The sequence below is a fragment of the Paenibacillus naphthalenovorans genome (genome assembly GCF_001465255.1).
Taxonomy (GTDB): domain Bacteria; phylum Bacillota; class Bacilli; order Paenibacillales; family NBRC-103111; genus Paenibacillus_G; species Paenibacillus_G naphthalenovorans.
Map to the genome: position 1 here is coordinate 3,102,635 of NZ_CP013652.1, position 57,671 is coordinate 3,160,305.

At 54.3% G+C, this 57,671-nt stretch carries 54 protein-coding genes, 1 pseudogene and 2 riboswitches (2 of these 57 running past the window's edge); of the genes and pseudogenes, 9 read left to right on the forward strand and 46 right to left on the reverse strand.

The annotated features are described in order from the left end of the window. Both IJ22_RS15190 and IJ22_RS15195 read right to left on the reverse strand, forming a co-directional pair. Window positions 1-870, reverse strand: the 5' portion of a protein-coding gene (locus IJ22_RS15190; protein ID WP_062409422.1) for a site-2 protease family protein. Its footprint begins 207 nt before the window's first position; the window shows 870 of its 1,077 coding nt (coding positions 1-870); the start codon lies at window positions 868-870; the stop codon falls past the left edge of the window. 18 nt (window positions 871-888) lie between these two features. Beyond that, window positions 889-1,269 carry an arsenate reductase family protein gene (locus IJ22_RS15195; RefSeq protein WP_062409423.1) on the reverse strand — a complete coding sequence of 127 codons (381 nt, stop codon included), beginning with the start codon at window positions 1,267-1,269 and terminating at the stop codon, window positions 889-891. A gap of 215 nt (window positions 1,270-1,484) precedes the next feature. On the opposite strand from IJ22_RS15195, the gene IJ22_RS15200 reads away from it, so the two are divergent. After that, complete coding sequence (locus IJ22_RS15200) at window positions 1,485-2,231, forward strand: YdcF family protein (protein ID WP_217437503.1); 747 nt, start codon at window positions 1,485-1,487, stop codon at window positions 2,229-2,231. Window positions 2,232-2,287: 56 nt separating this feature from the next. On the opposite strand, the gene IJ22_RS15205 is transcribed toward IJ22_RS15200, so the two are convergent. The 22 genes from IJ22_RS15205 to IJ22_RS15305 form a co-directional block, all read right to left on the reverse strand. Beyond that, window positions 2,288-3,220 (reverse strand): RluA family pseudouridine synthase, encoded by a 933-nt coding sequence (locus IJ22_RS15205; RefSeq protein WP_062409424.1) that lies wholly within the window; start codon window positions 3,218-3,220, stop codon window positions 2,288-2,290. After that, window positions 3,217-3,783, reverse strand: a complete 567-nt coding sequence (locus tag IJ22_RS15210) for a cob(I)yrinic acid a,c-diamide adenosyltransferase (RefSeq protein ID WP_054818682.1) — start codon at window positions 3,781-3,783, stop codon at window positions 3,217-3,219. The genes IJ22_RS15205 and IJ22_RS15210 overlap by 4 nt, the downstream gene beginning before the upstream one ends. 3 nt (window positions 3,784-3,786) lie before the next feature. Then, the gene (locus IJ22_RS27070) at window positions 3,787-6,456 is read right to left on the reverse strand and encodes a cobyric acid synthase (RefSeq protein WP_062409425.1); all 2,670 of its coding nucleotides are present in this window, start codon (window positions 6,454-6,456) and stop codon (window positions 3,787-3,789) included. A 4-nt stretch (window positions 6,457-6,460) separates the two neighbouring features. Continuing rightward, window positions 6,461-7,291 (reverse strand): adenosylcobinamide-GDP ribazoletransferase, encoded by an 831-nt coding sequence (cobS, locus tag IJ22_RS15220; protein WP_062409426.1) that lies wholly within the window; start codon window positions 7,289-7,291, stop codon window positions 6,461-6,463. Next, window positions 7,264-8,271, reverse strand: coding sequence for an adenosylcobinamide-phosphate synthase CbiB (gene cbiB / locus IJ22_RS15225; RefSeq protein WP_062409427.1), 1,008 nt, complete (start codon window positions 8,269-8,271; stop codon window positions 7,264-7,266). Before cbiB ends, cobS begins: the two co-directional genes overlap by 28 nt. Window positions 8,272-8,291: 20 nt before the next feature. Next, window positions 8,292-8,858 (reverse strand): bifunctional adenosylcobinamide kinase/adenosylcobinamide-phosphate guanylyltransferase, encoded by a 567-nt coding sequence (gene cobU, locus IJ22_RS15230; RefSeq protein ID WP_062409428.1) that lies wholly within the window; start codon window positions 8,856-8,858, stop codon window positions 8,292-8,294. After that, window positions 8,855-9,934, reverse strand: coding sequence for a nicotinate-nucleotide--dimethylbenzimidazole phosphoribosyltransferase (cobT, locus tag IJ22_RS15235; RefSeq protein WP_062411010.1), 1,080 nt, complete (start codon window positions 9,932-9,934; stop codon window positions 8,855-8,857). Before cobT ends, cobU begins: the two co-directional genes overlap by 4 nt. Further along, a complete protein-coding gene (locus tag IJ22_RS15240) occupies window positions 9,934-10,719 on the reverse strand; it encodes an ABC transporter ATP-binding protein (protein WP_062409429.1) in 786 nt (261 codons plus the stop codon). Before IJ22_RS15240 ends, cobT begins: the two co-directional genes overlap by 1 nt. 15 nt (window positions 10,720-10,734) lie before the next feature. Then, entirely contained in the window at window positions 10,735-11,772 is a 1,038-nt protein-coding gene (locus IJ22_RS15245) for a FecCD family ABC transporter permease (protein WP_062409430.1), read from the reverse strand. Further along, on the reverse strand, window positions 11,773-12,795 hold the full coding sequence (locus IJ22_RS15250) for an ABC transporter substrate-binding protein (protein ID WP_062409431.1): 1,023 nt from the start codon (window positions 12,793-12,795) through the stop codon (window positions 11,773-11,775). Between the two features lie 160 nt (window positions 12,796-12,955). Next, window positions 12,956-13,163: riboswitch (cobalamin riboswitch) on the reverse strand. 25 nt (window positions 13,164-13,188) lie between these two features. Next, complete coding sequence (locus IJ22_RS15255) at window positions 13,189-13,716, reverse strand: hypothetical protein (RefSeq protein ID WP_062409432.1); 528 nt, start codon at window positions 13,714-13,716, stop codon at window positions 13,189-13,191. Window positions 13,717-13,936: 220 nt separating this feature from the next. Then, window positions 13,937-14,206, reverse strand: a complete 270-nt coding sequence (locus IJ22_RS15260; protein WP_054818679.1) for an aspartyl-phosphate phosphatase Spo0E family protein — start codon at window positions 14,204-14,206, stop codon at window positions 13,937-13,939. Between the two features lie 124 nt (window positions 14,207-14,330). Then, on the reverse strand, window positions 14,331-15,536 hold the full coding sequence (locus tag IJ22_RS15265) for an aminotransferase class I/II-fold pyridoxal phosphate-dependent enzyme (protein WP_062409433.1): 1,206 nt from the start codon (window positions 15,534-15,536) through the stop codon (window positions 14,331-14,333). 14 nt (window positions 15,537-15,550) lie between these two features. Continuing rightward, on the reverse strand, window positions 15,551-16,042 hold the full coding sequence (locus IJ22_RS15270; protein WP_062409434.1) for an Lrp/AsnC family transcriptional regulator: 492 nt from the start codon (window positions 16,040-16,042) through the stop codon (window positions 15,551-15,553). Between the two features lie 262 nt (window positions 16,043-16,304). Continuing rightward, window positions 16,305-16,592 carry a GNAT family N-acetyltransferase gene (locus tag IJ22_RS15275; RefSeq protein ID WP_054818678.1) on the reverse strand — a complete coding sequence of 96 codons (288 nt, stop codon included), beginning with the start codon at window positions 16,590-16,592 and terminating at the stop codon, window positions 16,305-16,307. A 185-nt stretch (window positions 16,593-16,777) separates the two neighbouring features. Beyond that, window positions 16,778-17,704, reverse strand: coding sequence for a cysteine synthase A (gene cysK / locus IJ22_RS15280; protein ID WP_062409435.1), 927 nt, complete (start codon window positions 17,702-17,704; stop codon window positions 16,778-16,780). A 116-nt stretch (window positions 17,705-17,820) separates the two neighbouring features. After that, entirely contained in the window at window positions 17,821-19,143 is a 1,323-nt protein-coding gene (locus IJ22_RS15285; protein WP_062409436.1) for an MFS transporter, read from the reverse strand. 141 nt (window positions 19,144-19,284) lie between these two features. After that, window positions 19,285-19,782, reverse strand: coding sequence for a hypothetical protein (locus IJ22_RS15290; protein ID WP_062409437.1), 498 nt, complete (start codon window positions 19,780-19,782; stop codon window positions 19,285-19,287). A gap of 24 nt (window positions 19,783-19,806) precedes the next feature. Next, window positions 19,807-19,932: a hypothetical protein gene (locus IJ22_RS27020; RefSeq protein WP_256380563.1), complete on the reverse strand. Its 126-nt coding sequence runs from the start codon at window positions 19,930-19,932 to the stop codon at window positions 19,807-19,809. After that, window positions 19,932-20,351, reverse strand: a complete 420-nt coding sequence (locus IJ22_RS15295) for a DUF350 domain-containing protein (protein ID WP_062411011.1) — start codon at window positions 20,349-20,351, stop codon at window positions 19,932-19,934. The genes IJ22_RS27020 and IJ22_RS15295 overlap by 1 nt, the downstream gene beginning before the upstream one ends. A 99-nt stretch (window positions 20,352-20,450) precedes the next feature. Further along, a complete protein-coding gene (locus IJ22_RS15300; protein WP_054818675.1) occupies window positions 20,451-21,131 on the reverse strand; it encodes a PspA/IM30 family protein in 681 nt (226 codons plus the stop codon). A gap of 166 nt (window positions 21,132-21,297) precedes the next feature. Beyond that, a complete protein-coding gene (locus tag IJ22_RS15305) occupies window positions 21,298-23,676 on the reverse strand; it encodes an endonuclease MutS2 (protein WP_062409438.1) in 2,379 nt (792 codons plus the stop codon). A 196-nt stretch (window positions 23,677-23,872) separates the two neighbouring features. Here IJ22_RS15305 and IJ22_RS15310 point away from each other — a divergent pair, with 196 nt between their 5' ends. After that, a complete protein-coding gene (locus IJ22_RS15310) occupies window positions 23,873-24,238 on the forward strand; it encodes a phage holin family protein (RefSeq protein ID WP_062409439.1) in 366 nt (121 codons plus the stop codon). Between the two features lie 210 nt (window positions 24,239-24,448). After that, window positions 24,449-24,850, forward strand: coding sequence for a cupredoxin domain-containing protein (locus IJ22_RS15315; RefSeq protein WP_062409440.1), 402 nt, complete (start codon window positions 24,449-24,451; stop codon window positions 24,848-24,850). Window positions 24,851-24,972: 122 nt separating this feature from the next. Here IJ22_RS15315 and IJ22_RS15320 read toward each other — a convergent pair whose 3' ends face one another. The 16 genes from IJ22_RS15320 to cobJ form a co-directional block, all read right to left on the reverse strand. Then, window positions 24,973-25,545 carry a CvpA family protein gene (locus IJ22_RS15320; RefSeq protein WP_062409441.1) on the reverse strand — a complete coding sequence of 191 codons (573 nt, stop codon included), beginning with the start codon at window positions 25,543-25,545 and terminating at the stop codon, window positions 24,973-24,975. Between the two features lie 4 nt (window positions 25,546-25,549). Then, window positions 25,550-27,688, reverse strand: a complete 2,139-nt coding sequence (gene zapA, locus IJ22_RS15325) for a cell division protein ZapA (protein WP_137671154.1) — start codon at window positions 27,686-27,688, stop codon at window positions 25,550-25,552. Window positions 27,689-27,807: 119 nt separating this feature from the next. Continuing rightward, window positions 27,808-30,258, reverse strand: coding sequence for a phenylalanine--tRNA ligase subunit beta (gene pheT, locus IJ22_RS15330; RefSeq protein WP_062409443.1), 2,451 nt, complete (start codon window positions 30,256-30,258; stop codon window positions 27,808-27,810). A 22-nt stretch (window positions 30,259-30,280) separates the two neighbouring features. Beyond that, window positions 30,281-31,315: a phenylalanine--tRNA ligase subunit alpha gene (gene pheS / locus IJ22_RS15335; RefSeq protein ID WP_054818670.1), complete on the reverse strand. Its 1,035-nt coding sequence runs from the start codon at window positions 31,313-31,315 to the stop codon at window positions 30,281-30,283. Between the two features lie 451 nt (window positions 31,316-31,766). Further along, on the reverse strand, window positions 31,767-32,270 hold the full coding sequence (locus IJ22_RS15345; RefSeq protein ID WP_062409445.1) for a ferritin: 504 nt from the start codon (window positions 32,268-32,270) through the stop codon (window positions 31,767-31,769). Window positions 32,271-32,385: 115 nt separating this feature from the next. Continuing rightward, window positions 32,386-32,613 (reverse strand): DUF1450 domain-containing protein, encoded by a 228-nt coding sequence (locus tag IJ22_RS15350; protein ID WP_054818668.1) that lies wholly within the window; start codon window positions 32,611-32,613, stop codon window positions 32,386-32,388. 281 nt (window positions 32,614-32,894) lie between these two features. Further along, window positions 32,895-34,313 carry a cobyrinic acid a,c-diamide synthase CobB gene (locus tag IJ22_RS15360; RefSeq protein WP_062409447.1) on the reverse strand — a complete coding sequence of 473 codons (1,419 nt, stop codon included), beginning with the start codon at window positions 34,311-34,313 and terminating at the stop codon, window positions 32,895-32,897. Further along, complete coding sequence (locus tag IJ22_RS15365; RefSeq protein WP_062409448.1) at window positions 34,310-35,467, reverse strand: cobalt-precorrin 5A hydrolase; 1,158 nt, start codon at window positions 35,465-35,467, stop codon at window positions 34,310-34,312. The genes IJ22_RS15360 and IJ22_RS15365 overlap by 4 nt, the downstream gene beginning before the upstream one ends. Continuing rightward, window positions 35,467-36,243, reverse strand: a complete 777-nt coding sequence (gene cobM, locus IJ22_RS15370) for a precorrin-4 C(11)-methyltransferase (RefSeq protein ID WP_062409449.1) — start codon at window positions 36,241-36,243, stop codon at window positions 35,467-35,469. The genes IJ22_RS15365 and cobM overlap by 1 nt, the downstream gene beginning before the upstream one ends. Beyond that, a complete protein-coding gene (cobI, locus tag IJ22_RS15375) occupies window positions 36,240-36,950 on the reverse strand; it encodes a precorrin-2 C(20)-methyltransferase (RefSeq protein ID WP_062409450.1) in 711 nt (236 codons plus the stop codon). The genes cobM and cobI overlap by 4 nt, the downstream gene beginning before the upstream one ends. Beyond that, complete coding sequence (locus tag IJ22_RS15380; protein WP_062409451.1) at window positions 36,943-38,202, reverse strand: bifunctional cobalt-precorrin-7 (C(5))-methyltransferase/cobalt-precorrin-6B (C(15))-methyltransferase; 1,260 nt, start codon at window positions 38,200-38,202, stop codon at window positions 36,943-36,945. Before IJ22_RS15380 ends, cobI begins: the two co-directional genes overlap by 8 nt. Next, on the reverse strand, window positions 38,203-39,348 hold the full coding sequence (locus IJ22_RS15385) for a cobalt-precorrin-5B (C(1))-methyltransferase (protein ID WP_062409452.1): 1,146 nt from the start codon (window positions 39,346-39,348) through the stop codon (window positions 38,203-38,205). A gap of 5 nt (window positions 39,349-39,353) precedes the next feature. Beyond that, complete coding sequence (locus tag IJ22_RS15390) at window positions 39,354-40,004, reverse strand: precorrin-8X methylmutase (RefSeq protein ID WP_062409453.1); 651 nt, start codon at window positions 40,002-40,004, stop codon at window positions 39,354-39,356. A gap of 3 nt (window positions 40,005-40,007) precedes the next feature. Further along, window positions 40,008-40,784, reverse strand: a complete 777-nt coding sequence (gene cobK, locus IJ22_RS15395; protein WP_054818665.1) for a precorrin-6A reductase — start codon at window positions 40,782-40,784, stop codon at window positions 40,008-40,010. Further along, window positions 40,781-41,707 carry a sirohydrochlorin chelatase gene (locus IJ22_RS15400; protein ID WP_062409454.1) on the reverse strand — a complete coding sequence of 309 codons (927 nt, stop codon included), beginning with the start codon at window positions 41,705-41,707 and terminating at the stop codon, window positions 40,781-40,783. The genes cobK and IJ22_RS15400 overlap by 4 nt, the downstream gene beginning before the upstream one ends. Window positions 41,708-41,748: 41 nt before the next feature. Continuing rightward, window positions 41,749-43,395 carry a precorrin-3B C(17)-methyltransferase gene (gene cobJ, locus IJ22_RS15405; protein ID WP_062409455.1) on the reverse strand — a complete coding sequence of 549 codons (1,647 nt, stop codon included), beginning with the start codon at window positions 43,393-43,395 and terminating at the stop codon, window positions 41,749-41,751. A gap of 616 nt (window positions 43,396-44,011) precedes the next feature. Further along, window positions 44,012-44,213, reverse strand: a riboswitch (cobalamin riboswitch). Between the two features lie 258 nt (window positions 44,214-44,471). Between cobJ and IJ22_RS15415 the strand changes: the two genes are divergently transcribed. Both IJ22_RS15415 and IJ22_RS15420 read left to right on the forward strand, forming a co-directional pair. Continuing rightward, window positions 44,472-44,831 (forward strand): MmcQ/YjbR family DNA-binding protein, encoded by a 360-nt coding sequence (locus tag IJ22_RS15415; protein WP_062411012.1) that lies wholly within the window; start codon window positions 44,472-44,474, stop codon window positions 44,829-44,831. A 227-nt stretch (window positions 44,832-45,058) separates the two neighbouring features. Further along, complete coding sequence (locus IJ22_RS15420) at window positions 45,059-45,997, forward strand: aldo/keto reductase (RefSeq protein WP_062409457.1); 939 nt, start codon at window positions 45,059-45,061, stop codon at window positions 45,995-45,997. Between the two features lie 330 nt (window positions 45,998-46,327). Here IJ22_RS15420 and IJ22_RS15425 read toward each other — a convergent pair whose 3' ends face one another. Together IJ22_RS15425 and IJ22_RS15430 are read right to left on the reverse strand one after the other, a co-directional pair. Next, the gene (locus IJ22_RS15425; protein WP_062409458.1) at window positions 46,328-48,079 is read right to left on the reverse strand and encodes a putative bifunctional diguanylate cyclase/phosphodiesterase; all 1,752 of its coding nucleotides are present in this window, start codon (window positions 48,077-48,079) and stop codon (window positions 46,328-46,330) included. Window positions 48,080-48,191: 112 nt separating this feature from the next. Next, the gene (locus tag IJ22_RS15430) at window positions 48,192-49,856 is read right to left on the reverse strand and encodes a copper resistance CopC/CopD family protein (RefSeq protein WP_062409459.1); all 1,665 of its coding nucleotides are present in this window, start codon (window positions 49,854-49,856) and stop codon (window positions 48,192-48,194) included. Window positions 49,857-50,328: 472 nt separating this feature from the next. Here IJ22_RS15430 and IJ22_RS15440 point away from each other — a divergent pair, with 472 nt between their 5' ends. Then, window positions 50,329-52,554, forward strand: coding sequence for a ribonucleoside-diphosphate reductase subunit alpha (locus IJ22_RS15440; protein WP_062409460.1), 2,226 nt, complete (start codon window positions 50,329-50,331; stop codon window positions 52,552-52,554). A gap of 95 nt (window positions 52,555-52,649) precedes the next feature. Further along, on the forward strand, window positions 52,650-53,687 hold the full coding sequence (locus tag IJ22_RS15445; RefSeq protein ID WP_062409461.1) for a ribonucleotide-diphosphate reductase subunit beta: 1,038 nt from the start codon (window positions 52,650-52,652) through the stop codon (window positions 53,685-53,687). A 73-nt stretch (window positions 53,688-53,760) separates the two neighbouring features. Here the strand turns inward: IJ22_RS15445 and IJ22_RS15450 are convergent, their stop codons facing one another. Beyond that, a complete protein-coding gene (locus IJ22_RS15450) occupies window positions 53,761-55,143 on the reverse strand; it encodes a GGDEF domain-containing response regulator (protein WP_062409462.1) in 1,383 nt (460 codons plus the stop codon). 332 nt (window positions 55,144-55,475) lie between these two features. Between IJ22_RS15450 and IJ22_RS15455 the strand changes: the two genes are divergently transcribed. Beyond that, entirely contained in the window at window positions 55,476-55,856 is a 381-nt protein-coding gene (locus tag IJ22_RS15455) for a hypothetical protein (protein WP_054818655.1), read from the forward strand. A 16-nt stretch (window positions 55,857-55,872) separates the two neighbouring features. On the opposite strand, the gene IJ22_RS15460 is transcribed toward IJ22_RS15455, so the two are convergent. Then, window positions 55,873-56,280, reverse strand: coding sequence for a gamma-glutamylcyclotransferase family protein (locus IJ22_RS15460; protein ID WP_062411013.1), 408 nt, complete (start codon window positions 56,278-56,280; stop codon window positions 55,873-55,875). 172 nt (window positions 56,281-56,452) lie between these two features. Between IJ22_RS15460 and IJ22_RS15465 the strand changes: the two genes are divergently transcribed. Further along, the gene (locus IJ22_RS15465; RefSeq protein WP_054818654.1) at window positions 56,453-56,593 is read left to right on the forward strand and encodes a hypothetical protein; all 141 of its coding nucleotides are present in this window, start codon (window positions 56,453-56,455) and stop codon (window positions 56,591-56,593) included. 102 nt (window positions 56,594-56,695) lie between these two features. Here IJ22_RS15465 and IJ22_RS27280 read toward each other — a convergent pair. Beyond that, a pseudogene (locus IJ22_RS27280) lies at window positions 56,696-56,919 on the reverse strand (transposase); the annotation flags it as partial. 34 nt (window positions 56,920-56,953) lie between these two features. Continuing rightward, window positions 56,954-57,671, reverse strand: partial view of a LamB/YcsF family protein gene (locus IJ22_RS15470; RefSeq protein ID WP_062409463.1) — the 3' portion only. It continues 56 nt past the right edge of the window; only the last 718 of its 774 coding nucleotides appear in the window; its start codon lies beyond the right edge, outside the window; it ends in the stop codon at window positions 56,954-56,956.

Below are 57,671 nucleotides of genomic sequence, written 5' to 3' on the forward strand. Positions count from 1 at the left end.
GTACGCCCTCTGGATGATGCCTTGGCTCATCATCGGCACCGTGCCTTGAAAATCAAGGCTGTCCCAAAGCACCTTCACGTACTGCTGCCCATCCTCCAGACTGGAATACGTGATGAAAGGAAGTTCCCTTTTGTGCTCCGTTCCGGGAATGATGTATCCCTGGGCAATTAACGGCTCTGCCGGAACGGAAAAGCTCGCGGTCACCATGCGCTCCTCGCCCCGGTTGCGGTTTTTGACATACTTTTTGTAAAGGTCGTAGGCGAACATCGCCCAGATGATGAAAAATAAAATCGAACGCAAATAGATGATAATGACCAATCCGCCGATCAATCCGACCAGCCAAAGCCAACGGGTAACGGCCGTGGCGATGCGTCCTCCGTCTAACGGATGGATCGGCAGCAAGTTGATCAGATTCAGGAAAAACCCGACGTAGGCCACAGTATAGAGCAGCGGATGATCCAGCGCATAAGCCGCTCCAAACACGGCAACAGCCCCGAGCGTCCCGAGCGCCGGACCGCCAATCGCTACATAAGCCTCCGTCTCCGCATCTCTCGGGTGTCTTTTCATATTGATCAATGCGCCGAGAAAAGGAATAAATACGGGGGCCGTCACCGGTAAGCCTTTGCGCTTGGCGGCCCATACATGACCCAACTCGTGGACAAGGAGCAAAAGCACCACGCCTATGGCAAAGCCCCAAGGGTAGATCAAAGCATAGGCTCCAACAGAGATGAACATAGAAACCAACGCCCCGCCGGCTTTACCGAATTTCAGCAGCGAAAGCAGGCCTTTGCCTTTGGTCAGAAGGAACGCCGCCGCGGCCCCGATATACCACAGCCAATTACCTTTGTTTTTATTACGACTGGGCTGCAATCCTCGATCACCCTCCTTTTATGCTTCCGCCCGGCCCCACACCTCGGCATACATTTCCGGTTTGAACCCGACCGTTACTTTGGAACCGTCGGTCACTACCGGGCGCTTGATCAGCTTGCCGTTGGACGCCAGCAGCGCGATCTTCTCCTCGTCGCTCATGGAGGGAAGCTTGTCTTTCAGCTGCATTTCCTTGTAGACTTCTCCCGATACGTTGAACCACTTCTTGATCTCCAGGCCGCTTAAAGGAATCATTTCCTGCAGTTGCGATACGGTCGGAGGCCGCTCTACGATGTGAACGGCTTCCACATCCCATCCTTGCTCCTTCAGCCACTTTAATGCGTTGCGGCATGTGCCGCATTGCGGATATTGATATACGGTTAACTTGTGCTTGCTGCTCATCTGCTCCATCCTCGTCCCATGGTATAGATTTTCTTTACTTTACATTATACCGATGTTGGCAGCCCGCCTGCAAATCAGCGGCGGCAAGCCCGTAGTTGAAATCAGACGACGCAATACCGATAATGGAAAAGAATACCGCAACTTTCCCGGATTCATTATCTGCGTCCTGCCCGGTTATTCAGCCGTTCTTACGAATTTCCAAAAGGAGATACGACATGATTATTTATTTTATCAAACTGGTTTACAGCCTGCTCATTCCGCCCGGCATCTTTGTGCTTTTATTAGGGCTTGCCGCATTATGGCTGTATTATCGCTGCGGCCGCAGATCGTGGCTTATTCCATTGGCCCTCGCTTTCCTGCTGTACTTGTCATCGATCCCGCTGACCGGCGAAGCGGCCCTTCGGTCGCTGGAAGATCGCTATGCCCCGCCCGCATCCATAGAAGGGGACGCCTACGTTGTACTCACCGGAGGAGCCATCGCAGGAACCCCGGACATCGACGGTACAGGACATCTGAACGGCTACACTCTGCATCGGGTCGTATCGGCTGCGGAGCTGTACGCCCGGCATCCGCTGCCGGTTCTCATTTCCGGCGGCCAAGTGTTCGCCGATACCCCTAACGAAGGTCAGCTGGCAAAGCGCAAGCTGATCGCCTTGGGCGTGCCCGAACAGGCCATCCTGCTGGAGGATCGGAGCCGAACGACGCAGGAAAATGCCCGGAACGCCAAAGAGCTTCTGGAACGGCAGGGATTGACCCGCCCTGTACTGATCACCTCCGCTTTTCACATGTCAAGGTCCATCAAACACTTTAAGGAGCAGCAGGTGGAGGTTATTCCTTACCCGGTTAACTATCTGGCAGGCAATACCGGCGGCGGGTTATCGGGCCGGTTATTCGTACCGTCCTCTGCCGCAATGAATCAATTGCAATTAGTGGTGAAAGAGTACTTGGGCATGCTGCAGTAGCTTTTGCGGTACGCAAAAAACCGCCGGTTCTTTACGAAGAACGGCGGTTTTGGGCTTTATTCGTTTGATTCCAGTCTATCCAGGCACTGCTGTATGTCCGACGGCAGCGGAGCGTGAAATTCCATCCATTTACGGGATATCGGATGGGTTAACCCGAGCACAGCGGCATGCAGCGCATGACGGCCGATGAAGACAGACGTTGACGGTTCCTCCGATTCTTCCAACCCATAGAGCTTATCACCAAAGAGCGGGTGTCCCAGATGCTTCATATGAACGCGGATCTGATGGGTACGGCCTGTCTCCAGCCATAGACGAACCCACGTCGCATTCCGGAAGCGGCGCTCTACGCGATAGTGCGTTACAGACGGGTAACCGGTGTCGGTGACGATACGAAGATGCGGCGACAGCGGGTCGCGATCGATCGGCGCATCGACGGTTCCTTCATCGAGCGCCAGCACACCATGCACCAAGGCGACATACTCTTTTTTCAACCCGGTGGTCTGCATTTGTTCGGAAATTTGCTGGTGTACATACGCGTTTTTGGCAACGGCCAGCACCCCCGACGTTTCCTGGTCGAGACGGTGAACGGGACGGAAACGGAACCTTTCCCCTTTTTCCAACCAATAGTGAACCACGCCGTTGGCCAGCGTTTCCGTGTAATGTCCGTGCGTCGGATGAACGATTCGGCCGGCCTCTTTGTTCAGCACCAGCAGCTCCTCGTCCTCATAAAGTATGTCGAGCGGGATCGGTTGGGGTAATATGTCATCTGACGTTTCCACTTCCATACGGGCTTCCACCCTGTCGCCCGCCCGTACTTTGACGTCGATATACCTGCGCTCTCCGTTGAGCAGAATGCCCTGCTCCGTCATCTTCAGCCGGGACAACAGCTTGCGGGAAATCCCCATCCTTTGCTGCAAAACCGTCCGGAGCAACATGCCGTCATCCTCCGGCGGCACGATGTACTGAAGAGGTTTGTAATAGCTTGTCATTTTCGGCGGAACACCTTGGCGCTGCGCGCATATTCCACATCGGGAATCCCTGCGCGGCTGTTGGCCGCCCGGGCCACGGTAAAGAACAAATCCGACAATCGGTTCAAATAGCGGCGCACTTCTTCATTGATTGGCTGTGTACGGGCCAGCGTCACCACCCGGCGCTCTGCCCTGCGGCAGACGGTCCGGCATACATGCAGCGCGGAGGAAGCCCGGCTTCCCCCGGGCAGAATAAACCGCTGAATCTCCGGGGCCTCCGCATCGTACTTGTCGATCCATGTCTCCAGACGGTCCACCATCTCCGCCGTCACCTTATAAGGACGCAGCTCCTGCTTGAGCAGAGCCAAATCCGAGCCGCAGTCGAACAGCTCATGCTGAATTTCAAGCAAATCGGCAAGCAAATCCTGATCCCGCTCCGGGTCAAGGAAACCCATCGCCTGTCCGACAAAGCAGTTCAGCTCATCGACCGTACCGTAAGCCTCCACCCTTGCGTCATCTTTATCCACGCGTCCTCCGATCACGCCAGTTTGACCCGCATCGCCCGTCCTCGTATATATTCTCATCCGCTATCCCTCCTTGCGATCTATCATCTCATACAACCGGTCCATATCCAAGTGCTGCCTTACATGCGCTGCCAGCCTGTCAAATGCGGCTTCACGACGCTCCTGAAAGCGAAGCTCCGCCGGCACCGGCTCCAGCCCTTTACTTTCACGAATCCGGTTTAACCAGGCCCTGCGGAAATCGTCATTATGCAAAATACCGTGCACATACGTGCCGAATCGGCGGCCGTCTCCGTTCACGACCCCATCCGCGGCAGGCTCCGTATCATCAGCGGCCGGCAGCAGCAAAAAAGGATGCTCGACCGGTTCAAGAAATGAAGTTTGGCCCATATGTATTTCGTAACCCGTAATAGGAAACCGCTGTCCCTGCCGGGCGTACAGACCCGTTGTTCCTTGAGCTTGCACCGTTCTCTTCTCCCGGGCAAAGACGGTTTCCGTCGGAAACAGGCCCAGTCCCCTCAGCTCCGGCTGATTCGATTCCACCAGTTCCGGATCCAGCAGCCTGCAGCCGAGCATCTGATAGCCTGCGCAAATGCCGACGATCCACCCGCCGTTCTCGGCAAAATCCACCAGCTTCCGTTCCAGTCCCCCGTTTCGCAAATAAAGAAGGTCGTCGACCGTGTTTTTGCTTCCCGGCACGATCACCGCATCCGGTTCGCCGAACTGTTCCGGCGTCTCCACGAACCGCAAGCGAACGTCCCTCTCGTACTCCAGCGGATCTACATCCGTGAAATTGGATATGCGCGGCAGGCGAAGCACCGCAATGTCCAGCATGCCGGGCTGCTTCTCCCCGATCTGACGTTCCGCCAGCCTCCGGTCCAATGATGCGGAATCTTCATCTTCAAGTTCAAGCTGGTGCAGATAAGGAATCACGCCCAACACGGGCTTCCCCGTCCGTCGCTCAAGCCAATCCAGTCCGGGCTTCAGCAGGCTAATATCCCCGCGGAATTTATTGATGATAAATCCTTTGACACGCGATCTTTCTTCCGGAGTGAAGATCTCGAGCGTGCCTACAATCGAAGCGAATACCCCTCCGCGGTCGATATCCGCCACCAGGAGCACAGGCGCATCCGCCCAGCCCGCCAGCCGCATGTTGACGATATCGCGGTTTTTCAGATTGATCTCGGCGGGGCTTCCCGCCCCCTCAATGAGGACAACGTCGAAATCCCTGCGCAGCCGGGTCAGCGCTTCCTTTACAACCCTTTCCGCCTCAGGCAGGTATTTTTCCCGGTACGTCCTGGCGTCAAGATCGCGGAAAGGCTTGCCGTGCACGACGACTTGGGAGATCATGTCCTTTTTCGGCTTCAACAGGATCGGATTCATATCCGTCGTCGCGGGAATGCGGCAGGCATCGGCCTGCATCCCCTGCGCCCTGCCGATTTCTTTGCCATCCGGCGTGACGTAGGAGTTCAGCGACATGTTTTGCGATTTAAACGGCGCGACGCGCCAGCCATCCTGCAGCAGGATACGGCACAGCGCAGCCGTCAGCAGGCTTTTGCCCGCATCCGAAGACGTACCTTGGATCATGAGTGTAGGAGCAAGCCCGCGATCAGGAGTTCCCACCGCGGCAGGCACAGCATCCTCGGTCTCCGCCGAGCCCTGCAGAACGCTCAAAGCTTCGGTTAAACCGGCCAACAGCTTTTCGTTTTGTTCCCTCAGCTTGACCGCTACTCTGCACCAGGTTTCGTCCAATCCGGCAAAAAGCGACGCATCGCGTACCAGAATCCCTCTTCGTCCCATCTCGGCTTGAAGCGCCTGAACCGTAAGGCCAAGCGGCCGAAGCGAGAAGAGAATAAAATTGGCGTCGCTGTCAATCACCCGGAGCCCCAGTTTCCGGAGTTTTCCGGTAAGAACCTCCCGCTCTTCCTTCAGCCATTCCAGCGTGCGCACCGCGTATTCCCGCTCCTCCAGCACACTGCTGCCGATCCACTGCGCCAAAGCATTCACGCTCCACGGCACCTGCAGCCGCTTCATCAGGCGAATCCGTTCGGGATTCGCTACAATATAGCCGAGCCGGATACCGGGGATCGAATAAAATTTGGTCATGGAACGAATGACCATCAGGCTGGAGCTCTCTGCTGCCGTACGCGTCAGCGTAAGCTCCTCCTCGCGGGGACTAAAGTCAAGAAACGCTTCATCAATAATGGCCGGAATGCCGCCTGCCGCCAGCCAGGACACGATTTCCCCAGGCAGCAGCCGCCCCGTAGGGTTGTTCGGATGCCCCAGAAACAGCAAGTCGCACAGGCTTGCCGCCTCTTTTACATCGGAAAGCTTAAGCTCATATCCCGATGCCTCGGAGAGCGGAATATCGTACACCCGCCCGCCGATTTTTGCCACAGCTTCTTCATATTCTCCAAAAGACGGCCTCGCGAGCCCTGTCAGGCCGGGACGCAGCACCCGTACGGCCAGATCGATCAGCTCCGCCGCCCCGTTGCCCACCAGAATGCAGTCCTCGTCCACCTTATGCTTTGCCGCCAGCTTGCGCGTCAGCTCTCTCACAGCCGGATCGGGATAGTTCACGACTTCCTTCCACCTGCTGCTGAAGATGAATCCCACCGTTTCCGGAGGCCCAAGCGGATTCATGTTCGAGCTGAAATCGAGAAACTGATCCTTGGGCATCCCAAAGGTTTCCGCCGCCGTCCATAAATCACCGCCGTGTCCGTATCGCTCCAGCATCCATTCATTCCCCCTGTCCCGTCATCAACACAAGCAAAAGAAGCAGCAGCACCTCCAGCAGCTCGTTCATAGCCCCATAGGTATCTCCGGTCAAACCGCCCAGCTTGCGATGAATGTACTCGCTCATCAGATAACCGCCGCCAAGAGTCAATCCCGCAAATGCCAGCATAGGCCACAGCCCCCCTGCCAAGTGCAGACCCAGCGCCCGTGCGGTCAGGAACACAGCTGCGGATAATAGTGCAGCCAGCGCACTATGGGCCGCAATGTGCTTCCATCCGACGCCGCGGTAAAAACTCCCCATACCGCCGCCTTTTTCCTGCCTCGCATAGGGCCAGCCGGCAATCGCAACCACCATATACCACCGGCTCCACAGCAAAACCATCGGCAGCAGCAGCCAGCTCAGCGTCCCGGTACGAAAAAGCTCCTGCAGCAAAGACCATTTCAGAAGCAGCACCAGCGCGCATACTACGACGCCCATAGCGCCGACCCGGCTGTCCTTCATGATCTCCAGCATCCGCTCGCGCGAACGGTGGCTCAATATGCCGTCCGCCATATCCATCAGGCCGTCCAGATGCAGCGCTCCGGTCAGCAGCACCCAGGCCGAAAGCAGCAGCGCGGCGGCGGGAAGCGGAGGCAAAGCCATATACAGCAGCTTCCCCGCACCCATCAGAAGAACTCCGAGCACCAAGCCGACCAAAGGATAAAAAACGACGCTTCGGCGAAACAAAGCGTCATTGTAATCAAGCTTCACCGGCACGGGAAGACGGGTCAGAAATTGAAAAGCAGCCGCACAGGCCGACCCCCACGTTATCCATAAAGCCAAAAAAGCCCGCACAGCAATCCCCCCGCAACCAGATAACTGACACCGTACAATATCCCGACGGTTCGACGGATGTCCTCTCGCTCCCGTTCTCTGAGCGGCCACCCCATCCGTGCCCGCTCACTCGTGCGGCCGTGGTAAACGTTCACTCCGCCAAGCTCGATACCCAGTGCTCCGGCGACGGCCGATTCCGGAATGCCGCTGTTCGGACTCGGGTGAAGCCGGGCAAAGCGTACAATCGAACGCGCGGCTCTTCCTGCACGAAGCCCGGGGCTGAACCACGCAGCCATCACGATCAGCAGACCCGCCAGCCTTGCGGGAATCCAGTTCATCACATCGTCCCAGCGGGCCGAAGCCCATCCGAAATGAATATATTTTTCATTCTTGTAGCCCACCATCGAGTCGAGCGTATTGGAAGCGCGGTACAGCATCGCCAATGGAGCGCCTCCCGCCAAGGCATAGCAAACCGGAGAAATAAACGCATCCACAATGTTCTCGGCTACGGTCTCGACCGCGGCCCGCGTAATTTCAGGCTCGTCGAGCTGTGAAGTGTTCCTTCCGACAATGAAGCCGACCTGCTCTCTTGCCTCATCGATACGTCCTTCGCTTAAAGGTTTATATACCGCCATCGCCGCGTCCTTCAGCCCCTTGACGGCGATCGTAGTCGAGATAAACCAGGTGCTGGCGGCATAACCAACCCATAGATGTACTTGATCCGCCAGCCATACCATAAGCCAAATGCTTCCGGCAGACAGACCGATCGTCAAGAAGGCCAGTACCGCTCCGCACAAACGGGCACGGCGCGCCTCTGCGGCCGATTCGCTCTCCTGTTTCACCGGAATCGGATACAGGCGGTTTTCCAAATATGCAATCAACCGCCCGATCCAAACAACCGGGTGTGTCAACCAACGCCATGCGGGGTCCCCGATGACCCAGTCGATCACTATCGCCGCAAGCACCATCCACATCAACTCTTGCAAACTATAAAACAGCAAGTCCGTTCCTCCGCACCGTACTAAAAGTGAAACGCCCGGCTTTTCAGTTCCACCGGAATTCCCGCCGTGACCAGAAACACTTGGTCGGCTATGCGGGCCAGCCGCTGATTCATTCGCCCGGACAGATCCCGAAACACCCGACCGAGCTTATATTCAGGCACCAGACCGCTGCCTACCTCATTGGTAACCAGAACGACCGGACGGTCGAGCGAACCGAATACCTCCGCCAGCTCGTCAATTTTGGCCTCAAGCCCGTCCAACCGCCCGGTCTCCGGCTCTTGTTCCAGCCTCAGCAGCCAATTGGACAGCCACAGCGTCAGGCAATCGACAAGCACGACGGGCGATTCCGCCCTAAGAAGCGCCCCGGCGAGATCATACGGCTCCTCCGCCGTAATCCACGGAAACCCTCGTTCATCCCGTTCCCGGCGGTGCATCGCGATGCGTTCCTTCATTTCATCGTCATAGGCTTGCGACGTGGCGATGTAAAGACCTTGTGCGCCAAGTGTTGCCGCATAGCTTTCCGCAAAAGAGCTCTTCCCGCTGCGGGCCCCGCCCGTTACAAGCACCTTCAGTCCCCGCCGGCTCATCCTTGCAGCTGCTCCGCAGGAAGCGCACCGGAAACACCCGCATTGGCGAAGGTCGCCATTTCTTTCATGATCTTGACCGCAGCCTCAATCAGCGGAAAAGCAAGGACGGCGCCCGTACCCTCGCCAAGCCGCATGTCCATCACAAGCATCGGTATCAGTCCGATTTCTTCGAGCAGACGCGCGTGTCCCTGTTCCTGCGAAAGGTGCGAGGCGATCATATACCGTACGCTGAGCGGTGCCAATCGGGCTGCGACCAAAGCGGCAGCCGAGGAGATGAACCCGTCGATGACGACCGGACAGCGGTGCTTGGCCGCCCCCAGGATGACGCCGGCCAAGCCGGCGATCTCAAGCCCCCCCACTTTGGACAGCACGTCCATCGGATCGGCCGCATCCGGACGATTGAGCTCGATCGCTTGGCGAATTACAGCCTGCTTGTGCCGCAGGCGCTCTTCGTCGATTCCGGTGCCTCGCCCTGCGGCTTCGGCCGCATCCGTACCCCCAAGTACGGTCAAGATGGCCGAGCTGGCCGTCGTGTTGCCGATGCCCATATCTCCGGTGGCGATCAAGCCGTAGCCATCCCGCACCAATTCAGCGGCTATCTCCGCACCGACCAGAACCGCTTCCTCCGCTTCCTCCCGCGTCATCGCGGGCCCCTTAGCCATATTGGCCGTGCCCATGCGAATTTTATGAGACCTCAGCCGTGAATCGGAAAGCTCCGCGTTCACACCAATATCGACACACAGAACGTCGGCTCCGGCGTGGCGCGAAAGCACGTTCACCGCCGCGCCCCCATTCAGAAAGTTAAGCACCATCTGCGGCGTGACTTCGGCCGGATAGGCGCTGACGCCTTCTTCGCATACGCCGTGATCCGCAGCCATGACGACGACCGCCTTTTTCCCCAGATCCGGTATCGGCTCCCCGCGGATTCCCGCAAGCTGCTTGGCCACCTCCTCCAGTCTGCCCAAGCTTCCCGGCGGCTTGGTCAGCTGATCGAGATGACGCGCCGCCTCCTCTATACTCCGTTTATCCAAAGGGGCGACACCCGCAATGATTTGTTCCAATCGGTTATTGCTCATCATCTTGTTCCCTTTCCCAGTAAGATTTGCGGAACACCGCTGTCCGGATGCGCAAGAATGTGAGGCCGCGTTCCGTACACCTGCTCCAGCAGATCGGCACGAAGCACCTCTTCAGCCGTACCGATTCCCGCCGTCGCTCCTTCATGCAGCAGAAGGAGACGGTCGCAGTATTGAGCGGCCAAATTCAGATCGTGCAGCACCGAAATGACCGTCATCCCCCATTCCTGCTGCCATTCGCGAACCATATCCATCATTTCAACCTGGTACCCGATATCCAGAAATGTTGTCGGTTCATCCAGCAGCAGCAGCTTGGGCTCTTGCGCCATTGCTTTCCCCAAGGCTACACGCTGACGTTCACCGCCGCTCAAATGATCGATGGTTCGCTCCCGCAGGGAGTCCAGCTTCAGCCAAGCGATAATCCGCTCTACCAGCGCAGCGGCATCCGCCGTTTCGTCTCCCAGCCAGTTTTGATACGGGTAGCGTCCCATTTCGATCACCTCCTGCACCGTGAAGCCGAGCGGCGGCAGCGCATCCTGCTCCAGCACCGCGATCTGCCGCGCCAAGGCTTTCCTTGAGCAGGATGCCACGGGCTTGCCATCCAGCCGCACATTTCCCGCAGTCGCCGGCTCCAGGCCGGTAATCAGATGAAGCAGCGTCGATTTCCCGCTTCCGTTGGGTCCCAGAATACCGAACCATTCACCGGGCTTCACCCGAAAGCGGACTCCCCGGAGCACCTCCCGCGCTCCGAATGCCTTGGACACCTCTTCCACATCTACTTGAATCATCGCGCCGGCCTCCTTTCACTCACGCACCATCCGTTTTTTCCGCCGCAGCAAATAAGCAAAAAACGGAGCCCCCATAAACGCCGTCACGACTCCGAGCGGAATCTCCGTCGGACTAAGCAACGTTCGGGCCAGCGTATCTGCGAGCAGCACATAAATCGCGCCGCCAATTAGAGACAGGGGGAGCAGCAAGCGGTAATCCGGTCCGATCATCAGCCGAAGCAAATGCGGCACCAGAAGCCCGACAAAAGCAATCACCCCCGACACGGATACGGCCGCCGCAGTGATCAAAGTAGACGCCATCAGGACAATCAGCTTGGTCCTCTCGATATGGACGCCTAGATGCGCCGCTTGCCGCTCCCCGAGCGCAAACAAATTCATCGACCGGCCGTAACAGAGCAGCACTGCGGAGCCTGCAGCCAAATACGGCAGCAGCACCAGCGAATAAGTCCAGCCCCGCAGCGCCAGGCTTCCCATCAGCCAGAAGATGATTTCGTTGATCACCTGATCCGACATCGCCACCATTAACGAGACGAAGGCGCCCAGGAACGCCTGCATTACGACACCCGACAGAATGACGGTTTCCTTACGCAGCTTGCCGTCGGTCCGTGCCAGCAAAAGCACCGTACAGAGCGATAGTACTCCGGTCAAGAACGCTACCGCCGGTACCGTCCACTCCCCAAAGAGCGTATACTGCAGACCGAACAAGATCAAAAAAGCCGCGCCCACCGATGCTCCGGACGAAACGCCCAGCGTGTACGGATCGGCAAGCGGATTGCGGAGTACGCCCTGAAAGGCCGCGCCGGCCAACCCCAGGGCGGCACCGACCAGAATGCCCAGCACTACCCTTGGCAGCCTGACCCTCCATACGATTTGTTCCGAAGCTTCGCTCCAATCCCCCTGGATTCGTTCACCGATCCAAGGCAGCTGATGAAGTACGATTCCCCAGACATGACCAAACGGAATTCGGACCGAACCGATCGATACTGCCGCAGAAACGGCGAATACAAGCAGGGCCAAGGCGGCTCCGCCCCAAATCCACAGCTTACGCTTCATCTATTTCACCAGTTCCGGGTATATTCCTTTGGCTACTTCCGTCAATGCCTGTGTAATCCGGGGACCCGGACGGCTCATAATGTCCTTGTCCAACCCGACCAACCGGTTCGACTTCACCGCTTCAATCCGGTCCCAGCCGCTGCGCTCGCGAATCAACTGATCCATCGGCTTATTGCTCTTCTCGTCGATGATCCCCGTCGGATAAAGAATAATCTGCGGATTGTCCGCGATCACCTTCTCCTCGCTAAGCTTTACGTAACCTTTCTCGCCGCCCGCCACATTGATTCCTCCGGCCAGGCTGATCAGCTCGTCAATATACTCGCCTTTACCGACCGTCCAGCCGGGGGAAAACTCGACAAATACCTTTTTCTTCTGCTCAGGCTTCAGATCCTTCACCGCATCCAGTACCTTTTGGCGTTCGGCCTTCATCGAATCGACCAGCTTCTCCGCCTGCTCCTGGCGGTCGAAGATTTGCCCCATGAGCAGAATATTGCTCATCACATCGTCTAACGTTTTGGGCTCGACCTTAAACAGATTCACCTTCAGTCCGCGAAGCTTCTCCACTACGGTCATATTCATGGATACCCCCGTCATGACCAAATCGGCGTTGGCCGCAACGAGCGCTTCCTCGTTCGGCTTGATGATGCTGCCGACTTTCGGCTTCGCCGCCGCTTCGGCTGGATAGTTGCAGAAATCCGATACGCCCACTACCTGATCTCCGAGCCCCAAAGCAAAGAGTGTTTCCGTTTCACTCGGTGAAGTGGAAACGATGCGCTCCGGAGCTTTCTCAAAAACAAATTCTTTACCCGTAGCGTCTTTGACGGTGAGCGGATACGTCGTCCGTTTGGCCGATGTGACCGACCCTTCCTGCCTGGCGTCGCCCGCCTTCGGCGATTCCGCCTGCTGACCTTGCCCCGGCGCTGGCGCAGCGCTTCCGCATCCTGCCAGCGTTCCCGCCAAAGCCAGGCTCAGAACGGCTGCAAGCAGCCTTTTTTTTATGCGAGTCGTCTTATCCCAATACATAGGTCCATCTCCTTATCATCATTCAAAAAACGAAAAGACCCCTGCTTTCGGATCGTCTCCAAAGCAGAGGCACACTCTGACAAACCTGGCGGCCGCAGTCGACATCAAGTCGATATGCCGCCGGCAGGCTGCGCGTCTGCCCCTTTTCCTCGAAAGGCTGCATCGAATGCATGTTCAGGCAGGTTTCCTGACTTACGGGCTGCTTCGCTGAGCCAGAGCTCTTCGCCTTCCCGTCTGCTCCAGACAGTGACTTCATGAAGAGCATTTACCCGTTTACAGTGGCGGGACCGCGCCGGATTCACACCGGCTTCCCTTTTAACCCGCAAGCGTTGATTGGCTGTGCGGGCACCTGAACCGCTATGTTGTTGTCCGCTGCATGACTGGCATGCACAATTATTTCTCGGCAATTATTTTCATGACCTGCTTCGCTTTCTCTTTGTCCGGCGCATTGGCCGGAATGAACGCGAACAGATTTTTGCCGTCGAATTCGAGCTCCGTAAACCATTTGGTTTGATCCATCGGGATGCCGTACAGATGCTTTTGCTTCTTGCCGTCTTCCGTAACTTCCAGAACGCCCTCAGGAAAATCCTCCGCTTTGGCCACATCGTCCAGCGGAACATAACCGCCCTGCTCGCCCATCGCTTTAAAATGATTCTCCGGAATCATCAGAATGCCGTTCTGACCGGCCGCTATTTCGACGATCAGCTTCTCCATTGAAAATATAGGCGCCGCCAATACTTGCACACTGGCCGATTCACCTATTTCACTTTGCAGCGAGGCTTGCAACTTTTCTCCCGCTTCATTCGGGATCCCGTTGGATCCTATCATGAAAATCGACACATCCGCCTTCGATCCTCCGCCGCAGCCTGCAGCAAGTACGAACATCATCAGCAGCAGGCAGAGCAGCCCATTCCTTCTCACGCCGGTTTCTCCCCTCGTGTTTTTCCCTCTCTACCCCGATTCTCCAACATATCCTTTATGATGTTAACATAAAAGACCTGCTCTTTCAAAGCTTTTAAGAATAAGGAGGAAGCACGAAAAACCTGGCTGCTGCGCTGAAATCATCCTTACAGCTGACCATTTGACGTTTTGGCACTCTGCTGCTCACTTACACTTCTTTCGATCTCATAAAAGAAGCCGGTCAAGACCGGCCCTTTTGATGAAGATTCATATATTCATTTATTTTGAGATCAAGCTCCATACTGATTTTCACTACTTCCGGTGATGTCAGGTCATTTCCGTTTTGTACAAGGCGCTCCAGTTCGCGTCTTAAAAGGTAAATATGATCTTCTAAAGATAAGGCAGACGAAGCACGTTTTCCTGTTCCAAAAATCCACTTGGCTTTCTGATCATTCTCGCGAATCCAGCCGTTATTCATGTATTGCCGAAGCTGATATTCCGGAAAAGCCATTCTTCATCCCTCCCGCTTCATATCTTTAGACCTATAAAGAAAAAGATTCATATTCTATGAAAATATGAATCTACATCTAATATACCAGTTTTTGGGGGGATTGAAAATGGATAATATTGTTTAATTAAAGCTTTTTGATGAAATTGCCTATTCGATCAATCGCTTCAATCAGCTGGTTAACCGAAGTCGCGTAAGAACAGCGGACAAATCCTTCTCCACCCTTGCCAAATACATTGCCGGGTACTGCTGCGACCTTCGCCTCACGAATCAAGCGCTCGGCAAATTCCTCGGAGCTTAGCCCCGTTGCCTGAATGGAAGGGAAGGCATAGAATGCGCCCTGAGGCTCATGACACTGCAGTCCGATGTCCCGGAAACCCTGTACGACAAGACGACGGCGCTGGTTGTAGGACTCTACCATGCGGTCTTTTTCCTCCATGCCGTGCTTGAGCGCCTCCAGGGCAGCAACCTGTCCCATGGACGGCGCACACATGACCGTGTACTGGTGGATTTTGAGCATGGCCGATATGAGGTCGGGATGCCCGCAAGCGTATCCCATCCGCCAACCGGTCATCGCAAACGCCTTGGAAAAGCCGCTCACAAGAATCGTCCGGTCGCGCATGCCCGGAATCGAAGCGAAGCTGACATGCTTTTGTTCATAGGTCAATTCCGCATAAATCTCGTCCGAGATAACGATCAGATCGTGCTCCTCAACGACTTTGGCAATCGGCAGCCAATCCTCATAGGTCATGATGCCCCCGGTCGGGTTGCTTGGATAGCACAGAATCAACACTTTGGAACGGGGCGTGATCGCCGCCTTGAGCGATTCCGCCGTCAGCTTGAAGCCGTCTTTGGCAAAAGTCTCGATGCCTACGGGAATGCCGCCGCCGATCCGGGTAATCGGGCTGTAAGAAATGTAGCAGGGCTCCGGAATAAGAATCTCATCGCCCGGGGTAACCAAGGCGCGCAGCGCCAGATCGATGGCTTCGCTTCCGCCAACGGTGACGATCACCTCTTCGGAAGGCTCATACGGGACGTGAAACGACTCGTACAAGTATTCGGCAATCGCTTCCCGCAGCTCAGGCAGCCCGGAGTTGGGCGTATACTTGGTATTTCCGCGTTCAAGCGAATAAACGCACGCTTCTCTGACATGCCACGGGGTGCTAAAGTCAGGTTCCCCTACTCCAAGGGATATAATATCCTTGCTGCCGCTCACCAGATCAAAAAACTTACGGATGCCTGATGGCGGAATTTCACGCACGAGCGGAGCCAGATAGCCGCTCATCGACTTCGTCTGCAGCGGTTGCTGTTGGGCCTGTTTATGCTCTATCATCTTCTCAGCGTCCTTTACGGTGAGATCAAGAGGCGGCGATCATCTTCATGATCTTCGAAGGTAATCCCGTCCTGCTTGTACTTTTTCAATATAAAATGCGTCTTCGTCGACAATACCCGATCAATCGGGGAAAGCTTATTGGAAACGAACGACGCCACCTCTTTGAGCGTTTTGCCTTCGATCTCCACGAGCAGATCATATGCGCCCGACATCAAATAGACCGATTTCACTTCAGGATATAAGTAAATGCGTTCGGCAATCGCGTCAAAGCCGCGTCCGCGTTCCGGCGTAATTTGCACTTCAATGAGGGCAGTGACTTTCTCGCTGTCCACTTTGGCCCAATTAACGACCGTAGCGTATTTTACGATCACATTCGCCTCTTCCAGCTCTTGAATCGCCTCCGCCACTTCCGCCTCGGAAGCCCCGAGCATGGTTGCGATCAAGGCCGGCGTGCGGCGTGCATCTTCTTTGAGCAGCTCAATGATTTTCATTTTGAATTGTTCCATGGATGCGCCCTCCTACAAAGCTTAAAATGACAGAAAAGAAGTTCGATGAAAATCAAACCTTTCTGTATCCATAAAATTCCGGCTTTACCATGGTATCCATTCTTCGGCTGGCTTCGACCGGAAGCTTTTATTATTACTACATATTACACCTATCGCCCGTCATTTGGCAAAGCAAAATTACAAAGAGCATGACATGCAGCCGGAAATGGACGACAAAAAACCCCCACAGTAATGGAGGCTGATCATCGACTTATGAAGCAGACTAGCTATGGCAGAAGCTGTGAGCTGTAAGAAGTTTACGCATATATCCTTCAATTTCCCGCCCTTGGTACCCGGGAAGCACTGTAATTTCAATCCTGCTCTGATCGGCATCCACGAGACGACCCAGTCCGACAAGCCGTCCTTGATCGTAAGCGGCTATAACACGATCACTATGAGAGTACGATTCGTATGAAAATTCTCCGCTCTGGCCAGAATGTGCGGAAACGGAATCGATCAACTGCTGAAACTGCGCCTCGCCCGGAAGCTCATTATGCAGTGCGATTTTCATGAAAGGTTCCCCTCTCCAGTAAGATGTTCAAAAATCAGAAGGACCGGTTTCCCGCTCCCTTGTTTATTATTATACATAATAATGAATATTTATGCAACCTTTTTCCGCACACTTTCTCTATACAAAAAAAGCGGCGGGAGCTGTCCGCCCTGGACTGTCCCGCCGCTTCCCCTATGCCGCTGCCATCAAAATATGTCCATGCTCAAATACCGTTCTCCCGTATCCGGCGCAATGCACAGCACACGTTTGCCGCGGCCAAGCTTGCGAGCTACCTGCAGACCGGTCCATACCGCCGCTCCCGCAGACGGGCCGACCAGGATACCTTCAAGCCTCGCCAAGTCACGCGTCGTTTGCAGTGCGTCCTCGTCAGCGACCTGCACGATCTCATCGTAAACATCCGTGTTCAGAATCGAAGGCACAAAGCCCGGGCTGGTGCCGACCAGCTTATGGGGCCCGGGCTGTCCGCCCGACAGAACCGGCGATCCTTTAGGCTCAACGACATAAATACTGATCCCCGGAAGCTTCTCACGGAGCACTTCCCCGGTACCGGTAATCGTCCCTCCGGTGCCCGAGGTGGCGATAAAGGCGTCCAGCCGCCCATCCATCTGCTCAATGATCTCCAGAGCCGTCGTTACTCTGTGAATATCCGGATTCGCCTTATTCTCAAACTGCTGGGGAATAAAGCTGTTCGGTATTTGCTCCTGCAGCTCAAGAGCCTTCTTGATGGCGCCCGGCATGCGTTCCGCAGCGGGAGTAAGTACGACTTCCGCTCCGTAAGCCTTCAGCAGATTGATCCGCTCCTTGGTCATATTGTCCGGCATAACCAAAATCGCTTTATACCCTTTTGCCGCCGCGTTCATCGCCAGCCCGATTCCGGTATTTCCGCTTGTCGGCTCGATGATCGTAGCGCCTGGACGAATCCAGCCATCCTTTTCCGCCTGAGCGATCAGATTGAACGCCGCACGATCCTTGACACTTCCGCTCGGATTGAAATATTCAAGCTTCACGTAAAGCTCCGCATCATCCTGGCCTACGAGACGGTTGACCCGGACGGCCGGCGTATCCCCGATCAGCTCTGTGATGCTGTTTACCATCTTTTTACTTGAACCCATGCTGCAGCCTCCCTTAACGTACAGAAACCTCCAGCTTCCGTACTACCAATCCTCTGTCCCCTTATTTTAGCGGGAGGGAATGTTTTGTCAAGCTGGCACGCGCTTACAACCATGCCTTAAGCTTTATCTGCCTTCAATTTACGCATCCAATACCAAGCCGCGATCGGCGAGCTGCCAATGGCGAGCAGCAGCCAGTTCATGGCTGCCGGGGACCGGGTCAGGGATACCACCGTAATGAATACCGCCGTACCAAGAAGACGTCCCGCATTGAGCGCAAGCTCCCTCATCACGATATATTCCTCCCGGCGCTTCACACTTTCTTCATCGCCTCCGATCAGATCAAAAACGATCGATGTCATGGGTATGGCATATAGCGGGTAGAATACGGCCGCTCCAATACCGAACATCAGGAGCGTAACAAAATCAACCTTCCAGAAAAAAGGAAAAATAATCAGCACCAGCATAACCGCCCCGATCAGTAAAGCTTTAGGCCGGTATTCCGGACGCAGCCATCGGCCCGCAAGCATAAAACTGATCAACGCCGCGGCCGAGGTCAGAAGCGAAAAATTGCCCAGCTTCATCTCGCTGCCGGTATGGACGAAAACAAGCAGGGCGATGAAAAAGCCGAACACGCCCTCCCGTACGCCTTGCGCCATCAAAGCCAGACCGACCTTGCGCCATGCCGTATCCTTTTGCCGTAAACATCGCCAGGTCAGGAACCACTCATAATTTCCCGAGGTTTTTCGTTTTTTCAGGAAAAAACTGACGATCACGCCGATGCAAAATACGATAAGGGACAATGTAAAAATAAGGCGGTACCCGTTGGTCTCCTGCATGCGGACAATAAGAAACCCCGATATCCAGGGGGCGATCATCCCCGCTCCTGATCCGAGCAGTCCTGCTGCACCGTTAAACCGGTCGCGGTTGTCCGGATCCGTCACCTCAAAATAAACGACATTAAAAGCCAACCAGAACAAACCGGATGACAGTCCCTGGACAGCCCCAAGGAGCACATAATAATCCGCCGACTGCTCGCCAAACCACAGCACAAGCAAATAAAACAGCGCGGCAACCGCCACTCCCGTTCGCAAACAGTTCATTTTATTATGTTCTTTCACCCATTTGCCAGCCAGCCAGAACGTCAAAGCCATCGAGAGGTGATGTACTAATGTAAACCAACCAATGACCGAAAAATCGTGCTTAGCCTTCCAGAGATATACATTCACGAAGACCCCGGATAAAGCGTTGGCGGCGGCAAATAATCCGTTGACTGTCAGCAGCAGCCGCGATTGTCCCGTTAACGGAGCGCTTTTCCCCGATCCCTCACGGCCCCCGCCTCCCGGGACTTCCCTGCGGACCTGCCGCCACTCATGACCTGCTCCGCTTTTGCTGCTTTTACGAGTCCAATGGTCTGGAAAATGTTTAGTTCCGGTATGCATTCGCTCACCTAATCCCATGTAATGTCTTAGTTAAGCTTCCCAAAAAGACAAAAAACATGAGCGATGCCGGCAATATGACAAACCTTTGAATCCCCGGTTAAAGAGAAAGCGGGGAAAGGCGCGAACGCCTCCCCCCACGATTTATGACGATGATTTGCCGTTTGAACGGAGCAGCTCGATCATGGCAAGCCGATCCTCCTCGGCCAAGGAATACTCTACCTTGAAGCAGGAAGGACAAACATAAACCTGTGACGAAAAAGACGCTTTGAGCAGGGGCTGCTTCAAGTTCCCGTGCACAAACGGCGCGAACCCTTGTGATCCGTTTTGCGTTCCGGCATACAGCATCAAGCTGTGGCATGCCGCGCATTCGGGAGCATCCTCCTGACTGTCCAGCACCCGCTGCACACCCTCTTCATACTCATCTATCAGCTCCAGGTCTTCGTCGGACAGATCGTAATCGTCCTCTTCTTCGTCATCGTACGTGATCTGCTGATCCGACGGCTTGACGGTAATATTTATACTCCGGTAATCTCCCAGCTCGTTGAAGCAGTGCGGACACGTTTCTTCCGGGCCGATCTCCGGATCCCAGACAATTTCGGTGTGGCACCAAGGGCATAGAGAGTCATAGGATTGCGGCAAACAATATTCCTCCCTTTATTCAACTCATGCATGATTAATAAAATAGTAAACGCCCGCGCCCAAAAACACAAGCGCAAGCGCCAACAAGGTGCCCCATAAATATTTCACAGGACGTTCCTCCTTCAAATCGAACAACGATCCGGATTCCATCAGGTGACGCTGGCGCCTACAACGTAAGAAAGCGATATCGAAATAATCATGGATAAAAAGCCGACCGCCCGGTTATCCTGCTGGATCTGTTCGTCAATTTTGAAATACGGTGTCAAAAACTCAAATATAAAGTAAGCGATCAGCAGCAGCAGGAATCCGAAGCCGGCCCAGATCAGCGAGTGCCAGATCGTGTCATTATTGAGAATGGAAAAACGAAATATATTACAAATCCCGAAAATTTTGCCGCCGGTCGCCATCGCTACGGAAAGATTGCCCTTCTTGATTTCGTCCCAATCCTTGTACTTCGTTACAAGTTCAAACAATGCCAGAAAAACGATTAATGCCAGCACGGCGACAGAAAAAAATGCCAACGTTTCCATGTATGGATTTGCTATCATGCGTCCCACCTCTTCATTCATCATGGTCGATTCTCCCCGCCTTTTCCTTGAAGCGCAAAGACAACAATCGAAGAGACTGAAAGTGCCATCCTTTCAGTCTCCGCTTTGCTTGTGAATCTTTTACTCCGCTTGCTTTCTCGCTGCGAGTTTCGCCTTCAACGCGGCCAATTCATCGTCTACACCGTCATTTTTGCCGAGAGCGGCTAATTCGTCGTCCAGGCTTTTCCCTCTGGAGTTCAGCTCACCGCTGGCCTCCGCTTCCGCTTCCAGCTGGAGCACCTTTTCGCTCATCCGGTCGAATCCCTTGGCGGCGTTGTCTGTGCCGAATCCGGACATCGCCTGGTTGATCTGCTTCTGCGCTTTGGCAGCTTCAGCACGGGCTACAAGAATATCCTTCTTGTTCTTCATCTTGGCGAATTCATCCTTCATTTCGGCAAGCTGGCTGCGCAGGCGGTCGGCATTAGCCTTGGCCGTTTCGAACTGCCCCTTCATCTCATCATGGCGCTGCTGGTGCTCTTTCTTATCCTGAAGCGCGCGGCGGGCAAGATCTTCATTCCCCGCTTCCAGAGCCTTGAGCGCTTGTTCTTCCCGCTTCTGAACCATTTCAAGCGCTTCTTCATATTGCTGCTTGAATTTCTTCTCAATGGCAATTTGCTTCGCAACGGCAACTTCGGCCTCACGAATATCCTCTTCCATATCGCGCAAAAATTGGTTGAGCATTTTTACCGGGTCTTCCGCCTTGTCGAGCAAATCGTTGATCGAAGCCATCGTCAAATCGCGCAGTCTCTTAAAAATCCCCATATCGGAGCCCTCCTGAAATATGAAATGGTTATGTTTTTAGCCTGCAGAGCTTGTGGAACATCGATGCTTTACTCTTATATACGACAATCTTCTCACGGAGTTTCAAAAGTAAAGAAAAATTCAGAATCAGTTCCCGGGCCGGGAAAACGGATGGTTGCAGCTGGTATTATTTCAGCTCCGCGACCGTCACCCCGGCGCCCCCTTCATTATACGCACCCATCCGGAAGCTTTTCACATGCTTGTGCTTGCGCAAAAATTCCTGAATCCCCGACCGCAGAACGCCGGTTCCCTTACCGTGAATAATATACACTTGTCCGAAATTGGCCAGATAGGATTCATCCAGAAACCGGTCCACCTCAATGATCGCTTCCTCGACATTTGCCCCCCGCAAATCAAGCTCCATCTTTGCGTTATCCTCCCTGGTCCGCTTCAGGCTTGAAGTTGCCTTCGGAGGCGTTTTCGTCTGTGAGGAAGCCTTTTTCACAAGCTGCAGATCGTCCTGCTTCACCTTCATTTTGAGGATACCCAGCTGCACATTCGCTTCCTGAGCGTTCACGATGTCCACCACATGCCCTCTTTGACCAAGGCTTGTGACGATGACTTCGTCTCCCGGTCCGATCGCCTCCGGCTTTTTCTTCGGAGCCTTGGACGCCTTCTTCAGCTCCGGCGCAGCATTGTTCAGCCGGCTCTTGAGCTCGCTCAGCTTATGGTCCTTTACGCCGCTTCCTTCTTCCCGCTGCAGTCTGCGCAGCTCCTTGATGACCTCATCGGCCTCGCGCCGGGCTTTAGCCACCGCCTCGCGCGCCTCAAGCTCGGCCCGCTCGAGCAGCTTGTCGCGCTGCTCCTCGAAGCGCCGTCGCTCGCTCGCCAGCTGCTCTTTGAGCGCTTCGACCTCGAGGCGAAGCTGCTCCGCCGTGGTACGCTCCGCCTCCGCCTTCAGCCGGTTCTCTTCGAGCGTCGCAATCATCGACTCGACGCGCTGATCCTCCTCGCCGACCTGCCCCCGGGCATGATCGATGATCGGCTTGGCCAGACCGAGCCGCTCGGCGATGGCAAAAGCGTTGCTTCGCCCCGGCACACCCACCAAAAGCCGGTAAGTCGGCTTCAACGTTTGGACATCGAACTCCATGCTGGCATTGATGACGCCCTGGCGATCGAAGGCGTATGCCTTTAACTCGCTGTAATGCGTCGTGGCTACGATGCGGCAGCCCATCCGGTGAATATAATCCAGAATGGATATCGCAAGCGCCGAGCCTTCGGCCGGATCCGTACCCGCTCCAAGCTCATCAAGCAACACCAGGCTCTTGGGCGTCATTTCCTTCAAGATGCGAATGATATTGGTCATATGACTGGAGAACGTACTTAAGTTTTGCTCGATGCTTTGCTCATCCCCGATATCCGCATAAATCGCATCAAAGACGCAAAGCTGGCTGCCCTCCTCGGCGGGCACGAACAATCCGGCCATGGCCATGAGCGACAGAAGGCCGATCGTCTTGAGCGAGACAGTCTTGCCCCCTGTGTTCGGGCCCGTAACGATGATGGCCGAATAGCGGTTGCCCAGCTCCACATCGATCGGTACGACGCTGTCCGGTGAAATCAGCGGATGCCGGCCGCGCTTCAGCTTGATGAACCCGCGGTCGTTCAAGATCGGCAGCGTCGCTTTCATCTCACGGGCAAGCCCGGCTTTGGCAAAGATGAAATCCAGCTCCGCCAATGCCTCCACATTCACCAAAAGCGGATCAGCCGCTTCTGCGACAAGCGCGGAGAGCATGCGCAAAATTTTCTCAATCTCCGCTTCTTCCTTAAGCTTCAGCTCCCGAACGCGATTGTTCATCTGTACCACAACTTCAGGCTCGATAAATAGCGTTGCTCCCGATGCGGATTGATCGTGAATCATTCCGCCGAAGTGGCCGCGGTATTCCTGTTTTACCGGAATGACGTAGCGGTCGTTACGCATCGTTACCAGATTTTCCTGGAGCATCTTCTGGATCGACGGCGTCCGTATCATCTGCTCAAGACGCTCTCGGGCTTTCGATTCGCTGCCGCGCAGCTCTTGACGTATCCTTGCAAGCTCGGGAGTAGCGGAATCGGCCACATTCGCATTTTCATCGATGCACGCCCGGATCCGGTCCTCTATCGCTTTATGATCGGTCATCGGCTCCGTCAGTTCGATCAGCAGCGGTATCGGATAATCCTCATGCAGGGCTTCCAGAAACTTCTTCAGCCGTCTGCCGCCCTGGGATGTCAGCAGGATATCCAACAGCTCCGCCGGATTCAGCATACCGCCGATCCGGGCGCGGTGAACCGCTGCGCGAATATCGCGTATACCGCCAAATGGAGCCCCGCCCTTAAGGCGTTCCACATTCACGGCTTCATCGGTAGCCTGCAGCCTGCGTTTCACCTCGGAAAATACACCGCTCGGCTCAAGCGAAAGGACGCGTTCCTGCCCCATAGATGTGGAAGCGTGCTGCGAACAACGCTGAAGCACGGCGTGAAAATCGAGGGTGGACAATATTTTTTGATTGTATGATGAATTTGTTTTCATTGGAATTGGTTATAAACCTGCCTTTCTTGAGAACCGAAAAAGCTATTCGCTATACTATTATATCCAAGTCGGAGCCGTTAAGCTATGGATACCCTAAGGATTGCCACTTATAAAGCGTTTTGTCCGCGGTAAAGCTAATTTCAAGCCCGCGAAGCTCAAGCGTCGCGACTAACGTATTTTAAGGAGGAATCTGCAGATGCATTTGCTTGGCCATCTCGTCAGATTTGTCGTTTCCGCCATCATGCTGCTGGTGGTAAGCTGGATTGTTCCCGGATTTTCCGTTGGGGGATTCTGGAGTGCCTTCTTTCTGGCACTGGTAATCGCCATTGCGGCGTGGATCATCGAAGGAGTTTTCGGCAGAAAAATTACGCCATTTGGACGGGGGATCGTAGGCTTCGTTACGAGCGCCCTTATCATCTGGCTGGCGCAGTTTATCGTAACCGGAGTATCGACCAGCATCATCGGCGCCATTTTGGCCGCCTTGGTGATCGGGATCATCGATTTGTTTATTCCGGTCAAGACTCCCTTTGAACACGCATCGAAACGCGAAGGCGCCAAGTAACAAAGGAACTGTCCCGGTCATGGGGCAGTTCTTTTCTTTTTGCAGCACATACAGGATTAACCGGATACCGTTTTTGTTTTGATGCACACGGGTTTCGGTCACGATCTTTTCACATGTCTGTCACGACCCTGACACAGCCAAACGAAGCCGATATTGGTAATATATATACATGAACAATTCTTTAATCAACCGGGTGGGGGGAATGATCATATGAAAAAGTGGATGATCAGTATTGTGGCTGTCGGCCTTATAATTGCACTGTCCGCCTGCGGTACAAAACCGCAAGCGTCGCAGCCTGCTGCCAATGAAAACACAGCAGGAGGAGCGGCAGGAAGCTCCGCATCGTCCCAGGAAGTCAAGCTGATTGCCACCAATTTTGCTTTTGACCAAAAAGAATATAAGGTGAAAAAAGGACAAGAAGTTACCTTTACGCTGGAAAACAAAGAAGGGCTTCACGGGATCGCCATTAACGGACTGAAAGTGAATCTGGACAATAATAAAAAATCGGCGACGGTGATCGTCGACAAAGAAGGCTCTTATGATATCATTTGCTCCATTCCATGCGGCTCCGGCCATATGGCTATGAGAGCCAAGCTAATCGTTGAAGCATAAACTCATATACAAGCAGCCTCATCCCGTACGGCAATGGCGGGTGGGGCTGTTTTTTTCGTATTCGGTTATCGTGTGCCTTAGAGCCGAAACTTATTTTCCGATTAACGACAGCATCGATCAAATCAACCGGACTGTCCGGCCGCCTGATCCCCATCCGCCCGGCTCTTCCACAGCTCCTGAAGCTTCTCCGTGATGACCGGTGTCCGCTCCAGGATATAAGGAGCCAAAGCGGATTGCTTCAACAGCCGCTGAGACGTGTCGTTGGGAAGCACGGTCATGATGTGGACGGCAATTACGGCAATCAACGCAGCTTCAATAAAGCCTAATGTCGCACCGCTAAACTGGTTAATTTGCTTGAGTCCCGGTGCCGCCGTCAACAGGTTTAACAGACGTCCGGCCATGCTGAAAGCGAATTTGGCGCCAAACAGCAGGAAAGCGAAAGCAAGCGCATTGTACACGTAAGTATCCAGATGCAGCTCTTGTGTGAGGAACGCATCATTTGAGTAAGTTTCATGTCCCGAATATCCGAGCATTCCTTGAAACCATGGCGCTGCATCATCGTAGAATGCAAATGCAATCAGGTAAGCCGCGAACAAGCCGGCGATCGAGAGGAGCTGGGCAATGAACCCACGTGAATAGCCGAGCACGATCCCGACAGCCAAGATCACCAGTACTCCCCAATCCAATCCGTTCATTCTTCTATTCCTTCTCCACGAGCTCAATCCACTCGTTATATTCGATTTGCAGCTTTTCGTATTCGGATCTCAAGGTCTCCAGTTCCTGATATACCTGTTCCGCCTTCTCCAGCTGCTGTCCGTATTCGGCCTGCAGCGCTTTATGCTGCTGCACCTGTGCGTTCAACTGTTCCTGCAGCTCATTATACAGCTCTATCTGCAGCTCAAGCTCTTCCTGCTGCTCCGTCAAATCACGCCCCAGCTTCTTTGCCAGTTCGGCTTGCGCCTCCAGCTCAACAATGCGGGCTTCCTGTGCGGCAAGCCGCTGCTGGAGCACATCCCGCTCGCTCTGCGCGGAGATCTGCCGTTCTTCGAGCGCAGCGCACTGTTCTACCAGCGCCCTGCTAAGCTCTTCTGCCGCCTCGCGTTCGCGGCGCAGCTCGGCTAATTCGCTTTCGCGTTCAGCCAGCTTGCTTTCCAGTTCCGCCCTATACGCTTCATGCCTTTCCGCCGTTTGCCGAGCCTGCGCTTCCTGGGAAACGACGCGCTTCTGAAGCTCGTCATACTGTCCCTGCAGTTCGTCATACAGTTCCTGCTGCAGTTCAAGCTCTTCCTGCTGCTCATGAACCTTGGCGCGAAGCTCGTCGGCATAAGCCGCCTGCGACTCGCTGCGCTGCTGCCACTGGCTGCTGCTTTCCTGCAGCTGCAGATTGTACGCCTGCTGCTGCGCGAGCTGCCGTTCCAGCTCCGCCCGGCGCGCCTCCAACCCGTCGGCTGTCTGCTTCCACTCCGCTTCGCGCTCGGACAGCTTCCGCTCGAGCTCCGCCAGAGCTGCTTCCTGCTCCGCAGCTTCCTCGCGGGCGCGATTGCGCACGGCCGCCAGCTCCCCGGCGTGCCGCTTCTCTTGATCCGCCAGCTGCCGCTGCAGCTCTGCTTCGCGCAAACTGCTTTGATCCCGCAGTCCTTCAAGCTCTGTTTCCAGCTCACGGTAAAGTTCCTCCTGCAGCCCGAGCTCTTCCTGCTTCTCATGATGCTCGCGACGCAGCGCCTCGAGCTCCGATTGCAGCTTGTCATTAAGCTGCTGCAGTTCCCGGCCTTTCTCCAGCTGTTCGCCCAGCTGCATCTGCAGCCGCCGCTTTTGCTCCAACTGCTCTGCCAGCTCCGCTTCACGCTGCTGCGCCTGCACACGCTCTTCCGCTGCCTGCTGCTGCAGTTCGTTGTAGAGCGTTACCTGCAGCTCAATCTCCTGCTCCCGCTTGGCAACCTGCTCCTGGAGCAGGTCCAGCTGATCGCTGAGCTCTGCATACTGCCGCTCCCACGTCGCAAGCTGCTCAACCAGCTTGTCCCGCTCGGCCTGTACGGTCTGCAAACGCTGCTCCAGCTCACGGACGCAAGCCTCCTGTGCAGAGAGGCGCTGTCCCGTTTGCTTTGCCGCCTCCGCCTGCTTGACGAGCTGCGCTTCCAGCGAAGCCGCACGGCCTTGCAGGCCGTCTTTCTCTTTCTCCAGCTCAGATATACGCCGCTCCAGTCCCTGCTTCGCCTGCTCCAGTTCCCGCAGCTGCTTTTCGCGGCGCTCCGCTTCCTGCGCATCCGAATGAACACGCTCTTCAAGCTCCCACGTACGCCCGACTGCTTCCGTCAGCTGCCGTTCCAGCTCTCCGGTCAGCTCCAATTGACCGTCCAGCCGCTCCCGTACCTCCGCCAGTTCCGTTTCCAGCTTCTTCCGCAGGTCCTCCAGCTGATTCAGCTCCGCACGAAGTGCAGCCGACTCCAGCTCGGCTTGCTCGAATGCGGATTGCTGCGCATCCCGCTCCGCCGTTACGGCGGCCAACCGCTCGTTTACGGCAGACAGTTCCTCCTGCTGCTGCGCATGAATCCCACGGAGCTCCGCCAGATCATCCTGCGCTTTTTCAAGCTGCCGCACCTTGGCGAGCGTGCTTTCCAGCTCCTTCTGTATGCGTGTCCATTCATCCGCCATGTTCACCGCCGCCAGCACGGCGATTTTGGGCAAATCCAGCCGGGGACTGCTTTCGGCAATTCGATGCATTTGATCATTGACGAGCGCCGCAACGCTCTTTATATAAGAAGGACTCGACCTTGAAATCAGCTTATATTGAGTGCCATAGATGTCTACGGTCATCCGGACTTTATCTTCACCGCTCACGAAACGCTGCTCCCCTTTCCAGAACAAACAAAAAAATTCTCCGTATCCTAGAAACATTCGATACGGAGAATCGCTTTTCCTGCTACAGTTCTCAACCTTTTGTCAGAAGAGATGAACCATTATTTCCTCAGCACGGCGGCGAAAGCCGATTCCAGCTCGGCCACAACGCGGCCATGCAATTCGCTTACCTCATTGTCGGTCAATGTACGGTCCGGCGTCCGATACACAAGGGAAATGGCGACGCTTTTCTTATCCGCTCCAAGCCGTTCACCCGTGTAAACATCGAATACCTGAATCGACTCAAGCAGAGAACCCGCCGTCTCCCTGGCTTTATCCAGCAAATCGCCCACGGCTACGCCGCGGTCCACCACCAGCGCCATGTCGCGGATAATGGCCGGGTAACGAGGCAGCGGGTCATAGGTGAAGCGTTCACCCGCTAGCTCCGTGAGCGCGTCCATTTCCACTTCTAATACGTATGTGTCGGCAAGGTCTTTCTGCTGCTGCAGTGCCGGGTGCAGCTGTCCGAGCGTTCCGATGATTTTGCGGACTCCGTCACGCTCTACTTCCACTTGCGCGCAGCGCCCCGGATGGAAGCCTTCCGGACCTGCCGCTACGTACCGGACGCCTTCTATACCCAGATACTGGACGAGCCCTTCAAAGATCCCCTTCAAATCATAGAAGTCCACGTCCCCCGGTTTTCCCGTCCAATGCACATCGCTCCGCTTGCCCGTCAGCAGGATCGCGAGCATAAGCTTCTCCTCCGGCAGCCGGCTGAGCGTTTCTTCATCCGAGAGGAACACGCGGCCAATCTCAAAAACAGCCACATCGTTGATGTTCCGGTTGCGGTTATATGCAGCCACGTCCAGCAGATGAGGCACCAGGCTCGTGCGTAGCACGCTGCGTTCTTCGCTCATCGGCATCGCCAGGGCTACCGGCTTCGTTTCGCGGTGAGCGCCAGGGAAGCTGTGAATCTGTTCCGGATGGGTGAACGAATACGTAATGGCCTCATGAAGGCCGCTGTTCGTCAGAAGCGTCCGGACCACGCGGCGGATCGACTGCTCTCTTGTGAGTGCGCCCGGCGTCGTTACTACGTTCATCAGCGTTGTCGGAATATGATCGTAGCCGTGAAGGCGCGCCACTTCCTCAATGAGGTCGACCGCTCTCGTGATATCACCGCGTCTGCTGGGCACATGCACCCGGAAGCCATCCCGATCAAGCGGCTCAACGGCAAAATTCAACCGCCCGAAAATGGCTTTCACTTCCTCGGCAGACAACTCGGTACCAAGGTAGCTGTTGATGCGGCCTACGGTGATCTCGATCTTCACCGGCCGATGCTCGCCGCTTACAGCCTCTACCACACCCGATGCCACTTGTCCGCCGGCCAGCTCCGCAATCAGTGACGCCGCACGGTTCAAAGCCGGAATGACCGCTTCCGGATTCACTTCCTTCTCAAACCGCAAAGACGCCTCGGAACGGAGCCCGAGCTGACGCGACGTTTTGCGGACGGAGCCGCCGTCGAATTTGGCCGATTCCAGCACAATCCGGGTCGTTCCCTCGGTGACCTCGGAATTCGCGCCCCCCATTACGCCTGCAATCGCGACCGGCTTCGTACCGTCCGTAATCAGCAGCATGTGAGGCTCAAGCGTTCTCTCCACATCGTCGAGCGTTACAAGCTTCTCGCCTTCGCGGGCCAGCCTTACGTCAATATGGCCGTTGGCCAGCTTATCCGCATCAAACGCATGCAGCGGCTGTCCAAATTCCAGCATCACGTAGTTGGTAATGTCGACGATATTATTGATGGGCCGAATTCCGGCCGCCATCAGACGATTTTGCAGCCACAAAGGTGACTTTCCGATTCGTACGCCTTCGATCAAGCGCGCCGCATAATGCGAGCACAAATCTTTTGCGGAAATTTCGACCGATATCTTATCCTCCGCCTTTATTCCGCTTGTATTCTTACGGAGTCCCGACTCGGCGTCAGGCAGCTTGACTTCCCGGCCGAGAATGGCGCCGATCTCATAAGCCGTACCCAGCATACTCAAGCAATCCGAACGGTTCGGCGTCAGATCCAGATCCATTACCTCATCGTTTAGAGCGAGCACATCCAAAATGCTTGCACCCACCTCCGTGTCCTCAGGCAGAACAAGAATGCCTTCCTGAATCTCCTTGGGCAGCAGCTTGTCGTTTAAGCCCAGCTCCTTGGCCGAGCAAATCATTCCCTGCGACTCCACGCCGCGCAGCTTCGAGCGTTTGATCGACAATCCGCCCGGCAGCTTCGCGCCTATTAGCGCGACAGGCACCTTCTGGCCTGCAGCCACATTTTTCGCTCCGCAAACGATTTGCAGATCTTCGCCTTGGCCCGCATCGACGATGCATACGCTCAGCTTGTCGGCATCCGGATGCTTCTCCCGCGACTTGACAAAGCCGACGACGACCTTTTCCACACCCTTGTTCCGGTTTTCCACAATATCAACTTCAATCCCGCTTCTAGTCAGCTTTTCAGCCAATTCGGCCGCTGTATTACCGCTTATATCCACATACTGGGATAACCATTCATACGATACCTTCATTTCCCCAGGTCACGCTCCCCTCTTAAATATGCACGAACTGCTTCAGGAACCGCAGATCGTTCGTATAGAAATGGCGAATATCTTCAATGTCATATTTCAGCATCGCGATTCTTTCCACGCCAAGACCGAAGGCAAATCCGCTGTATTCCTGCGGATCATAGCCTGCCATCTCAAGCACGCGCGGATGCACCATGCCGGAGCCAAGGATTTCGAGCCATCCTGTCTGCTTGCACACCCGGCAGCCGTGACCGCCGCACATCGCACAGGTGACATCCACCTCCGCACTGGGCTCCGTGAACGGGAAGAAGCTCGGCCGCATCCGGATTTGCGTTTGCTTGCCGAACAGCTCCTGAACGAATTGAAGCAAAGTCCCCTTGAGGTCGCTCATACGAATGCCCTTGTCGATGACAAGTCCTTCAATTTGCGTGAACATATGGGAATGCGTCGCATCGTCGTCGTCACGGCGGTATACCCGGCCGGGGCAGATGATTTTGACCGGCACATGGCCTTTCATTTTCTCCATGGTCCGTACTTGTACCGGAGAGGTATGCGTCCGCATCAGAATATCTTCCGTTACATAGAACGAATCCTGCATGTCGCGCGCCGGGTGGTTTTTCGGCAAATTCAGCGCTTCGAAATTGTAGTAATCCTGTTCCACCTCAGGGCCTTCGGCCACCGAATAACCCATGCCGATAAAAATATCCTCGATCTCCTGAATCACCTTGCTGATCGGATGCACCGCACCCCGTGCAACGGGCCGCCCCGGGAGTGTCACGTCAATCGTTTCAGCCGCCAGGCGCGCCTGCGTTTCCGCTTGGTTGTATTCTGCCTGCTTGGCTTCAATCACTTCCTCGATCGCAGCGCGCACTTCATTGGCCACTTGACCGATAACCGGACGCTCTTCCGCGCTCAAAGCGCCCATACCGCGCAAAATTTCGGTGAGCGGGCCCTTTTTCCCTAAATACTTGATACGAAGGTCGCTGAGCTGCTGCTGGTTTTCCACACGAGCGAGCTCATTAAGCGCCTCTTCCTTTAATGCAAGCAATCGTTCTTTCATCGCCATGCCGCCTCCTTAATCGTTGTTTCATTATGTGCCTTAGCCTTAAGTGCCTCCCGGTTTCGCTCAACGCAAAAAAGGCTTTTCCGTCCGATAAGGGACGAAAAAGCCGCGGTACCACCCTTGTTGGAAAAACCTTTCTTATGCTGCATAGCATAGGCACGAAGAAACGGTTCCTCCCACTTCGTTGAACGTAACGGTTCATGAACCACAATTCGCGGTTCGACACCGGTTCCTTCTACTTGCCGATACAGACGTCCGTACGGTTTCAAAGGACTGCTCAGGAGCGAACTTGGGCAGCCTGATTCCTCGGACACGCTCTCAATCGCCGGCGTATCCTCCCTGTGAAGAAGCACTGCTTACTTTTCTCCGTCAACGCATTTATCATTATGGATTTATCAAGTATTATATGCAAACGATGCGCCGGATGCAAGTGCCCTCCGCCTTCCGGTTACTGGGCCGGTGGCGTAAAGGTGCGTGCAAGAAACTCGGTATCGAGCATAAAAAAGGCATTGCTGTCTTTATCGATGCGCTTCAGCTTTTGAATAATGCTGTCAAACAGCGCCTCTTCCTCAACCTGCTCGTCAATAAACCACTTCAAAAAATGAATGGTGGCATGCTCGCGATCGTTCATGGCAATGTCGGACAAGTCATAGAACCGTTTGGTCACAACTTTCTCATGCTCATAGGCATGCTGATAAGCATCCAGTACGGACGTGTAATTATTATTCGGCGTATCCATGCCGGATACGGTGACGCGTTCGCCGCGATCGTTCAAATACTTGTATATTTTCATCGCATGGAACCTTTCTTCCTCGGCCTGCACAATGAAGAAATTCGCAAACCCGTCCAGGCTCTCCGAAGAACAGTAGGCCGCCATGGCCAAGTAGACTTGAGCCGAATAAAACTCAAAATTCATTTGGTCGTTCAACGCTTTGCTCAACGCTTCATTCATGAAATCACATCCTAAATATGTAGTCATATATCCCTATAATATACCATTGTGCGTCAAGGAAAGCGATTGTGAAATGTGAACATGATATGTCATTTCCTGCCGCCAAGCCGGAAGATCAACTGATCTTGTTCTTCAATTTTTCAAATAACATTTCGGCATTCGGGGCAGATACCAGCTTCTTGGATTTTCCTACAACGGCAAAGCATTCTTTGGAGCAAAGCTTGCAGTTACCCAGGCAGTCCCTTTTCTTCTGCTTTACTTTAGGATAGTCGCCTTTAATGCTTTTATACACTTTTTTGGTGCCTCTTTTAAAATTTTTGCAGCAGTATCTGATCTTTTTCATAAAGATGACGTCCCGCCTTCCGCCGCTAATTCAAAGCTTTATACCCGAATGATAATAGTTATCATTATCAATGTCAATCCTGCAGAAAACCGGTTGTTGCCGGTTGTTGCCGCTGCGATCGCGCTTCACCCCTCTCACGCGGGCCACTGCGCTGAAATTCATCCTTACGGCGGGGCTTTTGGCCTCTCCGCTCTCTATTGCGCTGATTTTCAACGTTACAGACTGCTGCATACTAAAAAGCAGTAGAGATGGGATGACCCTTGCTCTACTGCTCCTCTACTTCACGGCTGCACTATTGGCAGACGATATTCCTCGCATTCCTTGAGCCATCGTACTACAAGCTCCGGATTGGAAGCAAAATGCAAATGCGTATAACCTGCCACCGTCCGGTACAGCAGGCAGCCGTCCTTTTTCGTGCCCCGCAGACCCTTGGTTTCATAGGCCGGTGCCGGCTCTACCGCCTCCGCCGGTACATAGGTGGAATAATGGAACTCGTGCCCGCGCGCGATGTCCCCGTCCCGAAACAGAAAATTGTCCGGCGTGCCTGTGATTTCCCTGAGTCCTAGTGCAGCGAGCTTCGGCTGCATGACAACTTTGCCGGGGATAAGCCCCAGCATGGGATAACTTCGGCCCTGTGTATCTTCAATCGCCTGTGTCAAATACATAAAGCCTCCGCATTCGGCCAGTGTCGGCAATCCGCTTTCCAAGGCTTTCCGTATGGACCCGGCAACCGCCTCCTCCCGGCTCAGCGCTTCGGCGAATTCTTCGGGGAAGCCCCCGCCAATATAAAGCCCCTGCACCCCTTCCGGAAGCGGTTCTCCCGCCAGCGGGGAGAAGTAGACCAGCTTTGCTCCGTAATGCTCCAGAAGCTCCAAATTTTCAGAATAATAGAAATGGAAAGCCGCATCGTACGCTACAGCCATTCTGACTTGATACAACCGGGCCGGAGGCGCAAAAAGCTTCGGCGGCTCTACAGCCGGCGGTTCAGCGGCGGAAGCAAGCTCCAGCAGTCTATCCAGATCGGTATTCTGCTCCAGACGATCGGCCAATTCCTCGAAGAAACCGCCCATCTCCCCACGTTCAATGGAAGGTACGAGTCCGAGATGACGCTCGGGCAAGGCCAGCTGATCTTCCCTCTTCAAAAAGCCGATGACCGGAATGCCGCATTCCTGCTCGATCGCTTGTTTGACAATGCGGTAGTGTCCGTCACTGCCGACCTTGTTGGCGAAAACGGCGGCAATGCGCACATTCGGCTCCAGAAGCTGAAAGCCTTTCACGATCGCGGCCGCGCTCCGCGCCATGCTCTGACAGTTTACCACCAGCAGAACAGGCAGCTGCAGCAGAATGCCGATCTCGGCTGTGCTTCCTGTGTTGGACAGCGGATCTTTCCCGTCGTACAGCCCCATTACACCTTCAATGACCGATACATCGGCATCCTTGGAGGCGCGTCCGTATATTTCTTTCACCGTCTCGGACGTCAGCATCCAGCTGTCCAAATTGCGCGAAGGCCTGCCGGTCACCGCCTTATGATAAGTCGGATCGATGTAATCCGGGCCGCATTTAAATCCCTGCACCGTCAAGCCTCTGCGGCGCAAAGCCGCCATGAGACCAAGGGTAACGGTCGTTTTGCCTGCACCGCTGCCGGTCCCGGCGATGACGACGCTTCGATGAACCGCTTGTCCGTTCACCCCTATGCTCATAAGCTGCCGCTTCCCTTCTCAAAATCCATTATGCCAACGGATATCGTTACGTTGCCGCTTTTTTTCTTTACCAGCGCAAGACGTTTCGCTCCCGTAAAGCGTTTGGCGGCAGGTTCGCTGACGCCGTACGCGCCGGTATATTTATATACGGTCTCGGACGGTTCCTCGATCGGTATTTCATTAAGCTCCCCGGGCGTATAGCAAACCAGCGGCCAGCCGTTCTCTTCACATACGGCGAGCAGGCCTTCCTCGTCTTTTTTCAAATCGATAGTGCAAACCGCCTTCACGCTACGAATTGAAAACTGAAGCTCCTCCAGCGTTTCCCGGATAACTGCCGCAATTTCCTCGGAGGAGGTGCCCCGATTGCATCCGATGCCGAGTGCGATCACTTTGGGACGATACAACACGCCGTTTTTCAGAATGGGCTCTTCTTCAGGCGTGAGGATACGATGAGTCACGACCAGCGCAGCCTGCGGCTCATCGCCTAGAGCGGTCGGGATATCCTTGTAAACGCGGATGTTGTGCGGGAGCGGAGACGGATAAGTCCACCAATCCGGTTCCCCGGATTCCTGAATAATAGCGATTCGTTCCTCATTTACGACGGATGCGCTCACCGGCGTCAGCTTGTCCGCCGATTCCCAAGTCCATCCGTAACGTCGTCCGAACAAATCGACGGCAATCGTCTTCTGCACGTCCGACGCCGTGGTGATCACCGGCACTGCGCCAAGTACCGCCGCAACCTCGCGCGCGAGCTCGTTCGCTCCGCCCAAATGGCCGGACAGCACGCTGATGACATGCTCGCCTTTGTCGTCAATGACGACGATACCGGGATCCGTCTTTTTATCCTTCAATAAGGGAGCGATCATGCGAACGACGGCCCCAAGAGAAATGATGCAAATGATTCCGTCGTAAGCGGGAAACAGCGCCGGAAACAGCAGGCGCACGCTTCCTTCAAACAGCTGGATATTCCTTCCGGATTCGTCTCCACGGGCGAACTTGGACATATAATACACATCCGCATGGTCAAACGACCGCTGCAGCCGGCGTGCTAGCTCCACCCCGTGCTTTGTGATGGCAATCAACGCATAATTGCCCGATTTCCGGATATCCGGGATCGTCCCTTCCTGCAGCGTAATGACTTCCGGTTCCCCCATCAGTCCTTCACCCCTTTGCGGTAGCCGTGCGTGAACGATTTATCGTACAGCTTCGAACGGTACTCCTCATGAGTACCGATTTCCGGGTCGAGCGCCCATCCGGCCAAAATCATCGCATGCTTGCGAATTCCGTTCACGCGCATATCCTCATCCAACCGGGCAAGCGTAGTCCGCACGATGATTTGATCCGGCCAGGACGCTCGTTGAACGACGGCAACCGGGGTTTCGGGACTCCATCCGGCCTCTGTCAGCTCGCGCACCACTTTTTTCGTCAGCGTTGCGCTCAGAAACAACGCCAGCGTACAGTGATGGGCCGCCAAATCTTTGAGCTGCTCGCGATCCGGCACCGGAGTGCGTCCTTCGGCCCGTGTCAGAATGACCGTTTGGGTCAGCTCCGGAATCGTAAGCTCAGCCCCTACCGCAGCCGCAGCCGCAAACACGGAACTGACACCCGGTACGATCTCGCATGCGATTCCTTCCTTGGCCAGCAGCGCCTTCTGTTCCATGATGGCCCCGAAAACGGCCGGATCTCCCGTATGGACACGGGCTACAAGCTTGCCTGCTTTGACGCGGTCCGCCATGATGGCCACCATTTCCTCCAGACTCATCCCCGCGCTTTTGAGCACTTCCGCTTCAGGCTTTGCCCGTGCAATCAGTTCGTCGTTCACAAGAGAGTCCGTGTAAAGCACGACATCGGCCTCCTGGAGGATGCGCAGTCCCTTCACCGTAATCAAATCCGGGTCCCCCGGGCCTGCGCCGATAATATAAAGCTTCATTTTCTCACCACCATTAACGTCAAATACTCCAGCTCGCGACCGGCCAGCTCTTCGATATTGCGCCAAATTTGCTCCTCGCCCGAGGTCACCTTAGTCAGTACCGACGCCTTGTCCGTCAGCCCCAGATCCCGCAGCACCGACAACATCAGATCGATGACCTTCGCCACCTTGATGAACACGACGCAATCATGCGTTTCCAAAGCCCGGCGCATCTGCCCATAATCATTCGTAGCCGGTACGATCGCCATCTGCTCGTCACCGTCGGCAAGCGGTAACCCGAGTCTGGATGCCGCAGCGTTGACGGAGGATATGCCGGGAACCGAAATGGCCTCCACCTCCGGGTGCCTTTCTTTCATCAGGCGCATCAAATGGATATAAGTACTGTACAGCATCGGATCGCCTTCGGTGACGAACACGACATTTTTCCCCTGCTCAAGGTGGCTCCAGACCGTATCTACTGTCTTGTTCCACTGTTTTTCCAGCGCTTCTTTATCTTTCGTCATCGGGAAGGTCAGGGCGAGCATCTCCTTTTCCCGGGTGTCTACATACATTTCTACAATGGTCAGGGCGTAGCTCTTGGCGCCCGATTTTTTGCGCGGATAGGCGATCACCGGCGATTCCTTGAGCAAACGAAACGCCTTGACCGTAATGAGCTCCGGATCTCCCGGGCCTACGCCCACGCCGTATAATGTGCCGATCTTACTCATCCGTTTGTCCTCCTGTCGTCGGACTGTCTTTTTGATGCCGTCTTGCTGCAATGATATACACGGGGTTCAAGCTTTCAAACCGCGTCATGTCCAGAATCGGCTTGCTGCGGCTGATTTGGGCGAGCGTTATATCCGCTGCGAAGCCTTCTTCGGCAAAAGCTTTGGTTGCGGCCGACAGGTTCTCGATCGTTGCAGCGTTCAGCACAATGGTACCTCCCGGTCTCAAACGATTGCAGCAGATCGAAAGCAGTTCCCTCAGCTCTCCCCCGCTGCCTCCAATAAACACCGCATCCGGATCGGGAAACTGATCGAGTCCCTCCGGCGCTTTGGCATGAATTCCCGTAATGTCAGTCCGGAATTTGCGGATATTTTCACGGAAGTTCGCCAAGTCCCCTTCATTTTTCTCGACCGCATACACAGCCCCGTCACGGCATATCCGGGCCGCTTCAATCGCTACGGAGCCTGTGCATGTACCGATATCCCATACGATGCTGTCCCGTCTTAAATGAAGGGCCGCCAAGCTGAGGACGCGAACCTCTTTTTTCGTGATCAGCCCTTTGTCGGGCTTGCGCTGTGCAAACTCGGCGTCATCAATGCCGAGCGGCCAATCCGGCGACGCTGTCCCCGGCCGCCTCCGCAGAATCACGATATTCAGCGGTGAGAAGCCCGATTCACCGGAGGCGGCAAGCTCTTCGAGCCCGTACCAGCCGGTACGCTCCTTCGTACCTCCGAGATGCTCGCCGACAAAGACGCGGTATTCGGTCATGCCGAATTCCAGCAAATAGCGGGCGATTGCACCCGGATGGTTCTTCTCATCCGTCAGCAGCGCTACTTTGGCTTGTCCGTCGATCCGCTGCGCAAGCCCCTTCAGGCTGCGGCCGTGCGCGCTTGCGATATATGCATCCTGCCAGCTCTCGCCGATTCGCGCAAAGGCGAGCTGAAGCGAGCTCACCTGCGGATATACCTCCACCCGCCCGGGAAGCTTGCCCGACAAATAACCGCCTATACCGTAAAATAGCGGATCGCCGGATGCCAGCACCACGGTCCTCCGGTGCTCTGCCTGAAGCTTCTCCGTCAGCTCGCCCAGACCACCCTTAATCAGGATCGTTTCTCCCCGAAAATCCGGAAAAAACTCCAGCTGCCGTTCTCCTCCGACAAGCACCTCGGCCTGCCTGATCCGATCCATGTACAATTCAGGCAAACCCGCCGTTCCGTCATCACCGATCCCTATGACGGCAATCGTTTCTTTCATCTAAAAATCCCCTTCCTGCCTGACGCTATATCCGCCGCTTTCCTTGGTCATGCTCATCCTTCCCAACAGCTCGGCCTTCATCGAGATAATGACCGTTTCCACCTCAAAGCCTGAGCTGCTGCTTCCCCCTGCTTCTTGAAGCAAAGAACGGCAGCAGTACGCGCACATCACATCGAAAAATAATCTGCATCCCAGCTCATGCATCATATCTCCCACCTGAGAAGCGGTGTTCGCTTCGGCAATCTTACGGACCACCGTCTCAGAAGCTCCGGCCTCCTCCGCCATACGGGCAAGAAAGCCGAAATCAACGGGGGCGCTCTTGGAATGTACCATCATCACCCCTTGCGCGACTTTGGAAAACTTGCCCATCATTCCGACCAGCGTCACCTTGCGAATGCCTTGTCTCGCACATTGTTGAAGCGCGAACCCGACAAAATCCCCCATTTCGACGAACGCTTCCTCCGGCAGCTTCGGATACATCTCCATCCCGAACTTTTCGGTCCGTCCTCCGGTAGAAAGAACAACATGGCTGCAGCCGCCCTTGACCGCTACTCGGATAGCTTGGGCTACGCTGGCTTTATACGCTGCCGTCGAGAACGGGACGACGATCCCCCGCGTACCCAGAATCGAGATGCCGCCTACTATGCCGAGTCTGGCATTAAGCGTCTTCTTCGCGATTTCTTCTCCATCGGGAACGGAAACAACCACCCTTACCCCCCGATTCAGCTCATACCGGTTTAATACCGCCTCGACCGCTTCGCGGATCATCTTCCGGGGGACCGGATTAATCGCCGCCTGACCAACCTCTACCGGAAGTCCGGGCTTTGTTACCCGACCTACGCCGACGCCGCCGTCCAGCTCGATGCCGGGCGTTTCCCGCCAGGAAACCTCGCAAATGATTCTTGCTCCATGAGTCGCATCCGGGTCGTCGCCGCCATCCTTAATAATTTCAGCGGAAGCCCGGTGCTCCTCCACCTCGCATGCGACGATCTCGAAGGTGACGTCCTGACCGATCGGCAGCCGGATGGTCGACTGCCGCTGCGGCTCCTGCACAATCAGCGCCTCAAGCGCCGCCTGCGCCGCAGCGGTCGCGCAGGCGCCCGTCGTATATCCATGACGCAGCGGCTTGGACTCCTTCGCATCCATGCCGCTTATCCTTCGCGCTCTGCAAGCAGCGACAGCGCATTAACGGATGCCACTGCAACAGGGCTGCCGCCCTTCCGGCCGATATTCGTAATGAAAGGCACATCAAGCTTGAGCAGCTCTTCTTTGGATTCCGCCGCAGAAACGAAGCCGACAGGCACGCCGATGATCAGACCCGGCTTCGCCTGGCCTTCCTTGACCAGACGAATCAGTTCCAGCAGCGCCGTCGGCGCATTGCCGATCGCATAGATCGCTCCGTCCGCCTCACGGGCCGCTTTACGGATCGAGATGATCGCCCGCGTCGTATTCAGACGCTTCGCTTCCTCCATAACATCCGGATCCGATATGTATACCCGAACGTCGCCGCCGTACTTTTGAATTCTCGGCTTGCTGATGCCCACCTGCACCATTTGCACATCGGCTACGATCGGCTTGCCGCTTCGGATGGCGTCGATACCGGCGCGGATGGCATCCGGATGGAACACCAGGCTGCGCCCCAATTCAAAATCCGCCGATGCGTGAATGACCCGCTGCACCACCTTGTACTGCTCCTCGGTAAAGGAATGCTCGCCAAGCTCCTCGGTAATCATTGCAAAGCTTTTCTCCTCAATTTCCTGCGGCTGTACCGTCAGCGGTTTAAACTCCGTCCGAAAATCCATAATTTATCGCGCCTCCCGTAACGTGTGATTTAATTCGTCCAGCACTCCGTCAAACTCCGAATACACAACGCCGTAATCCAGCTGCGGGCGTCCGATGACGATCGTATCAATGTTCATTTCCAGCGCTGCCGCAAGCTTTTCCTCGACCGCCCCGATTTTGCCGCTTTCCTTTGTGATGACCGTCGTGACCCCGTAATGCCGATACAGCGCTTGATTCAATTCCTTGGAAAAGGGCCCCTGCATGGCCACAATATTTTTCTGTTCGATGCCCAGCTGCTCGCACTTCTCCATGTTATCCTTACGGGGCAGCATACGGGCAACCAACGTCGTATCCGGGAGCCCGATCAGCCGCTCGGCAAAAATATGCAGCGTCTTGCTGCCCGTCGTGAGCATAATCACGCCGCGTCTGCTCGCGGCAAGCTCCGCTGCTTGCTCATAGTCGTCCACGAACAAAAGCCGCTGATGCCCTTCATAGGTTCCCCGCTCCCGCTCATAACGGATATACGGCACGCCCGTCTGAAGAGCGGCCGCCATAGCCTGCCGCGAAGCTTCCTCGGCAAACGGATGACTCGCATCCACGACTGTCCGAAACCCGCGGCTGCGGATCAGCTCGGCCATACCGGCTGCGTCAAGCCGGCCGGTTTGCACCGGAATCCCCGCCTCCTCCAGACTTTTCGCGGCACTCTCGGTCACAACCGTAGCAAGCAGTTCATACCCTGCGCCCTTAATGCGCACCGCCAATTCACGCGCATCGCTCGTTCCTGCCAGCATGAGAATCATAAGTACACCTCTTTGCTCTTAACAGTCGGCTTCTGCCGTTCATGTTCATGATCGTGGTCATGGTGGTCGTGATGCTCGTGATTATGATGGTGGTCGTGATCATGGTGATGATGGTGATCCATGTGCTTCGCCGCCTCAAGCCGAAAATGGCACATATCACAGTTCATGCGAACTTCTCCATAGAGCGCCTCGTTGGCCCGCTCCTTCAAAATTTCGCTCAGCTTCGGATGAAAGCCAAAGTAGTCCGCCAAAACGAACGACCGGTCCGGATGCTTTTTAGCAAACTCGCCTTTCATTTGCTCCAAGCGTTTGATCAGCACGCCCGTAAACAGAAAATAAGGCAGCATCACAATCCGTTTGGCGCCGAGCTTCACGCAGCGCTCTACGCCTTCGTCCGCGAGCGGGGCCGTTACCCCAATGAAGGCAGTTTCCACCCATTTCACCTTCAGCCGCTCCCACAATAGCCGCGATATTTTATATAAATCGCTGTTGGCGTCCGCATCGCTGCTGCCGCGTCCGATCACAAGCAGCGCCGTATCCTCCGCGTTCTCTTCAAGATCGATCCCCGCTTCTTCCAAGCGTGAAGACAAAATATCAAGCGCCAGCTCATGAACGCCGATCGGCCGGCTGTAAACAAACAGAACGTCCGGATACTTCTGCTTCGCCGCATCTATGGCAGCCGGAATATGCAGCTTCGCATGCCCCGCCGCAAACAGCGTGATCGGCACAACCGCAACCAAGGTCGCTCCCCGGTCTACGCAGGTCTGAATGCCTTGAGCGATCGTAGGTGACTCAAACTCCAAAAAGCACGTTTCCACGATCGGCTCCCCCAGCATTTTTGCCACCGAAGCTACAAAAATGCGTACCTCCTCATTTCCTTCCGGATCCCGGCTGCCGTGCCCTACAAACAATACCGCATTCATGCTCCGTCCCCCTTCTTTACCCATTATTGTCCTTATCGGCCTTATGAATCGCCGCACACCGCATTTTCGATCTGAAAGACCGGCAGATCCTGATGCCGGTACCCTTCCAGCTCCTTCACGCGGCCGAAAAATTTATGGAACCGCTCGTTCGGGTAACCTTCATTGGCGTAACGGGAGACGATTCTCTCCACCGTCTCCACCAACCGCTCCGGCTCGATGCCCTCAGCGACAGGCTGCCCCGGGCGGGCATTTCTTCCGACCGTTTTGCCTCCCAGGAACAGATCGAACTTTTCTCTGCGGTACACGATCCCGATATCCTCCTTCACAGCTCCGTAGCACGCCATACCGCAGCCGTTGAAGCCGATCTTCAGCTCCTTCGGCACGCGCATACCACCCAAGCGGCGATGGAGTTCTTCCATATAAGGCACCGAATCGGCCTTGTCCATGTTGCAGAAATCGCAGGCTTTCAACTGCGCCACATCGCCAATCGGGGCAACGAGCAGCCCTGCGTCCGTTAATCTTGAGGTCACCGCATCGGGATCCGATGTCCGGAGACGCACCAGCATTTGATGATGCGGGGTATATTCCATCGTCCCGTCTTCACCAACGATCTCGGCAAGCAGCGCAAGCTGGGCGGCGGTCAGCCGTTTCTCGGCAAGCCCCGGACTCACGGCAAATTCAAGGATGGCTTCCTGGCGGAATAGGCCTGTGTCAAGGCTGCCGGATTCGGGCCGGGCCAATCCGGAGCTGTGCGCATCGGCAAGCTGCAGTGCTTCCAGTGCCAGCTCATACGCGGATACCGGCTTCTCAGATTTCCCCTCCGCTTTATATTCCGCCGCCGGACCATCCGGCTCCGTCTGTTCCCCCAGAGCCCAGGGCTCCGCTTCTTTCTGCAGCCTTTGATGCGGCTTTAGCGGCTGTACTTCTGATCCGAGCGTATACTTGCGCTGATAGCCGCGCGGTGTCACCATGAGCCCGTCATAAACTACCGTGGTCGAGTTGCCGATAATCACCGTCGTCAGCATCCCGATGTCGTGCTCCAGCATCTCTTCAAGCGTAGTGATGACGATGTCTTCACGCTCGCGGTAAGCGCTCTTGACGATCCCTACCGGCGTCTGCGGCGAGCGATACTTCAGCAGCACCCGCTGCGTTTCCACGATTTGCCTTGTGCGTCTGCCGCTTCGCGGATTATACAGTGCAATGACAAAATCGGCCTGCGCCGCTGCTTCCACGCGCTTGATGATCAGCTCCCATGGCGTCAAATGGTCGCTCAGACTAATCGTGCAGGCATCGTGCATGATAGGCGCCCCAAGCAAGGAAGCCGTCGAGTTGATCGCCGATATGCCGGGAATCACTTCGACATCTACGCCTTGGCCGCGCCGCCAGCCTTTTTCCATCAGCACCTCATAGATCAGCCCGGCCATGCCGTATACACCGGCGTCCCCGCTGGAAATGACAGCCACCCGATGTCCGGCCTCCGCTTGACGAACCGCCTCCTGCGCCCGGCTCACCTCTTCGGTCATCCCCGTGCGCACTACCTGCTGCCCGTTTAACAAACCTCTCACCAAATCTACGTATGTATTGTATCCGATCACAACGTCGCTTTCCTGAATTGCATCTCTCGCTCTCTGGGTCATATGCTCATAGCTGCCCGGTCCAAAACCAATCACAGACAATTTCCCTTTCATACTTCATCCCTCCTTGACTTCCTAAATCAATTGATCAGCATGGTCATACCTTTTATAAGGAATATGCCTCGTCCCTTCGCAAACTGCCTTCAACAATAAAATCTGCTTCCACTAGAGTGATGTTCAGCGCAGTGGCACTCCTTCTGGCGGTGATCCCTCTTTTGGGGCTGCTGTTAGACTGATTTTCAGCTCAGCAGCACAACGTGGTCCAATCGCGACCCATACAGCAAGCTCGTGAGGCAGCTGGCAGGAGGTGCCGTACGAATCCCGCAAGCTTCTGCGTCCATCCGGATTCATCGGGATTCTCCTCTGTCCGGTGAAAAAAACTGCTGTCCAACCGATATTCGGCACCCGAACATCGGCGAGCACTGCAAACCGGATGGACTCGCTCCGCATGCCAAAAATACAAAAAAGCATCTTCCTCCCGGAAGATGCTTGACGACAATGGATGGGGAACCAGCAGCACGGCTTTATTTTACGCATGGGCTGTCGCCCGTTCGGCTGCGCTCAATAAAGACGGTCGTGCCTGCATGGCTTCTACCGCTCTCGTACACCATCCTATCCGCGTAGGTATCGGGTGACTTCGTTGACAGCCGCCATCACAACATCGGATGGAACGGCCTCAACAGAACAGGCAGGTCTCCTGACTTGCGTCTCAACGCTTTTCCGCAGCCTTCCCATCATTCGACAGTGGCGTCATTCAAGCAGAAAAGCTTCTCGCTTACAGTGGCGGGACCGTGCCGGACTTGCACCGGCTTCCCTTTTAAACCGAGACCGTCTTTACGAACGGAATCGGTACCTGTTCGATAAAATGATGACTATTGCTGATTAGGGTAAAATCGAGTTAATGATAGCATGGTTGTCCGCTTAATGTCCACATCAGTTTTCACTTTTCACGGGACCCCGAAAAGGTTATGATGGAATCGACAGGGCATAAGAAAAGCTTCTGCTAAGAAGCCTGTTCGATGAAGAACCGTTCGTGTGTTAAGATGAAGCTTTTCCGTAATACCGGAATCGTGATCCTCCGGATCGAAGCCGTACATTCTGATATTAATAAAAAAGGAGATCCGCCGCCGATGGATCATCAACAGCTGATCAACTATGGATTGAAGAAAACCGGCGCCGACTTGCGTTATCCGTTTGATCCTGAAACGCCGGTATTGTTCGTCGCCAATAAAATGTTTGCACTTTTCGGCTCATTTCAAGGTACCCCCAGCGTGAACCTGAAGGCCGACCCCGACACCGTATGGCTGACGAGACAAACCTATCCGAAGTCCGTCTACCCCGGCTATCACATGAACAAGCGCCATTGGAATACCGTCCTGCTGGACGGGTCGATCGGCGACAGCGAAATATTGGACATGCTGGACGAATCTTATCAGCTGGTTTGCAGCAAGCTGCCCAAGTCGGAAAAACAGCGCTTGTCTCTCCAGTAAACGATGTTTCAACTTGCGGCTTACCCGTTAAGCGCTCTTGCTATACCATACATCGTAAGTCGTCATTTCATCGTTTGGCATCTCCCATCCACGGCCTCGCCTTTGAGATTCCTCGCTCGTTTTCTTCAAAAGCGGGTTTGAATAGGGCCACCCGTTTTTGTACAATCGGGTACAGGCTGGACAGTTAGAATCACATCCCGAAAGCACTCATCCAAGGAGGAATGTCCATGAAATATCGCAAGCTCGGTGCAACGAATTTGAAGGTTTCCGTCATCGGCGTAGGGACTTGGCAGTTCGGAGGCGAATGGGGCAAGCCTTTCACGCAAGCCGAAGTGGACGGCATTCTCGATCAGGCCAAGGATAGCGGCATCAATCTGATCGATACTGCGGAATGCTACGGCGACCATACGTCCGAGTCGCTGATCGGCAGCTACGTCTCCCGCGGACGCCGGGAAGATTGGGTGATCGCCACCAAGTTTGGCCATCGCTTCCACGCGCATATGGATCGTACACAGCACTGGTCCCCGCAAGAGGTGCTTCAACAACTGGACGCTTCCTTAAAGGCTCTTCAAACGGATTACATAGACCTGTACCAATTTCATTCGGGAACAGACGAGGCGTTTGATCAGGACGACTTATGGACTATGCTGGACAAACAGGTGCAAGCGGGTAAAATCCGCCATCTCGGAACGTCCATCGGGAGCAACGATAACCTGCATCAAACCGAAGCTTCCTCACGCGTCGGCTCAAAGGTCATTCAAGTCGTTTATAACCGGCTGGACCGCGCGCCGGAGGAGCGGGTATTTCCTTCCTGCGAGCGGCAGGGGCTTGGCGTATTGGCGCGCGTGCCTCTGGCAAGCGGATACTTGAGCGGCAAATATAAGCCGGGGGCTGTGTTTGCCGTCAACGACGTCCGGCAGCGGCACGATCCCGAGCAAACGCGCCTCAAGCTTGAAGAGGTCGAACGCATTAAGGAGAAGGAGCTGCCCGCCGGTATGGATATGGCCACTTGGGCATTAGCCTGGTGCCTCAAGCACCCTGCGGTTACTGCCGTCATTCCCGGCTGCAAAAGCCCGGAGCAGGTTATCGCCAACGCCGCAGCGGCAAATTACGTGGGGGACGGCCACCCTCAAAGCTGGAAGCAGCAACCCAATGACCAAGCATAAAATGGTTTTGAGTTAAGAATGCCAAGGACGCGGCAGAAGCACTCCTCACCGGAATTCCGGTCGCTTTTTCACTTGCGGTAGTGCTTTGCCATGTGATAGTCCGTCTGCCGGCCGATTCCACCTGCCGGTAACAGGCGGAATCGATGCCACCCGCCGCGGCTCTTCCGCCCAAGCGGACATCCCGGCAGTCTGGTTCAGGCGCAGCGTAACTTTTACAAAAAAAATCGCCCCCTCGCCTTAAATGAACTGTGACCCACAATAGGGTCACTTTTTTTCAAAGTGTCCTTCATTATGGGTCACAGTTCAAAAGTGTGATGGGGGCCGCTTGGTTTACGCCACCATGTTCCTCTTCAGCAAATCGTAAAACTCATCTGCCGGAACCGGTTTGCTGTATATGTACCCTTGAATTTCCCTGCATTTGACATCCAGCAGAAACGAAAGCTGATCTTCCGTCTCCACCCCTTCCGCAATGACATTCAGGTTCAAGCTTTGCGCCATCGCCATGATCGCCTGAACGATCGCGGCATCATCCGGGTCATCGGTAACATCTCTAACGAATTGCTGTGCGATTTTCAGCTTATCGATGGGAAATTTTTTCAAATAATTCAGTGAGGAAAAGCCTGTCCCGAAATCGTCAATCGAAATATGTACTCCCAGCTCGCGCAACGTATTAAGCTTGTCTACCACTTGGTCCAGCTGATACATCGCTATGCCTTCCGTAATTTCGAGCTCCAGGTATTGCGGCTCCAATCCGCTTTCCTGAAGCGCTTCTAATACAACCTGTACAAAGTCGTCCTGGTAAAATTGGACCGGTGAGATGTTGACTGCCATCTTCAACGGCGGGAACCCCTCAAGCTGCCATGCTTTATTTTGCATACAGGCCGTTCGCAGCACCCACTTCCCGATGGGAATAATCAATCCCGTTTCTTCCGCAAGAGGAATGAAATCACCCGGAGAAATAACGCCGAGCCGCGGATGATTCCATCGAAGAAGAGCCTCCATCCCGTTTAAACGATGATCGAATATATCCACTTGAGGCTGAAAATACAGCACGAATTCATCCTGCTCCAGCGCTTTGTTCATCCACTCCTCCAGAACCAGCTTCTGGATGACCGCATCGTTCATCTCGGCGGTATAAAAGCGGTAGCCGTTCGTACCGTAATCCTTAGCCCTGGACATGGCCGTGGCCGCATTCTTCATCAGCGTAATCGGATCGTCTCCGTCCTGTGGATATCTCGCTATGCCGATACTGCAGCCCACGCGAAGCTCGTGACCGTCAATGGAAAACGGCTTGCTGAACAGATGAACGATCTTTTGCGCAGCCAGCTCGACATCCGAAGACGGCTCCGCCTCCTCAATCGTTACGGTGAACTTGTCTCCCTCCTGCCTCGATACGCTCGCACCGCTGTTTAGTCCGTTCTTCAGTCGTTCCGCCGCTTCCATGAGCAACCGGTCGCCGAACGTGTGTCCGAACGTATCATTGATATTTTTGAACCTATCGAGATTGATGAACAGGACAGCCAGCGTGGATCTGGCTATTCGGGTCGCCTCAATGGAAGCCTCAAGGGATTGCTGGAATTTCTCCCTATTCGGCAGCCCGGTAAGCTGGTCATGAAAGGATAAATCATGTAAACGCCGTTCCGTCGCATCCCTGTTCCGGAGATCGGCAATAACAAAATACAACAAAGGGACCGCCAGCAGCATCGTTCCTGCCGCATCCGCCAAGTGGACTAACCAGCCGTTCCATTCTGCATAGATGTAACGGGTCGCCATCTCCGCACATTCCGCCAGCAGCAGCAAAGTCAATGCGGCATACCAGGCAGCCCTCAGTTGATTTGCTTTTTTCTTTAAAGACAAATAAAGAACCGGCCCGGCAGCAATCAAGATGAATCCGGGCGCGACCCAATCCGCTTGATCATAGGGAAGACCGAGCACTCCTTTTATCGAGATCAGCCCGGCTTGCGTTCCGATCAAAGTAAACCACAGACGCAGAAATGAAGCATGCTGCAGAAACCCGTCCCCTTGCCATGGCCTACTTGTCCCGGACGCTCCCGCAGGACTTCGTAGTTTATGCCTGTTCATCCTCTGCTACCTCCTGAAGGGTATATTTCTATTCTAATTCCCCTGTTTCAAAAGGACAAGAATTTTCAGTCGGGAAGTCCTGCGCATTTGGGCATTTTGTCATATTTAGAGATCAAAATATTCTTATTTCCTTTTCATAGACCGTTTCGTCATCGTTGCTGTCCATGACCCGAACCTCCAACTTCCAGCGTCCGGGATACGGCAGGTAGGCCCCCCGGGCCTTGTAGCTGTGCCTTTTCATACCAAATGATTCTTCAAAGCTCGGATCCTCAAAAGATTCCAGAGGAACCATCAGCGGAGCGATCTCCGGACTGTCGACCGATTGAAGCTTCATAATGACTTGCTTCGGTTTGCCGAGCTTCTCGGGCAGCCACACCTTCGCCGTAAAATCGTTGACTCCCGGAGCGTTGGGACTGATCTGCGCCGTCATGTGTATCTTTTCGCCCATCACATGCCAATTCAGCGGTTCATTCGCAGGAGCCGGCAGTAAATAGGTAAAAACACCGGCAATCCCCAAAATAAGGGACATCAGCAGCACATCCGCACGAATCAGGCGTCCAGTTGTCCGTTCATGATTCCGCCGGTAAAAATAACGGATCAAGGATGCGGTAACGACCACCGCCAGCACCAGCGCCGTCTTGACGATCAGCAGCTTGCCCCAAAGTGTTTCCACGATATAACGGATATCCGGCAGGAATATGAAGGTCATCAGCACCCCCGACGCGATCAGCACCAGAATACTGATCATCGCAGCCATAGAAAAAAAAGGGTACAGCCGCCTTGCTTGCTCCCTCTCATGGCGCCACAGCAGCAATAACGTCAGCAGCCCTCCAACCCAAACGGAAGAAGCGGCAAGATGCATAAAGTCCAATGTCAATGTATCTTTGGCGGGCTGGAAGGCGGCCGCATGCCCCAGCATGCTTTTGGCAACCCAGACGGCAGCAACCCATGCATAGTCCAGCAGAGCATTTCGGTACAGCATGACAAATGAAAGCAGAGCCAGCAAAAGCCCTCCGAGCCATGCATAGCCGATGATCGTTTGCGAGAACAACCGCAGCAGCGCACCCGCCCCGGCATCGCCGATTAAATCGCCCATATGGGCCCACATGAACAAAATATAAACAATGAGGTAAAACTGCTGCCAGCGCTCTGCGTTTCGGCGCAGCCGATTCTTCGTCTCCAACGGACTGCCCGTCCCGAACCAGCGAAGCCACAGCAGCAATCCCGTAAAGCCCAGCATTGTAACGTAGAAAGCGATACGCGAAGCAAACTGCAGCACATCCTTCACTCCAAAGCGATCGAATGGTCCGCTGTCGTGATAGTGAAGATGCTCCATGTCGGCCCTGATCCCGTCTGCGGGCGCCTGCCCGCTCAGGCTCTCGCCTACGGCGAACAGATACGTTCCGTTCACCGGATGTCCATCCGCTGAAATGACATGATATGTCACCAAATAAGTCCCTTGTCCAAGCTGCGGCAAATCCAGCTTAATTGCTGTTTGATTATCGCTCATCACCGGCCCCTGCTGCGTGACGAGCCGTTTGTCCTTATCATATACCCTTAATTGGTACAGCTCTTTTTCCAACGGTTCATTAAAGGTAAGAACAACCTGTTCAGGAGCTTGTACAAGCTCGCTGCCTGCTGCAGGTACGGCTTCAACCAAGCTGGCATGAGCGTCTGCGCGTGGCGCCCATCCAAGTGCAAAGACCAGCATCCAACATACTATCAAGAAATAAACCGGACGCCGAATCATCCGACTTACGGAAAATTTAAAAAACATGATAAAACCTCCTTCAAGTAGGTCCTCACTAAATGTAGCATAAATGACTCACATAAACCAATTACAAAACAATGAATATGGAATACTCACATATTTGTCGGATATTGTGTGAAATCATACATTGACAATCGGCGCGATAATGAGTTAATCTCATACTATCGCTCATCAAACAACTACATATGGTATTAGCAAACAGCTTTAGCCACGATATATTGTGGGATATTAAAAAGAAAGGCGGTTTGGTTCTGAACCGTACCGCCGATTTAAGCAGGAGCCAGTCGGCCGGATTCGCCATCTTTCGACTCGGAAAACAGCAGGGAAGAACTGCTTTTCCGAGACGCAGACCTGCCCGCTTCTTTGGTACGATTACCCGATGGCAGACAGGGGTGTGCCTTCCGGGACGCAGCAGGCATGCTTCGTTTGCGGGAACGGCGGCGGCATGCTTTTTACTTGATGAAAGGGAGCTGTTAACATGATTATCGTCAAAAGAGACGGCACGAAGGAAGAACTCGTATTCTCCAAAATGAAAAAAGTCATTGACTTCGCTTGCGAGACATATCCCGATTGTGATCCATTGGAGCTTGAAACCGCCTTGCTGCCGTTATTCCGCAATGAAATTTCGACCAAGGAAATACAGCGTCTGCTGATTCAAGTTGCCGTAGAGAAAACCAGTGTGGAACAGCCTAATTGGCAGTATGTGGCTGCCAAATTATTGACCTATGATTTATATAAAGAAGCGCAGTTAAACCGTAAATACGGCCATTTCGGATATGGCGATCTTTATTCCCTGATCACCTATCTGACACAAATCGGCCTGTACGGCGAGTACATTCTTGAACACTATACTAAAGAAGAGATCCGGGAGCTCGGCAGCTACATCAAACCGGAAAGGGACTATCTGCTAAACTACATCGGTCTGAAGACACTTACGGACCGATACCTGATCAAAGGGCTAAATAAAGAAATCCTGGAGCTGCCGCAGGAGCTGTTCATGGGCGTTGCCATGCATCTGGCCATGAAAGAATCGGACAAGCTTTACTGGGCCAAACGATTCTACGATGTGCTGAGCAATCTGGAAATGACGGTGGCCACCCCAACGCTTGCCAATGCCCGCAAGCCGCTGCATCAGCTGTCCAGCTGCTTTATCGACACGGTGCCGGATAACCTGTGGGGCATCTACAACGTAGACCAAAGCTTCGCGCAAGTATCCAAGCATGGCGGCGGGATGGGAATTTATGTAGGTAAAGTCCGCAGCCGCGGCTCCAACATTCGGGGCTTCAAGGGAGTGGCCGGGGGCGTCATTCCATGGATTAAAAACTACAACAACACAGCGGTTGCTGTCGACCAGCTTGGTGTCCGCTCCGGAGCGGTGGCGATTTATCTGGACGTATGGCATAAAGACATCCTGGACTTCCTGAACCTGAAAACGAACAACGGGGACGACCGGATGAAAGCCCACGATATTTTCCCGGGTGTATGTATTCCCGATTTGTTCATGAAGACGGTGGAGGAACGCGGCAGCTGGTATTTATTCGATCCGCATGAGGTGCGCAAAGTCAAGGGGTACTCCATTGAGGATGCTTACGGTGAGGAGTGGGAACGCCGTTATTGGGAATGCGTGAATGACGACAAAATCTCGAAGGACGAAATTCCGGCGATCGACATCATGAAGCGCATCCTGACGAGCGCTTTTGAGACGGGTACTCCGTTCATGTTCTTCCGCGACACGGTCAACCGGGCCAACCCGAACAAACATAAGGGCATGATTTACTGCTCGAATTTATGTACGGAAATATGCCAGAACATGAGCCCTACGGAATTGATCCAGACGCAGCACGAAGACGGCATCATCACCTCGCAGGTAAAGAGCGGTGATTTCGTCGTTTGCAATCTGTCGTCTACCAACCTGGGCCGCGTGTATACAAAAGAAGACATTGAACGTGTCGTAACAACGCAAATGCGGATGATGGACAACGTCATCGATTTGAACTACTATCCGATCCCTCAGGCGGAAATTACCAACAAAAAATATCGTGCCGTAGGCCTTGGCTCCAGCGGCTACCACCAAATGCTGGCTCAGCTTCAGATTCAGTGGGAATCCGAAGAGCATGTGCAAAAAGCAGACGAAGTTTATGAATGGATGAACTACTATGCCATTAAAGCTTCTATGGAAATCGCCAAGGAAAAAGGCGCGTATCCGGCATTCGAGGGAAGTGAATGGCAGACCGGAGAGTACTTTGAATCGCGCGGCTACAACAGTCCCGAGTGGCTGGAGCTCAAAGAGCAGGTAGCCAAGTACGGCGTTCGCAACGGCTGGATGTTCGCCATCGCGCCGACGGCGTCCACTTCCCTGATCGCCGGTTCGACTGCGGGCATCGATCCGATTTTCAACAAATTTTTCGTTGAGGAGAAGAAAAACGCCGTCGTGCCGCAGACCGCGCCGAACCTGAATCCGGACACGATGTGGTATTACAAGGAAGCGCACCGGATCGACCAGCACTGGAGCATCCGCGCTGCCGGCGTACGCCAACGGCACATCGACCAGTCGCAATCGTTCAATCTGTACATCACGCCGGAGCTGTCCGCTCGCGAATTCCTTGAGCTGTATATGGCAGCCTGGAAGAACGGGCTAAAAACCGTTTACTATGTCCGCAACCAGAGCCTCGAGGTAGAGGACTGCGTTAGCTGCAGCGCCTAATATCAACCACGAAGCTTAATGAACGGATCGCAGGTATGATCATGCCTGGCGATCCTCTATTTGTACACCGCAGGGTGCAGGAGGCATGAATTCGAATGGAACTTCAAAAAAAGAAGCTGTTTAACGAGCACGGAGACCGCGATTGGGGCAAGCGCCGGATTATCGGAGGGAATACGACCAACCTGATCGAGCTCAACAATGTGAAATACGACTGGGCAACCAAAATGTACCGCACGATGATGAACAATTTCTGGATCCCGGAGGAAATTCCGCTCGCTCAAGATGCGAAGGATTACAAGTTCCTGTCGCCGGCAGAGCGTCAAAGCTATGATAAAATCATCTCCTTCCTCATCTTCCTGGATTCGCTGCAGACGGCCAATCTGCCGAACATCAACGATTACATAACGGCACCGGAAGTCAATCTGTGCCTCACCGTCCAAACGTTCCAGGAAGCGGTGCACAGCCAAAGCTACTCGTACATTCTCGATAGCGTTTGTTCTGCAGAAGTACGCGACGATATTTATAATCAATGGCGTGAGGACAAGCACTTGCTGCGCCGCAACCGGTTTATTACAGACTTGTACGAGCGGTTTATCGAATCGCCGACAACGGATAATCTGATGCGCACCATCATGGCCAACTACATCCTTGAAGGCATCTACTTCTACAGCGGATTCAGCTTCTTCTATGCGCTCGGCCGTCAAGGAAAAATGCTTGGCACCGTATCGGAAATCAAATATATCCAGCGCGACGAACTGACCCATTTGGCGCTGTTCCAAAACATCTTCCGCGAAATCCGCAAGGAAAATCCGGAGCTGTTTACCGATGAGTTAATCGGCGACCTGCGCAATATGATGCGAACCGCCGTCCAGCACGAGATTGAGTGGGGTCAATACATTACCGATAACAAGATCAACGGCTTGAGCAATGATATCATCGATCTATATATTAAATACCTTTCCAATGAGCGGTTGAAAAACATTGGACTTGAAATTCTGTATCCTGAAGTTGTTGAACATCCGATGAAGTGGGTGGAAAACTTCAGCAATATGAACAGCATCAAAACAGACTTTTTCGAGCAAAAGGTGACCAACTACAGCAAATCGTCAAACCTGAATTGGGACGACCTGTAAGGCCGGCCTTCATTCTCCGAAACAGCAGAAGCCCGGAACGAGCATCTATTCGTTCCGGGCTTCTGCGATTTTCTCAACCGATATTCAAAAGCTCCCTTACCTTAAGCTCCAGTTCCACCATGGAAAAAGGCTTGCGCAGGTAAGCATGGGCTCCAAGCTTCATCCCCCTGCTGGGATCATCCTCTCCGCTTCGTCCGGAGAGAATGAGTATCTTCATTCCGGCCGGCCATGTTCCACGGTCCCTCAATCTTTCCAGCATGCCGTATCCGTCAAGCAGAGGCATCATCCCATCAAGAATACATAAATCCGCAGGCTGACTTAACAATGACTCATAAGCCTTTTCTCCATCTACGGCTTCCGCGAATTCAACAGGCAGATGCTTCAGCTTGGCGACCAGAATCGAACGCAGTATGTTATCGTCGTCGGCAATAAGTATCTTTTTGCGAACCGGAGGAGGAGACGGCATGACTCCCGAATCCTTCTGTGAAGTACCCGGGTGCAGCACAACCCGGTTGCGGCCGCTCTTTTTTGCTGTATACATCCCTTCGTCCGAGGCCGCAATCCACGCTTCCAACGACATCCCCGGTTCCCACTCGCAAACCCCTGCAGAGAAGGTAATGAAGAAAGATTGACCTTCGTTTTGTGCCACGGGTTCCAAACGGGTCCGCGTGAGAATGCTTTCCATCGTTGTCAAAGCATCCTTGCCTGAAGTATTCGGCAGAACGACGACAAATTCTTCACCGCCTAAGCGGGCCAGCAAATCCGTCGAGCGGAGATTGTTCTGCAGCAGATGCGCCAATCCTTGAAGAACCAGATCGCCTGCGCTGTGCCCATAGGTGTCGTTAATGGACTTAAACCGGTCGATATCGATAAATACAAGCGAAATGGGGGCCGGATACCGGTCTATACGCTGCAGTTCCACTTGGATCTGGTGATCGAAAAACCGCCGGTTGTAGACCCCGGTGAGCGGGTCCCGAAACGCCATCTGCTCGAATGTCCTTGTCCGTTGAAGCAGGCTGTAGATCCGCGCGCTCAATTCCTCATATTCGAAAGGCTTTATCACATAATCGTCCGCTCCCAAATAAAAGCATCGAACCTTATCGTGCATTTCGTTGCGTCCGGATAAAACGATAAGCGGTGTCCATTTTAAACTCGGATCGTCTTTCATAAATTCAAAAAGCTCATAACCGCTGATCGGATGTATCATCAGCTCGAGCATGACTACATGGTAGGTCCGTTCGCGAAGCATTCTCTTTGCCGTCATGATATCGGCGGCATCGTCCACTTCATACCCGTCTAGCTTCAGCCTGCATACCAAGCCGCTGCGCATCACATCATCGTCGTCGATGACAAGAAGCCGTTGCCCATGCGAAGGGCCGACAGCATGCCGATGCCTATCCTGCTGCCCATTCAGCTCCCGGGAATACATATCGGCCTCCCTTTCCACATTCGGCATCCTTTTTCCCCCTTCCTTTCACTGCCTCTTTTCCCAGGCTAACCGATCCGCATGGCTGCGTTCCACCAGGATTCTCTTTCCATTCTCCGGTTCATCAACCCCATCCGGATGCATGTGGGAATGAATACCCTTTACGCGTCTATTCATTTTCCTTCCATTATATCATTTTCGACAATTATTATATTAAATCATTTGGGACTATTCCATCATTTATGGGTCTATAGAATTATTTTTCGCAATCCTTTAACTATGTTATGATGTAATTATAAGTTCATTTAGAAAAACCTTATAAAATTTTAGGCATCATGACCTATCGGAAGGAATGACAACGCATGAGCTCCGTGGAGCATATCATTAAAAAAGTGTCCAGATACATCACGTTCGGACAGCCGGTTTCTTCCGGATCCTTGGTCAATCAGCGCATTTCGGATCCCCGCATTCCAATGCAGGCTTATTATTTGGCCATTCAATCGAAGAACGAGCAAGAGAACTATTATCATGAAATTTGGCTCAAAAAAGAGGGAGAATTCGCCATCACCGAGGCTTGGTATCGCGAGAACAACGTGACGAGAAAGCTGCTGAAGGATCATTTATCATACGATCAGTTAAAAAACTCCATCGGCGATGAAGAGGCCAATCATATCCTCATGCGGATGACCGAAATCATCGAGAAGTCGGAAGACGGCTGGGGGCCCTATTCCAGAAGGACATAATGTGGATTTTACAAGCTTAATCGACATCGGTTGGGCTTTTTTGTTTTTCCCGGATATGCTTCCTCCAAGATCCTCTGCTAATCAGACGGCAATTCCGTGAATCCGTCCAGACATAAACCCAGCCCTCCCTTTCGCCGTTCAGCATATCCCGAATCCACACCCTTTCATAGTCGTTCACTTTCCCCGGACCATAGTATTCCTCCAGCTCATCCATGCGTTCCAGCCCTTCCTTTGTGACCATAAGCCATTGGCCTTCCACAAGAGATTCCCCGTGCTCCCCGGACAGCACAAGGGCGGGATACGAACCGGCATCGTACAATAAACCTTGCACTGCTCCGGACTGTACCGACAATACATAGGGAGCAACGACATGGTGGTTCGCCTCCCCGACAAGCAGCGTTCCATAAACAAATACAGGTATCACGGCCCTGCCTCCTTTCCCGGTCATGGATGCCCTTATCATATCATAATCTGGGACAGATCTGCGCCAGCCGGAGACAAACAAAGATTTGCCCGGATCCCATTCCCGTGGCATTTCGTTCAGCCCCGCATAAACTGAATACAAGCCGCTGGAACCTGTGGAAGGAGGGAGCATTTTGCTTAGTGCCGAAGATGCTAACAAAATCATCCGCTTTTTGTCAGCCGCCTATTTTTGTACTGACTCCGCGGAAGCCCGAGCGGAATTCAACCGTCTGGCCAACGAACTTCGTAAAGCGTCGGGACAACCGCCGCAGTAAAAAATCAAGGGGCTGTCTCAAAAGTAAGTCTGCTCACCTGACGGACAGCCAGCTTGATAAGAGAAAAGCATATCAAAATGAAAAAATGGCGGTGCAAAGGGGTTACCCCTGCATCGCCATTTCTTGCTTCCGGTCTATTGCAAAATGATGGGCAAGCGAAAGCCATCCGGTATCCAGGCTCACCTATGGCAGGCCTCGAAGCAGAATACGTCGGTATTTTGTCTAAATACACTTTCTGGCTCGATCATTCGCCGAACCGACAACGCATAGCCTTCCTCGCTTCGAAGTTGCTCCCTTGCTTGCTGTTTATAGCGCATCTGCCTCAGACAGCGTTATCCGCAGGTTATAGCTGACAAGCGCCTAAATCCCATAGGGGCGGACGGCGACGCCCGCGTGCTGCAGGCGCTCCTTGATCAGCGTGGCTAACGCCAGGGCTTCCGGCCCGTCCCCATGGATGCAAAGGGTGTCTGCTGCAAGGGCTACTTCGTCCCCTTGCAGTGACTTTACCTTTCCTTCACAGACCATCCGAACCGCTTGGTCCGCGGCCTGCCGGGCATCGCGAATCACGGCTTCAGGGTCGGTCCTTGGGGTCAGCGTCCCATCCGCCCGGTAGGTCCGGTCTGCGAACGCTTCGGACGCCGCCCTCAGACCGATGGACTCCGCCGCTCGAATCAGCTCGCTGCCTGCCAGACCAAACAAAATAAGCTCCGGATCTAAACGATAAACCGCCTTGGCGATGGACTCCGCCAGCGGACGCTGTACAGCCGCCATATTGTATAAAGCGCCATGCGGCTTTACATGGCGCATCCGTCCTCCCTCGGCACGGACAAACCCCTGCAGCGCACCGGCTTGATACAGCACCAGATCATACGCTTCCTCGGGTGTGATCTGCATTGCTCTGCGTCCAAATCCCATCAGGTCGGGCAGTCCCGGATGCGCGCCGACCTCCACGCCATGTTCCAAACAAAGCTTTACCGTACGCCGCATAACCGCCGGATCGCCTGCATGAAAACCGCAAGCAATATTAGCCGACGTCACTACCTTCGCGAGCTCCTCATCGTGCCCGATCCGATAGGCT

Coding starts and splice junctions, on each gene's coding strand:
- IJ22_RS15195 (WP_062409423.1), bottom strand. CDS start 1,269: ATGAGCAGCAAGCACAAGTTAACCGTATATCAATATCCGCAATGCGGC.
- IJ22_RS15200 (WP_217437503.1), top strand. CDS start 1,485: ATGATTATTTATTTTATCAAACTGGTTTACAGCCTGCTCATTCCGCCC.
- IJ22_RS15205 (WP_062409424.1), bottom strand. CDS start 3,220: ATGACAAGCTATTACAAACCTCTTCAGTACATCGTGCCGCCGGAGGAT.
- IJ22_RS15210 (WP_054818682.1), bottom strand. CDS start 3,783: ATGAGAATATATACGAGGACGGGCGATGCGGGTCAAACTGGCGTGATC.
- IJ22_RS27070 (WP_062409425.1), bottom strand. CDS start 6,456: ATGCTGGAGCGATACGGACACGGCGGTGATTTATGGACGGCGGCGGAA.
- cobU (WP_062409428.1), bottom strand. CDS start 8,858: ATGAGCCGGCGGGGACTGAAGGTGCTTGTAACGGGCGGGGCCCGCAGC.
- cobT (WP_062411010.1), bottom strand. CDS start 9,934: ATGAGCAATAACCGATTGGAACAAATCATTGCGGGTGTCGCCCCTTTG.
- IJ22_RS15240 (WP_062409429.1), bottom strand. CDS start 10,719: ATGATTCAAGTAGATGTGGAAGAGGTGTCCAAGGCATTCGGAGCGCGG.
- IJ22_RS15245 (WP_062409430.1), bottom strand. CDS start 11,772: ATGAAGCGTAAGCTGTGGATTTGGGGCGGAGCCGCCTTGGCCCTGCTT.
- IJ22_RS15250 (WP_062409431.1), bottom strand. CDS start 12,795: ATGTATTGGGATAAGACGACTCGCATAAAAAAAAGGCTGCTTGCAGCC.
- IJ22_RS15260 (WP_054818679.1), bottom strand. CDS start 14,206: ATGGCTTTTCCGGAATATCAGCTTCGGCAATACATGAATAACGGCTGG.
- IJ22_RS15265 (WP_062409433.1), bottom strand. CDS start 15,536: ATGATAGAGCATAAACAGGCCCAACAGCAACCGCTGCAGACGAAGTCG.
- IJ22_RS15270 (WP_062409434.1), bottom strand. CDS start 16,042: ATGGAACAATTCAAAATGAAAATCATTGAGCTGCTCAAAGAAGATGCA.
- IJ22_RS15275 (WP_054818678.1), bottom strand. CDS start 16,592: ATGAAAATCGCACTGCATAATGAGCTTCCGGGCGAGGCGCAGTTTCAG.
- cysK (WP_062409435.1), bottom strand. CDS start 17,704: ATGGGTTCAAGTAAAAAGATGGTAAACAGCATCACAGAGCTGATCGGG.
- IJ22_RS15285 (WP_062409436.1), bottom strand. CDS start 19,143: ATGCATACCGGAACTAAACATTTTCCAGACCATTGGACTCGTAAAAGC.
- IJ22_RS27020 (WP_256380563.1), bottom strand. CDS start 19,932: ATGGAATCCGGATCGTTGTTCGATTTGAAGGAGGAACGTCCTGTGAAA.
- IJ22_RS15295 (WP_062411011.1), bottom strand. CDS start 20,351: ATGAATGAAGAGGTGGGACGCATGATAGCAAATCCATACATGGAAACG.
- IJ22_RS15300 (WP_054818675.1), bottom strand. CDS start 21,131: ATGGGGATTTTTAAGAGACTGCGCGATTTGACGATGGCTTCGATCAAC.
- IJ22_RS15305 (WP_062409438.1), bottom strand. CDS start 23,676: ATGAAAACAAATTCATCATACAATCAAAAAATATTGTCCACCCTCGAT.
- IJ22_RS15310 (WP_062409439.1), top strand. CDS start 23,873: ATGCATTTGCTTGGCCATCTCGTCAGATTTGTCGTTTCCGCCATCATG.
- IJ22_RS15315 (WP_062409440.1), top strand. CDS start 24,449: ATGAAAAAGTGGATGATCAGTATTGTGGCTGTCGGCCTTATAATTGCA.
- IJ22_RS15320 (WP_062409441.1), bottom strand. CDS start 25,545: ATGAACGGATTGGATTGGGGAGTACTGGTGATCTTGGCTGTCGGGATC.
- pheT (WP_062409443.1), bottom strand. CDS start 30,258: ATGAAGGTATCGTATGAATGGTTATCCCAGTATGTGGATATAAGCGGT.
- pheS (WP_054818670.1), bottom strand. CDS start 31,315: ATGAAAGAACGATTGCTTGCATTAAAGGAAGAGGCGCTTAATGAGCTC.
- IJ22_RS15345 (WP_062409445.1), bottom strand. CDS start 32,270: ATGAATGAAGCGTTGAGCAAAGCGTTGAACGACCAAATGAATTTTGAG.
- IJ22_RS15350 (WP_054818668.1), bottom strand. CDS start 32,613: ATGAAAAAGATCAGATACTGCTGCAAAAATTTTAAAAGAGGCACCAAA.
- IJ22_RS15360 (WP_062409447.1), bottom strand. CDS start 34,313: ATGAGCATAGGGGTGAACGGACAAGCGGTTCATCGAAGCGTCGTCATC.
- IJ22_RS15365 (WP_062409448.1), bottom strand. CDS start 35,467: ATGGGGGAACCGGAAGTCATTACGCTGCAGGAAGGGACGATCCCGGAT.
- cobM (WP_062409449.1), bottom strand. CDS start 36,243: ATGAAGCTTTATATTATCGGCGCAGGCCCGGGGGACCCGGATTTGATT.
- cobI (WP_062409450.1), bottom strand. CDS start 36,950: ATGAGTAAGATCGGCACATTATACGGCGTGGGCGTAGGCCCGGGAGAT.
- IJ22_RS15380 (WP_062409451.1), bottom strand. CDS start 38,202: ATGAAAGAAACGATTGCCGTCATAGGGATCGGTGATGACGGAACGGCG.
- IJ22_RS15385 (WP_062409452.1), bottom strand. CDS start 39,348: ATGGATGCGAAGGAGTCCAAGCCGCTGCGTCATGGATATACGACGGGC.
- IJ22_RS15390 (WP_062409453.1), bottom strand. CDS start 40,004: ATGGATTTTCGGACGGAGTTTAAACCGCTGACGGTACAGCCGCAGGAA.
- cobK (WP_054818665.1), bottom strand. CDS start 40,784: ATGATTCTCATGCTGGCAGGAACGAGCGATGCGCGTGAATTGGCGGTG.
- IJ22_RS15400 (WP_062409454.1), bottom strand. CDS start 41,707: ATGAATGCGGTATTGTTTGTAGGGCACGGCAGCCGGGATCCGGAAGGA.
- cobJ (WP_062409455.1), bottom strand. CDS start 43,395: ATGAAAGGGAAATTGTCTGTGATTGGTTTTGGACCGGGCAGCTATGAG.
- IJ22_RS15415 (WP_062411012.1), top strand. CDS start 44,472: ATGGATCATCAACAGCTGATCAACTATGGATTGAAGAAAACCGGCGCC.
- IJ22_RS15420 (WP_062409457.1), top strand. CDS start 45,059: ATGAAATATCGCAAGCTCGGTGCAACGAATTTGAAGGTTTCCGTCATC.
- IJ22_RS15425 (WP_062409458.1), bottom strand. CDS start 48,079: ATGAACAGGCATAAACTACGAAGTCCTGCGGGAGCGTCCGGGACAAGT.
- IJ22_RS15430 (WP_062409459.1), bottom strand. CDS start 49,856: ATGTTTTTTAAATTTTCCGTAAGTCGGATGATTCGGCGTCCGGTTTAT.
- IJ22_RS15440 (WP_062409460.1), top strand. CDS start 50,329: ATGATTATCGTCAAAAGAGACGGCACGAAGGAAGAACTCGTATTCTCC.
- IJ22_RS15445 (WP_062409461.1), top strand. CDS start 52,650: ATGGAACTTCAAAAAAAGAAGCTGTTTAACGAGCACGGAGACCGCGAT.
- IJ22_RS15450 (WP_062409462.1), bottom strand. CDS start 55,143: ATGCCGAATGTGGAAAGGGAGGCCGATATGTATTCCCGGGAGCTGAAT.
- IJ22_RS15455 (WP_054818655.1), top strand. CDS start 55,476: ATGAGCTCCGTGGAGCATATCATTAAAAAAGTGTCCAGATACATCACG.